The organism is Pandoraea sp. LA3 (assembly GCF_022696215.1).
GTDB classification, from domain to species: Bacteria; Pseudomonadota; Gammaproteobacteria; order Burkholderiales; family Burkholderiaceae; genus Pandoraea; species Pandoraea capi.
In genome coordinates this window covers 112,397-169,150 of sequence record NZ_PTPY01000020.1, presented here as the reverse complement: position 1 = coordinate 169,150, position 56,754 = coordinate 112,397, and the positions used below count along the sequence as shown (strand labels likewise).

The following is a 56,754-nucleotide window of genomic DNA, read 5'->3' as shown; positions in this document are numbered from 1 at the left end:
GGACGCCGGACCGCCCGGTACGACTTCGCTCGTGCAACGCGCGCGCATCGCCGTTGCCGACGAAAGCGCGACGATCATGGCGATCGCGACGCAGGAGCCGTGCCGATGAGTCGCGTCGCCCTCACCCTCTCCGACACCGCACTCGCCGATCTGCAAAAGGACTTCGACGCCTTCGTGCGCATCTCGTCCGCCGTCGATCGTCATTTCACGCCCCCGTCGTTCGACGACTTCCTGCGCGCCCGCCTGCTCGACAGCACCGTGCCGCTCACCGAAGCCGCCGTGGCGCAGTTGCTCGCCGGCGGTCACTACGCTTGGGCCAAGCGCACCTTCGACAAGCAGTTTCCGGATGTCGTCTCGATCATCCTGAATCAGGCGCGTCAGCACGGGTTCTACTTCGTATCGCGCCCGGAATGGTCGCGTGAAGACATGGCGCGTCAGGCCAGCCGCTGGGCCGAAGGGATCGTGCGTGAAGCGAAGGGGGAAGAACGTATCGTGGAGTCGCTCGCCGGGCAAATCGTGACCTCGGCGCAGGATCTGCGCACGCTGGAAGCGACCTTGCAGACGCCGGCATGGCGCACCGCTTCGGTGCTGCGCGAGCGCGTATTCGAAGCGAAGCGCAGCGTGGAAACCGCCCGCACATTGCTGGCCCGGGAAAAGCTCGGTGAATTGCGAGCGCTACTCGACCTCGCCGTCATCTACGGTTCGGTCGGCGCTCAGGAAGCCGACCAGATTCTTGAGTATCTGGGCGTGCTGCGTCCAGAACTTTTCAACGACGACCCGGGCATCTTCGAGCGCCTCGCCGCCTGGTTGCGACGCCTGCTCACGCCGAGCCTCCCGCGCGCCACGCCAGCCCCGGAAGTTCAGGTGCCCACGCTCGGCACCGAAGTCCCGCATCAGAACGCAGAGCCGCTGCAAACGCCCGTCGCTCGCTAATCGCCGGACGGCGGCAGACGTATCGCGCCCGCCCGATGTCGATGACGGGTGGGCGTCCCATCAAGGCACTACGCTGCGATGGCGCACATCGCAACGCCCGGCCAATCTCACCGATTGAAGATCAGCGCCACACCGGCGCTCGCGATCAGCGCGCCCCACCACGCCCCCGCCGCCGGACGCTGCCGGGTGCGAATCCACAACAGCGGCAGCACCATCACCGGCGTGGTGGCCGAGAGCGTTGCGATCACCCCCGTATTGCCGTGCCCCATGCCGTACAGCAGCAACGTCATGCCGACGGCCACGCCGACGAAGCCGGACGCCGCCGTGAGTGCCAGCGTCCCCGGCGTGAACGCAGAGAAGATCGCGCGACCGCGGCGCGCCGCGATGATCGTCAGCCCCAGCGCCGACACACCCACGCGCACCGCCGACGCCCCGACCGGATCCACCCCCGCCGCCATGACCGGCTTGGCGATCAATGTCCCGATGGAGTGACACAGCGCCGCCGTCAGGCCGATGGCGACACCCACGCGCACGTCACCTCGCACCGACTCCCAGTGATGGGCATCTTCGCGACGGCCACCGAACGCGATCGCCAGCGCCACGCCTGCCGTCACCAACGCCACACCGAGCACCGCCCGCCACCCGAGCGCCTCGCCCAGCCAGAAATAGCCGAGCACGGCCGTCATCGGGGCGTTGGTCGCGAAGACGATGGAGTTGCGTCGCGGCCCGAGCCGGCCGAGCGACGTGTAAAGAATCGTGTCCCCGACGAGAATGCCGATCAGCCCCGACGCCGTGAGTCGCAGCCATTGCTCCAGCGTGAGCGACGGCCAGCCGCGCAGCACCGCGAGCGCGAACAGCAGCATCGCGAACACCAGCAACATCCGGGCGTAATTGAAGGGGAACGAACCGGCCTGACGGACAGGCGTGATGGCGATCATGCCGCTGCAAGCCCAGCAGAGGGCGGCACCGAGCGCGGCGAGGTAGGCGAGTTGGGTTGTCATGGTCAGGGGGCGGACGGCGCAGAGCCGCAACCGCCCCCGCCGTTGGGACGCCATTATACGAGCCACATGCCCCATTCGGGGGCATGAATTGCGCGTGACGATTCGCTATCGCTCCCCGAGCCAGTCCGAGCTAACCCGCTGGCGTCACAGTGCCTCGTCGAGCCGATACAACGCGTCGAACATCACGCGGTAAGCCGCCGCGACCCCATAGGCCCCGCGCAGCATCCGCAAGCGCGATGGCACATCGGGCTCGCCTGCATCCTCGACCCACTGCGACAGCAGCGCCGTGCCGCCGCAAACGCTCGCGTCGTGCCGGGCATGCGAGCACACGGCGGCGAAACCGTCTGCCGCCGACGGATATCGCTGTGCGAGCGCGTCGAACTGCGCTTCGAGCTCGCTGGCCGCCCGTACGGTCGACGGCGCCTGACACAGCGCACAGCAACCGACATAGGCCGGCATGTCGCCCGCCGCACCGATGATGAAATCGATAAGCGCGTGCGTCGCGTCGAACGCGCCGCTGTCCAGAAAGGTCCGTGCCGCAGGACCGCATCGCAGTAACCCGGCCGCGAGCATCGTCGACTGCCCGCGCTGCTCGCGATACTGACGCAACAGCAGCGGCCGCAGTGCGGTGTCCGTGCAACGCTCCACGGCAATGCGGTTGTGGACGTCCGCCCCCGCCGCACGATGATAGAGCTGCGCGAGAAACGCCAGCACCTGAATGTCGCTCGACTCGCCGGCGAGAAAGCGCGCCCAGAACGGCGCCGCGAAGATGCCTCGCACCCAGTCGTCGCAAATCCGGCCGAACGCCGGCACGATGTCGCGACGCGTCGCGGGCAGGACATGCACGAGCGCTTCGTCGACGAGCGTCGCCAGCCACGTGCCCGGCATCGGCGCTTCGGCGAGCAGTACGCCGTGCTTCACGCGCTCCAGCCACAGGGCGGTATCGGCGGGGGCGTCGTGCAACGTGCACGACACTTCGTGAGACGAGACGGTCACGGCGTCCGGCGCACACGTCCATTGCGCATGCGGTGACGCGATCACCCAAACGGCAGTGCCGACCGACGCGCACGACGCCTCCGACACCGCCGACTTGCCCCCTGCCTCGGCGGCACCACACACGACGGATGCGACGCTCATCGGACGATGGCTCCCAGCACGGTCAGACATTCGGGCGAGACACTGCGCACCACTTCGATGCGCAACGCCTCGCGCGCGGCGGCATCCATCCCCGGCGGTTGCGCTGCCTGCGCCACACCGCCGCGCCGACTGTTGCGTGGTTTGCCACGTCCCGCACTGGCATGGCGTGACACGTCGGCGGCGTCCGGCGAGGACGGCGTCCCGCGGGCGGGCGCCGCCTTCGGTGCATCCAGAACGACGGGGAGAAACGGAAAGGGCATAGGCGATGGATTTGACGAATGGGACGACATGTCGACTCCTGTCGGCTGTTGAACGACTGCGCAATGGACTCGGGCAATGGCGCACCCGCAGAGGCAACCACCGGCTCGCAAAGCGGGATATCGACGACGCGACCGGCGGGGAGAGCGACTACCTTAGAAAATCCGGGCCGGGTGCGGAAGGAGCCCAAACTCTAGGACGATTCACATTAAGTGGATTGTGATCCGTCCGAAATTCCCGTCGAGCAGCCAACCGCCAGCCTTTCCGTGCCGTGGGATGTCACACGAAACGGACGATTTCCCAAGTGTCGATCGCGTCAATTTTGAGAAATATCCCAAGAACAAAAGGCGATCCCAAGAAGACACTTCGCTCGCCTGCAACGTCGAAGGCGTTCTCACCGTTGTCATATCGTGCAGACGAATCGCGTCCCGATGTCGCACCGGCACCTGCGCGACGCACGCCGGAGCGCGAGTACAATCGATCGCACGCCATACGTCGCCATTCAAGGAGTGACAGCCATGCATCTCTATCAGCGTCTGCCGATCTTTGTTTTCGAGATCGAAGCCTGCGAAAACCTGAAGTACATCACGATGGCGATTCGCTTCAATCTGGATCGCAACGGCCAGCATCTGTCGCTGGCGGACTGGCAGCGGCTGCCGCAGGAAGCGCGCGAGACGCTGGCCTCGTGCGTGCCGGGCGACGATGACTTTGCGGCGCGTCTGGACGAGATTGCCCGCCAGCATCTCGGGCAGGAAGTCGAGCGCAGTGTCGATCCCGCGCCGACGGCGTGGCAGGACATGAACGCCCTGCCGCCGGGGTTGCTGAAACAATGCGAAATGGCGGATCTATTGCCGCCGGACGTCGGCAACTGGGGCACGCTGACGCCTTTCCGACGCTATGTGCTCACGAAGCTTTCGCGCCGCGACACGCTCAATCACTGCTTCGTGCCGGCGATGCTCGAATTCGGGCTGGCGCAGACACTGGCCGAACTCTGAGCCCTTTTGAGCGACGCCGAGGTGTCCCCCCGGCGTCGCTTGCCCCGCGCTCAGGTCACCGGCGCCGGATTGAACAGCGTGAGCGCGTTGTGCAGGCCCCATCGCTCGGCCCACGTTTTCTCACCGCTGGCCACCGCGAGCATGAGGTGGAACAACTGCCAGCCGATGTCTTCGATCGTGGCCTCACCGGTTGCGATGCGTCCGGCATCCACATCCATCAGATCGTGCCACCGACGCGCCAGATCCGAGCGTGTCGCCACCTTGATGACGGGCACTTCGGCGAGTCCATACGGCGTGCCCCGCCCCGTCGTGAATACATGCAGGTTGATGCCTGCTGCAAGTTGCAGCGTGCCGCAAATGAAGTCGCTGGCCGGCGTGGCCGCGTAGATCAACCCGCGTTGATGCGCCCGGTCGAGCTTCGCGCCCGGCGACACCACCCCGTGAATCGGCCCGCTGCCTGACTTCACGATCGACCCCATCGCCTTCTCGACGATGTTCGACAGGCCGCCGCGCTTGTTGCCCGGGGTCGTGTTAGCGCTGCGGTCGACACGGCCACGCTCCAGATACGCGTCGTACCAGGCCATCTCGCGAATCATGGCTTCGGCCACCTCGGGCGTTGCCGCGCGCGACGTCAACTGATCGATGCCGTCGCGCACCTCGGTGACCTCCGAGAACATGACCGTCGCCCCCGCCCGCACTAGCAGGTCGGTGGCGAAGCCTACGGCCGGATTGGCCGTCACGCCGGAGAACGCGTCGCTGCCGCCGCACTGCACGCCGACCACCAGTTCGGACGCCGGCACGGTCTCGCGCCGACGCGCATCGAGCCGCGCCAGATGCGTGCGCGCCGTCGACAGAATCGAATCGATCATCGACAGGAAGCCGACATGGGCGTCGTCCTGCAAGCAGACCGTGTCGGGCTTGCCGTCGGCGCCTGCGCTGCCGATAGGAATGCTGCCCTCCGGTAGCAGACGCTCCGGCTGCAACTTCTCGCAGCCCAGACTCACCACCATCACTTCGCCGCCGAAGTTCGGGTTCGTGGCGATATTGCGCAGCGTGCGGATAGGGACGATGGCATCCGGCGCGTCGATGGCAACGCCGCACCCGTAGGTATGCTCCAGTGCGACAACGTCGTCGACGTTCGGATACTGCGGCAGCAACGTCTCCTTGATGCGCTTGACCGCGAACTCGACCACGCCCGCCACGCATTGCACCGTGGTCGTGATCGCCAGGATGTTGCGCGTGCCGACGGAACCGTCGGCATTGCGATAGCCCTGGAACGTAAAGCCTTCGAGCGGCGGCAACTCGGCCGGCACACGTGTGCCGATCGGCAGACGATCCAGCGACGGTGCCTCGGGCATCGTCAGGTTGCGCTCGTTGACCCAGCTTCCCGCAGGCAGCGCACGCGCGGCATAGCCGATCACCACGCCATAGCGGATCACCGCGGCCCCTTCGGCCAGATCGGTCAGCGCGACCTTGTGGCCTTGCGGTACGGCGTCGACCAGCGTGAGACCGTCCGCGAACCGGCTGCCAGCGGGCAGCCCACCGTCGTTCACCACAATGGCGACGTTGTCGTCCGCCTGCATCTGGATATAGCGCGGCACCGCCTGCCCCACACCGCCGCTGTCGTTCATCGATCCCTTCGACGTCATTTCGCTCCCTCCTCCCCCTGACTTTCCCGCACCGGCGTCATCGGTCTCAGGCCACGCTCGCACGTCTGAATGCATGCGATCCGTCGCGCCGTACCGACACAGGCACAAAAACCGGTGGCAGTCGTTGATGTTCGCTCAACCACCCGTCACTTATGCGTCATCATACATCTAGATACCCCGCTACGCGCGGACTTCCGGGGTTCTCGCAGAATCAGGAAAAACCCTTCCGGGGCCTTTTGCGGGTTTATCCCACTGCCATTCGACGGGTCAGCCTCTTGTCCGACCTCATCACATGTTATACGATGACATATAACTCAGCGCTGAGCGCTGGTTGAGCGCCATCTTTATTCATCGAATCCGGCCCTGTGGCCGACAGGAACTCTTGAAATGACCGCACCTCAAGAACTCAAGCAGATCGTCTCCGACGGCTTGTTGTCTTTCCCCGTGACCGACTTCGACGCTAACGGCGACTTCAACGCACGCGGCTACGCGGCGCGTCTGGAGTGGCTGGCGCCGTTCGGCGCGACGGCGCTCTTCGCCGCGGGCGGCACGGGCGAGTTCTTCTCGCTCACCCCGCAGGACTACAGCGCCGTCATCAAGACGGCGGTGGACACCTGCGCCGGCAAAGTGCCGATTCTCGCGGGTGCCGGCGGCCCGACGCGTCTGGCCATCGAATATGCGCAGGAAGCCGAGCGTCTGGGCGCGAAGGGCGTGCTGCTCATGCCGCATTACCTGACCGAAGCGAGCCTTGACGGCATCGCCGCGCACGTCGAACAGGTCTGCAAGGCCGTGAACATCGGCGTGATCGTCTACAACCGGGCGAACTCGAAGCTCGGCGCCGACCAGCTCGAACGCCTGGCCGAGACCTGCCCGAACCTGATCGGTTTCAAGGACGGCGTGGGTGACATCGAGCGCATGGTGCAGATCCGTCGCCGCATGGGCGATCGTTTCTCGTATCTGGGCGGTCTGCCCACGGCGGAAGTCTATGCCGCCGCTTACCGTGCGCTGGGCGTGCCGGTGTACTCGTCGGCCGTGTTCAACTTCATCCCGAAGACCGCGATGAAGTTCTATCACGCCGTGTGCAACAACGATCAGGAGACGATGGGCCATCTGCTCGACACGTTCTTCCTGCCGTATCTGGAGATTCGCAACCGTCGCGCGGGCTACGCCGTGAGCATCGTCAAGGCAGGCGCGAAGCTGGTCGGTCACGATGCCGGTCCGGTGCGCGCACCGCTGACCGATCTGCTGCCGAATGAGCTCGAAGCGCTCGACGCCCTCATCAAGCAAGTCGAAGGCTAAGGGGACCGCTCATGCAGATCACCGGTGAGATGTTGATCGGCCGCGCCGATGTGCGCGGCAGCGCCGGAACGCTCGAAGCGTTCGATCCGTCGCGTGGCGAGCGTCTGACGCCGACGTTCGGCGCAGGCACGGTGCAGGACGTCGAACGGGCGTGCGACCTCGCGCGCGCCGCGTTCGATCCGTTCCGTTCGCTGCCGCTGGCCAAACGCGCCGAGTTTCTGGAAGCCGTGGCGCAGGCGATTCTCGATCTGGGCGACGCGCTCATCGAGCGTGCGCACGCCGAGACCGGTCTGCCCGTGGCACGCCTGCAAGGCGAGCGCGGACGCACCGTCGGCCAGTTGCGGATGTTCGCCCGCGTGGTGCGCGACGGCCACTTCCTCGATGCCACCATCGACCCCGCACAACCGGCACGTGAACCGCTGCCGCGCAGCGACCTGCGTCTGGCGAAGATCGGCCTCGGCCCTGTGGCCGTGTTCGGCGCGAGCAATTTCCCGCTGGCGTTTTCGGTAGCAGGTGGCGACACGGCATCGGCGTTTGCCGCCGGTTGCCCGGTGATCGTCAAGGCGCACTCGGCGCATCTGGGCACCTCGGAACTCGTCGCACGCGCCGTGCGCGCCGCAGTGCAGAAACTGGGTTTGCCGGAAGGCGTGTTCTCGCTGCTCGTGGGTGAGCGTGCCGTTGGCGAAGCGCTGGTCGCACATCCGGCGATTGCCGCCGTGGGCTTTACCGGGTCGCGCAACGGCGGTCTCGCGCTGCAACGCATCGCACAGTCGCGCGCCGTGCCGATCCCCGTGTATGCCGAGATGAGCAGCATCAATCCGGTGTACCTGCTGCCCGAAGCATTGGCGGCCCGGGGCGAGGCGATCGCTCGGGGGTTCGTCGATTCGCTGACGATGGGCGTCGGCCAGTTCTGTACGAATCCGGGGCTGGTGCTGGGGATTACGGGCGACGCGCTCGAACGCTTCTGCCAGACGGCATCGGACGCACTCACGGCCAAGGCCGCCGGCACCATGCTCACGCCGGGCATCGCGCAAGCGTACGACAAGGGTGTGGGGCGTCTGGTCGACGAACCGAACGTGACGCTGGTCGCACGCGGTCAGTCGGGCGGCGCGTGTCAGGGTCAGGCTGCGCTGTTCCGCACGACGGCAGCTGAATTCCTCGCTACGCCAGCATTGCACGACGAGATGTTCGGTCCGGCGTCGGTCGTGATTGCCTGCGATACCGTCGACGAGATGATCGCGATCACCGAACGTCTGGAAGGGCAGTTGACGGCGACGTTGCAACTCGACACGGGTGACGCCGCGACGGCGCGTCGTCTGCTGCCGAGTCTGGAGCGTCGTGCCGGACGCATTCTCGCCAACGGTTTCCCGACCGGCGTCGAAGTGTGTCACGCGATGGTCCACGGCGGCCCGTTCCCCGCGACGTCGAATGCGATGTTCACGTCGGTCGGCGCGTCGGCCATCGATCGCTTCCTGCGTCCGGTGTGCTATCAGGACTTGCCGGATGCGCTCCTGCCGGAAGCCTTGCAGGAGGCCAATCCGCTGGGCCTGTGGCGACTGCGTGACGGCGCGCTTGCGCAGCAGTAAGCGAATAAGCGACACGCACGCTGCAATGACAAACGCCCTCGGTCCGAGGGCGTTTGTTTTGATACGGTGAAGACAGCGATGATTGCGACGACGTCAGGACGCCGCGCGATCCGGCCGCAGTTCGTGCAACATCAGCATGCCGTACAGCGGCGTGACGGGACCGTCCGCCAGCGCCTTGGCGACCGCCTTGAGGTCCGTCGATCCGGGCGCACCGATCAACGCATAGCCGATCTGGCCCTTGCGCCACGTCACCACGCCCATGCTGTCGACCTTCTGCTCCGCGACGCCCTGATCGGGACGCGTATCGCGCACCACACACAGCGCCACGGGATCGCCCTTCGCCGGGAGATACACCATCTGCACCAGCGCGCTGTCCTTCCAGCGCAGACGTTGCACGCGCTTGAACGTCAGCCCTTGCGAGCGCAGATCGGGCACGCTGATGTCGAGCTTGTCGTTCTGACGGATGTCGCTCACGGTACGCTCGGTGTCGCCGTCGTCCACATGGATGGAAGCGACGGTGTCACGCGCATACAACTGCTGATACTCGGCCGCCGCGCGCACCCACGTGCGGCCCTGTTCGGGCTTCGCCGGGACTGACGCGGTCATGAACCCGCCCGTGCCGCCCTGATTCAGCACGCCGGAGAGCAACGGCAACGTGACGGCGGTGGCAGCAACACCCGCCGCGAAAGCCGCGGCGAGCCACCACGGGCGCACGCGTCGCCCGGCCGGGGCATCGTTGGCGGCCGGCGCCTGATGCATAGCATCGACCTGAACCGGATGAACCGGTGCGACCGGATCGGCAGCCCTGAGCGTTGCGGGCACTTCCTGCATGTCCTGTGCCCCAGCCGCCTGACGTTGCGCGTGCGAGCGCAACAGCGCGTCGAGGCTGGCGGTAAGGCTTTCAGGGACGGGCGGGATCGCCTGCGCCGCGAACGTCTCGCGGTACGGCAGACGCGACGCGCGCAACGACTCGACCGCGTCGGCCAGTTCGGGCGACGCGGCGATGGCCGCTTCCACTTCCGCGCGCTCCGCTACGGGGAGTGCGCCGTCGACGTAAGCGAGCAGGCGGATATCGTCTTCGTTCATCACGCGTCCTCCTCACGTGCGCCGGCTGCGGGACCGGAGCGATGCTCGCGCTGTGCGCGATCCGCAAGGCGGGGTTGCCCCTCGGGGTTACGAAACTGATCGCCGATGGTTCGGCGGGCTCGCGACAAACGGCTCATGACGGTGCCGATAGGCACGTCGAGCACATCTGCCGCCTCCTGATAACTCATTCCCTCCACTGCCACGAGCAGCAGCACGAGGCGCTGCGCTTCGGGCAGACTGTCCACCGCGCCGAAGACCTGGCGATAGCTCGCGAGATCCTCGGGCGTGGACGCCTGAAGATCCGGAATCGCTTCGACGTCGGCCTCGTCCCACGCGAGACTGCCGCGCGAACGCACGCGACGCGCGCGGATCTCGTTGATCCACGTCGTGTGCACGATACTGAACATCCAGCTCAACGCCGAGGTGCCCGGCTGCCACTGGTGCACGCGCTCAAGCGCGTGCACGCAAGCGCGTTGCACGAGATCCTCGGCATCATGACGATCGCCCGTAATACGCAAGGCGAACGCCCAGAGGCGTGGCAGCAAGCCCGGAAGCAAGCTGGGTAAATCCTGACCGGTCATCGGCGAATTTCCTGGCGGAGGGTGCCTGGCGGCAAGCCAGTCCGAAGCATCGCCGGCGAATGCCGCCGGCGCTTGCTGCGAAATTATACTGAGCCGCCGCGATTTTGCGCGGTCCGACCCGGCAGGCCGATATGCCAACACCCTCTCGCTCCCCGTCAGGATTCCCTAAACGCCTGACTTGCGCCTCGTTGGCGGCCGCTCAGGGCTTGACAACGTGCCACACGTCCTTGACGCCGTCGCCCTTCTTGTCGCCGGCGGCAGCGTCCTTCACGAACAGATACAGCGGCTTGCCCTTGTAGGCCCACTGCTTCATGCCGTCATCGCGCGTCACGATGGAGTAGTTGCCTTCGGCTTTCGCCCCCGCGTCGGCCATGACCGGCGGCCAGGCGGTGGCGCATTGGCCGTTACAGACGCTCTTGCCGCTGCCTGCCACATCGTTGTCGAACGTATAGACGGTGCGGCTCTGGGCGTCGACGAGCACGCCATCGGCGGTCTTGAGCGGGACTTCCGCGTGGGCGGCGGCGGCAGCGAACAGACCGGCGGCAGCCACGAGGCTGGTGAGCACAGCGGACATCGATTGACGTTGGTTCATGACTTGGCTCCTGAGTGAAATGTCGTTGTCGACACTCTCTGAACGCTTGGCGCCGACGCTTTATTCCACACCCTTTTATCGATATTTTTTGCTGCGCCGCAGCACGTCGTGACGGCAATCCTCGCGCCGTCACCACGCCGTCATGCGCTCGCCCGACACTCGGTCGGCGCGGCACAACGCAAGCTCAAGCGCAAACTTTCAACGAACCGTTGATCTCTATCCGTGCTCGCCAGGCGGAATAATCGACGTCTTCACGGGGTTTGCCCTGTGGGCAATGCACGCGCCCGGCACACGTTCGCGAACCCTCCGGTGCGCGCATTGACGACCAATAAGAACGATCAGACCAGACACCGATATGAAAGCGCCCTCCCGCTCGTCACTCTCACCACACTCACCGCACTTGTCGCATCAGCCGCGCCTGAGCGTGGCCGCCCGTCTCGGGCTGAGCTTCACCGTGATCCTCGTCATGATGCTGGCCCTCGCCGCACTCGCCGTGCTGCGCGTGCATGGCATCGAGCGCACGCTCACGAACATCAGCGACAACAACAACGTCAAGCAGCAGTACGCCGTGAACTTTCGCGGCAGCGTGCACGACCGCGCCATCGCCGTACGCGACCTCACCCTGGCCGACGACAGCCACGTCGATGAAATCGTCTCGCTCATCGAACGCCTGAACGCCGACTACCAGCGCTCCGCCGGGCCGATGGACGCCCTCTTCACCCCGGCCAACGCCGGCAACGTCCGCCCCGAAGAGCGCGAAGACCTCGCCGCGATCAAGGCGATCGAGGCGCGCACGCAGCCGATCATCACGCAGGTGATCACGCTGCGCCGTGCGGGCGATCTCGACGGCGCACGACGCCTCGTGCTCGATCAGGCACGCCCGGCCTTCGTGGACTGGCTGGCCGCGATCAACCGCATGATCGATCTGGAAGACCGCACCAGTCATACGGAGTCGATGGAAGCGGTCGCGAGCGCACACGGGTTCCAGAACGTGATGCTCGCGCTGGTGATCGTGGCGCTGACGTGCGGAGCGGTCATGGCGTTTCTCATCACGCGCCAGTTGCGACGCGCGCTCGGCGCCGAACCGGATGACGTCAAGGCACTCGCGCTGGCTGTCGACCGTGGCGAGCTGTATCACGAGTTCGACCTGGGCCATGGCGCCTCCGCCAACGGCGCGAACCGTGAGCGCGACACGAGCATCATGGCGTCGCTCGCGGAGATGGCGACCAACCTGCGCCGCGCGGTGACGCAAGTGCGCCACGCCTCGCATGACGTCACCGAGATCAGCCATCGCATCGCGTCGGGCAACCGCGACCTCGCGGCGCGCACGGCCGAGCAGGCCAGTTCGCTGGAGCAGACGGCAGCGGCGATGGAAGAACTGACCTCGACCGTCAGTCAGAACGACGAGAACTCGCGCGGCGCCAACGACCTCGCGCACCGTGCGGCCGAAATGGCCGAGCAAGGCGGCGCGATGGTCGAACAGGTGGTCACGACGATGTCGTCCATCGATGCGTCTTCACGCAAGATCGTCGACATCATCGCGGTCATCGAAGGCATTGCGTTCCAGACGAACATCCTTGCGCTGAATGCTGCCGTGGAAGCCGCGCGTGCGGGCGAGCAAGGCAAGGGATTCGCCGTGGTGGCAGCGGAAGTGCGCAGCCTCGCAGGACGCAGCTCGGCCGCCGCCAAGGAAGTGAAGCAACTGATCGACGCCTCGGTCTCGCAAGTCGCCTCGGGCACCACACTCGTGCAGAACGCGGGCAACACGATGCGTGAGATCGTCGCGCGCGTGAAGCAGGTCAGCAACGCCATGGACGAGATCAGCGCCGCCAGCCACGAGCAAAAGCAGGGGATCGAGGAAGTGAACCGCGCGATTGCATTGATGGATCAGGTGACGTCGCACAATGCCGCGCTGGTGGAAGACGCCGGCGCCGCCGCACAGATGCTGCAACAGCAGGCGCAGGCGCTCACGCTGGCCGTCGGCCGCTTCCATCTGGAAGCCGACGATGCCGCTCTCGATGCCACACCCGCCGCCTTTGCAACGTCGGCACAGGCCTCGAACGACGCCGGGCACGACGCGGGCGCGGCCACTCGCCCGGTGAAGGTGCTGCGCGCAGGCTGACGCGCCTCTCTATCACCGCCCCCTTCACCCCTTCACGTCCGCGCGCAAGGGAAAGCTGAGGACCAGCGACGTGCCATTGCGCGCGTCGCTGCTCGCGGTGACTTCACCGCCGTGCAGTTCCACGATGGATTTGACGATCGCCAGACCGAGGCCGGTGCCGCCGGTTCTGGCATCTTCCTCGTTGTGCCGCGACGGATCGACACGGTAGAGCCGATCGAAGATACGCGGCAAGTGCTCCGGCGCGATCACGTCGCCCACGTTATGTACGCGAATCCTCGCGTGTCCGGGCGTCGTAGTGCAAGACACCAAGATCACGCTGCCCGCGCGCGAATGCCGGATGGCATTGACGAGCACGTTCGCCAGCGCACGCCGCACCAGCGCCCGGTCGATCTCTGCGGTAGCGTCGCCCTCGACCGTCAGTCCAAGCCCCGCCTCCTCCGCCATCGGTAAGAAGTCCTCGACCAGCGAGACCGCGATAGCCGCCAGCGAACTCGCCTCACGTCGGATTTCCGTATGCGCCGATTCGGCGCGCGCGAGAAACAGCATCGTCGAAATCATGTGCGACAGACGCTCGCACTCCTCGATCGCCGACACCAGTACCGCCCGATACTCCGCCGGTGGACGCTCACGCGAGAGCGCAACCTGCGCCTCTCCCATCATGTTCGATATCGGCGTGCGCAAGTCGTGCGCGAGGTCCGACGAGAACTGCGAAAGCCGCGTGAACGATTCGTTCAGCCGCGCGAGCATGCGGTTGAACGCATGGGTGAGGTCGCGAAGTTCCGCAGGGATGTCGTCTTCCGGCAGCGGCTCGCCCTCGTTGCCGAGCCGCTCGCTCGACACCTGTTCAGCGGCGCGGGTAAGCCGTTGCAGCGGACGCAGACCGAGCGTCACCAGCCAGAACGTCAACGCCCCGATCAGCACGGTGCCCGCGATTTGCACCGCCAGCGCGGTCAGCGCGAACTGCGTGAGAACGGCCAGCCGCTCCGTCGAATCCATCTGCACGACGAGGACGACGTGCGCCGCGTCAGCGCCACCGTCGCCGATCACGGCATCCGCCGCGACGTATTGCAACCGCTCGCCGGGCTTGCCTCTGCCGAGCCGGTGCACATCGTCGTCGCCCGGCGTCTTGCCGGAGCCGACACGCGTCAGCTCGCCCGTGGCAGACCGGTACCCCCGGCTCGCCACGAGCGTCTTGCCGTCGGTGTCGAGCACGGCGAAATCGAGATTCTGATGACCGTGCGTCGCGTCGTACCAGCGACGCGGATCCGCGCCGATCTCGGCCTTCGTCGAGATGCTGCCCAGTTCGTGGCGCAGCGCGGTGACGGTGCCCAGCAGATCCTGATGCGCGCGCACCCGCAATTGCTCGGAGAGCGCGAAGTACTGATAGAGCAGAATCAGCGCGAGCACCATGAACTCGCACGCGGCGATGATGAACGTGAGACGCGCGCGCAGCGAACGCGTGCGCCGCGCACGCAACGAGAAGTTCATGACACCGTGCCCTCGCGGCGTTCAAGCACGTAGCCCATGCCTCTGACGGTATGAATCAGCTTGGGCTCGAACGGATCGTCGATTTTCGCGCGCAAGCGCCGCATGGTCACGTCGACGATGTTGGTGTCGCTGTCGAAATTGACGTCCCACACCTGCGAGGCGATCAGACTGCGCGGCAGAATCTCGCCCTGACGTCGCATCAACAACGCGAGCAACAGGAACTCCTTGGCGGTGAGCACGATGCTCGTTCCCTGACGCACCGCTTTGTGACCCAGCAGATTCAGTTCGAGATCGCCGACGACGAGCACGTCCGACTCGCGCGTACGCCCCCGTCGCAGGATCGTGCGAATGCGGGCGACCAGCTCCGCGAAGGCGAACGGCTTGGTCATGTAGTCGTCCGCGCCCAGATCCAGCCCCTTGACCCGGTCACCGAGATCGTCGCGCGCCGTCAGGAACAGGACCGCCGTGTCCTGCTGCGCACGCAACTGGTCCAGCACCTGCCAGCCGCTCCTGCCCGGCAGCATCACGTCGAGAATCACGAGATCGTAGGCGCCGGTCACCGCCATGTGCAGGCCGTCGACGCCATCACCGGCGACATCGACCACGTAACCGGCCTCCGTCAATCCTTTCTTCAGGTACTGACTCGTCTTGAACTCGTCCTCGACGACAAGAATTCTCATACCTCCTCCTACCGCCTTCTCCAGTTAACTTCCCTTGCGACTGCGCTGCCCCACCATGCGGTAGAGCACCGGCAACACCAGCAGCGTCAGCACGGTCGACGACAGAATCCCCCCGATGACGACCGTCGCGAGCGGACGCTGGACCTCCGCCCCGGTGCCCGTGGCGATCGCCATCGGCACGAAGCCCAGCGACGCGACGAGCGCCGTCATCAGCACCGGCCGCAGGCGTGTGAGCGCACCTTCGCGCACCGCCTCCGCCAATGGACGTCCGTTCTCACGCAAATTGCGGATAAAGGATATCAAGACCAGCCCGTTGAGCACGGCAACGCCTGAAAGCGCGATGAACCCCACGGCTGCCGTGATCGACAACGGGATGCCGCGCAGCCACAGCGCGACGAGGCCACCACACAGGGCGAACGGAATGCCGGTGAAGACGATGAGACCGTCGCGCACGTTGTTGAACATCACGAAGAGCAGGCCGAACACCATCAGCAACGCCACCGGCACGACGATCTTCAGACGATCCGAGGCCGACTGAAGTTGCTCGAACTGACCGCCCCACGCGGTCCAGTAACCCGGTGGCACGGTCACCGTCTCGATCTGCCTGCGAGCGTCTTCGACGAACGAGCCCAGATCGCGCCCGCGCACGTTGGCGCTCACCACGACGCGCCGCTTGCCGTTTTCGCGGCTGATCTGGTTGGGGCCGGGCGAGAGATCGAGCGTCGCCACTTCGGACAGCGGGATGAACGCGACACGCGGGGCAGCGCCTGCGATGGTCGACGCGCCACCGCCCGCCCCTTCGGTTCGGGGCAGTGCGATGGGCAGACGACGGATGGCGTCCAGATCGCTGCGCAACGCGTCGGGCATGCGCACGACGATGCTGAACCGGCGATCGCCCTGAAACAGCGTGCCCGCGGTCTGGCCGCCGAGCGCCGCCGCTACGGTGTCCTGCACGTCGGCCACGTTCACGCCGTAGCGCGCGATCTTCTCGCGCTCGACGTTGATCGTGAGCATCGGCAGGCCCGACGTCTGCTCGACCTTGACTTCGGTCGCGCCGTCAATCGCTTGCAGACGTGCGCTGATGCGCCCCGCCACATCGTCGAGCACGGCCGTGTCGTCGCCGAACACCTTCACCGCCACGTCGCTGCGAACGCCCGAGATCAGTTCGTTGAAACGCAACTGGATCGGCTGCGAGAACTCGTAGTTGCTGCCCGGGATCGATTGGGCGATGCGCGTGACCTCGTCGATCAACTGCTCGCGCGACTTGCCCGGATCGGGCCACTCGGACTTCGGCTTGAGCATGATGTAGCCGTCCGAGATGTTCGGCGGCATGGGGTCGGACGCCACCTCGGCCGTCCCCGTGCGCGCAAACACACGCTCGATCTCCGGCAGCTTCGCCACGAGCGCCTTCTCCAGTTGCTGCTGCATCGCCACCGACTGCGTGAGGCTCGTGCCGGGAATGCGCAGCGCCTGAATCGACAGATCGCCCTCGTTGAGGCTCGGCATGAACTCGCTGCCCAGCCGCGTGGCGAGCGCGAACGTCAGCAGCACGGTGACGCAGGCACCGGCCACCACCGCACGGCTGTGCGCCAGTGCCCAATCCAGCGCCGGCTCGTACGCACGACGCGCCAGCGTCATCAACCGATTCTCTTTCTCGGACACCCGATGGCCGATGAACGCGGCAATCGCCGCAGGAATGAACGTGACCGACAGCACCATGGCAGCCGCCAGCGCCATGACGACCGTGATCGCCATCGGGTGGAACATCTTGCCTTCCACACCGGTGAGGGCAAAGATCGGCACATACACCACCATGATGATGGCCTGACCGAACAGCAACGGTCGACGGGCCTCGCGCGCCGCCGCAAACACTTCTTTCAGGCGCTCGCGCAGCAACAGGGGGCGTCCCGATGCCTGCTGCGCATGCGCCAGACGGCGCACACAGTTCTCGACGATCACGACGGCCCCGTCGACGATGATGCCGAAGTCGAGCGCGCCCAGACTCATCAGATTCGCGCTGACGCGACCGGCCGCCATGCCGGTGAAGGTCATGAGCATCGCCAGCGGAATCACCATGGCGGTGATGAGCGCGGCGCGCAGATTTCCCAGGAACAGGAAGAGCACGGCGATGACGAGTGCCGCGCCTTCGAGCAGGTTCTTCTTCACCGTCGCGATGGCCTTGTCCACCAGCACCGTGCGGTCGTACACGGGAATCGCGGAGACCCCCTCCGGCAGACGCTTGTTGATCTCGGCCAGCTTCTCCGAGACGGCGCGCGAGACGGTTCGGCTGTTTTCACCGATCAACATGAACACGGTGCCGAGCACGACCTCGCGGCCGTTCTCCGTCGCCGCGCCCGTGCGCAGTTCCTGTCCGATCGACACTTGCGCGACATCGCGCACGCGCACCGGCACGCCGCCCACGTTGTTGAGCACGACGTTGCCGATGTCGTCGGTGTTGCGCACCTGCGCCGGCACGCGAATGAGGTATTGCTCACCGCGTCGCTCGATGTAGCCCGCCCCGGCGTTGGCGTTGTTGCGCTCCAGCGCACGAACGACATCGGCAAACGTGAGGCCGTAGGAGATGAGGCGCGCAGGGTCCGGCGCCACCTGATACGCCTTCGCCTCACCGCCGATGGTGTTGATCTCCGTCACGCCCGGCACGTTGCGCAATTGCGGTTTGACGATCCAGTCCTGAATTTCGCGCAGATCCGTCGACGTGTAAGGCGTGTTGTCCGGCTTGCGGGCCTGCGGCGTCGCCTCGACTGTCCACAGGAAAATCTCCCCCAGCCCGGTCGAGATCGGCCCCATCTCGGGATTGATGCCGTCAGGCAGCTTCTCTTTCGCCTGCGCAATGCGCTCGTTCACGAGTTGCCGGGCGAAATAGATGTCCGTGCCGTCCTTGAAGATGACGGTGACCTGCGAGAGACCGTATCGCGAGATCGAACGGGTCTGCTCCAGCCCCGGCAATCCCGACATGGCCGTCTCGATGGGATACGTGACACGCTGCTCGGCTTCGAGCGGCGAGTACCCCGGCACGTTGGTGTTGATCTGCACCTGAACGTTGGTGATGTCGGGCACGGCGTCGATGGGCAGACGCTGATAGGCGAAGACACCGGCGACAGCCACCGCCAGCGTCATGACCAGCATCAGCCAGCGATGCCGGATGGAAAATTGAATGATGCGTTCGAACATGCTTGGCGTCCCCGTCTGTCAATGACCGTGCTCTGCGGTGCTCTTACCGAGCTCCGCCTTGAGCAGGAAGCTGTTCGATGCGACGTATTCGGTGCCAGCGGACAGTCCCTTGACGATCTCGACCGAGGCGCCGTCGCGGCGACCGGTTTGCACCGGCGTTGCCACGAAGCCCTTGGGCGACTTCACGAACACCATCGTGTCGTTGCCGATCGTCTGTACCGCGTCGAGCGACACGGCGACGGGCACCGCGACCTCGCTCGTGGTGAGCGCCACGTTGACGAACACACCGGGGCGCCACACGCCCTGCGGGTTGTCCAGCGTGACGCGTGCGACCGCCGTGCGTGTCTGCTCACCGAGCAGCGCGCCGACATAGGACACACGCCCCGTCGCCTTCGAGTCGAACGCCGTGGCACGCACCTCGACCGGCGTGCCGACGCGCACCGCGCCCAGCCACTGCGGCGGCACTGCGATTTCGGCCCAGACGGCATTCAGATCGGAGATCGTGAACAGATCCCCGGCTTCGGTCACCGCTTCGCCCATGGCGGCATGCTTCGCCACGACCGTACCGTCGAAAGGCGCTCTGAGCGTGAATCGGTTCAGGCCGCCGCCATCCGTGCCGCCTGCACCGATGTCAGCGCCTAACGCATTGAGTTTCTGACGCGCGTTGCGCAACGCAATGTCCGCCTCGCGCAGCGCCTGCTGTGCCTGAAGGAAATCCTGCTCGGCCGAAATCTTGTCTTCCCACAGCGACTTCTCGCGCTCGAACGTCTTGAACGCCATCGCGCGACGCTCCTGTGCCGTGAGCCATTCGGCCCGCTGCTCCGAGACCTGCGTGCTGGAGATGACGGCCAGCACGTCGCCGCGCCTGACCTGCTGACCGAGATTGACATTCACACGCTCGACCACGCCCGCCACACGCGCCACGACGTGCGCCGTTCTGTCCTCGTTGAAACGCACTTCGCCCGGCAACTGTGTCGATTCGACGATCTGTGCCGCGCCTGCCGCCCTGATCTCGATACCGGCGGCGGACTGCTGGTCCGCGCTGAGACTGACCAGCCCCTCGTCGTCGTGATCCTTCGCTTCGCCCGACGCGCGTGCGGTGTCGCCGTGCGCGCCTTTTTCGTCGTTCCCATGGCCGTCGTCTGCGCCGTCATGCGCGTGTGATGCCCCCGACGATGCCGACTGGCTGCCCGCGGGCGCCGAGACAGACGCCGAACCGGCGCTGGCAGACCGATCGAAGGCGAACAGGCCGATGGCCGCACCGGCGATCAGCACGACGAACGCGCCGGCGATTTGCAGTTTTCTGATTCGTTGCACAGCAGATCCTTACTTGGCAGACGTTGGCGGATTAGGGGACGTGGATAAGGCGGACGAGAGGTATTCGGGGGATAACAGCGCGACGCCGTCGACCGTGCCGCCCACGGCCAGACTGGCAGTGGCATACGCGGCATAGGTATTGGCGATGGACGTCATGTACTGCGAGCGCGCCTGCGATAGCGTTCGCTGCGCATCCAACACGTCGAGAAAGCCGAATTTGCCCAGCAGGAATCCCCGCCGGGTGGCGTCATACGCGCGCTCGGCCTGCGGCAGGATGTTGTCCCGCAGGCTCAGCGTGGCTTCGCGCACGGCCGAGAACTCTGCATAAGACGCCTGTAGCAGCGCCTGCTGTTGCTGACGCACACCGTCATAGACATCGCGTGCCATGTCGGCACGTTGCGCCGCTTCCATCGAAGCCCCCCGACGGGTGTCGAAGATCGGCAGCGGAATCGACAGCCCCACGACCGCCTGATTGTCGGTACGGCCACTGTCCGTCACACGCTTCAACCCGAGGCTCACGCTAACGTCGGGCACGCGCTGCGCGCGTTCGAGCCGGGCCATGGCGTCGCGCCGGTTGATCTCTTCGCTCGCCGAGCGCATTGCGGGTGTGGTCGGCAAGGCCGATACCAGCGACGACCAGACCGGCAATTGCGGCAAGGCGTCGAGATCGCCCGCGAGTTGCTGGGGCAGCGTCATGTCCGACACGCCGAGCGCCTGCGAGAGACGGCCGCGTGCGCGACTGAGCGACGCGCGCGCGGACGCCACGTCGATCTGCGCGTTGTTCAACGCGATCTGCGCGCGCCCCTCGTCGACCGGTGAAATCTTTCCGGCCTGCACGCGTCGCCGGGTGGCGGCGTAGGTGTCCTGCGCGATGTCCTGCGTCTCGGTGGCCAGCGCCACGAGCGCCGTCGCCGACAACGTTTCGAAATAGCGCGTAACGACTTCGCTGCGCACCGTCGTCTCGGCGGTCTGCGCATCCAGCGAGGCAACGCGTTGCGCCGCTTCTCCCGCCTCGACCCGGTAGTGACGCTTGCCCGCAAGCTCGATGGGCTGTGTCAGTTGGAAGGTCGTTGTACGCGAGGCACTGCGGAAGTCCTCCTGCAACACGGACAACTCGGGGTTCGGCCGTGCCCCGGCCTGCATGAGCGCGCCGGTTTGCGCGTCGATCTCGCGTCGCGCGATACGCAACGTGGGGTGGTTGTCCAACGCCAGTTGCATGGCCTGCGCGAGCGTGAGGCCTGTCGTCTGGCCGGATGCCGTGACGGTGGCGGAGGCGGGTTGCGATTGGGCATAGCCGTTGCCCATCACGGCTGCGCTCGTCGCGAGGCAGGTCGTGACGATCAGGTTCTTCATGGAAGCGACACCAGGAATCGCCCCTGAGCGTGCGCTGCTTCCGGCAACGTGCCCAACGGGGAGAAGATGCGAAAAAATGCGAAAAGCGGCTCGGACCAATGCGGGAGCCGCGTGAATCAGGTCAGTTGGCGGCCTGTCGCGACGGGAATGGCGAGACAGCGGGCGACACTGTGGGCGACACTGTGGGCGACACTGTGGGCGACATACGCGGATAGACCGAATCGGGTTGATTCATCAACCCCAGACGCTGGGCCTCGACCAGTTCGCGATACACCTCGTCGCGGGTCTTGCCTGACGCACCCTGCGTCGACTGAATGGCCTTGAGATTCGACGGCACCGGCACGCCTTGCGCGTGCGCCTGCTTCAGATCCGACTGAATCGTTTGCGGCGTAGCGCGATTGGCGTCACCGGCGGGAGGGAAGAAAGGCTTGGCGTCGTCGTAGACGTGATCGGCGCGGGCCGCGGTGGACATGAGGGCCATCAGGCCGACGGCGGCGTAGAGCGCTAGGCGTTTTTGCATGGTAGTACCCCTTTTGCTTGGCTAAGGAAGGCTGGACATCGAAGCCTGTTGGGTACCCATCGTATGAAGCGCGCGCCCACACCAACATGAAACGCAGATTACATTTTTGTCATGTAGAAAAGGCCCGCACTCATGACGAATGCGGGCCTTCGGTGGTCCTGCCGACGGTGGCGCCAAGGGGCGTCCCCCTCGGGTATGCGCCCGGTATGCGCCCCGGCGTCACTCTCCCTTCGGCGCTTCCTTCACACGGCTGACCAGCTGCGTCGGGCTCACGAATTGCAGCGCGATGAGCACCCACAGCAGCGTAATCGCCATGTAGATCATCGCCATCGCATCGATGGACTGCGGCGCACGCACGCCGGTGGAGAACACCGCGTAGTACAGCGCCACGACCAGCGTCTGCGTGTCGGGTCCTGCGGTGAAGAACGTCAGCTCGAACATGCCGATCGTGCGCACCAGCACGAGCAACCCCGCCGCGAGAATGCCCGGCACCAGCAGCGGCAGCAACACGTAGCGGAAGTACTTCAGCGTATTCGCCCCGAAGATGCGCGCGGCCGATTCCAGATTCGGATCGATCTGTTCGATGAAGGGCGTCATGACCAGAATCACGAACGGCAACGACGGTACGAGGTTCGCGAGAATCACCCCCGTGAGCGTGCCGCCCAGGCCGACCTTGTAGAGCACGGTCGCCATCGGAATGCCATACGTGACCGGCGGCACCATCAACGGCAACAGAAACACCAGCATCGCGAGCTTCTTGCCGGGAAACTGCGCGCGCGCCAGTGCATAGGCCGCCGGCACCCCCAGCGCGATCGACAACAGCACGACCGCGCCCACGACTTCGACTGTCACCCACAGCACGTCGGCCAGTTGGAAATCGCGCCACGCCTGCGCATACCAGTGCAGCGTGAAACCCTCGGGCAGCGGCGTGCCGAACCAGCGCGTGGCAAATGAGTTCATCGTGACGGTGGCAATCATCAACGCCACGTTCACGAGGAAGAAAATCATCGCGCCCCACACCAGCACGCGCCACAAGCGCGAACCGGGCCCCTCGCGGCGCAGCTTGCGCCGCGCTTCGGGTGCGACCGCCGTCTGGCTTGCGGACCCCTGCGTTGCCATGAACTCTCCGTTTTGCGCGGCCAGCGTGCCGGCCGGATGCTTGTCTGCGACGCTCATCCCTTGCCTCCCGTGGTCGGACCGCTATAGAACGCCCGGCGTGCGCCGAGCATGCCCGCCACGATCAGCAACTGAACGAAACCCATCACGATCGCCACGCACGAGGCAAGCGAATAGTCGTAACTCTCGAACGCCGCCTCATACGCCGCGATCGACACGACACGTGTCGCCCCCGCAGGTACACCGAGCAGCACCGCCGACGGAAACACCGAGAACGCCTGCACGAACGACAGACACGCCGCCATCGTCAGCCCGGGCACCAGCAGCGGCAGATAGATCAGACGGAACTGCTGCCACGGCCCGGCGCCCAGCGTGCCGGCGGCGCGCGCGAGCGTCGGGTCGATGCCGGTCACGTACGACAGGATCAGCAGGAACGCGAACGGAAAACCTGATATCACCAGCGAGATCAGCACGCCCCAGTAGTTATGCGTCAGACGGACTTCGTCGTGATACAGCCCGAGCGCATGCAACGCCTGCGGGAACCAGCCGTTCGGGCCGTAGTACGTCAGCATGCCGTCGGCGATCAGCACCGTGCCGAGCGTGACCGGCACGACAAGCAGCATCGTCACGAACTTCGATGCGCGCGTGCTTTTGCGCAGCGCGAACGCGGCCGGGATCGACGCGCCCACGTTGATGAGCGTCGCAGGCACCGCGAGCTTGAGCGTGATGAGCACCGTCGGCCACAACGTCGGTTCGGTGAAGAACTTCAGGTAGTTCGCAAGGACACCGCCCCCCTCCATCGGCTGAAACGACAGGAACAGGCCGTAGGCGAACGGATACACGAACATCGCGACCAGACACACGAGCGCCGGTGCGACGAGCCACCCGCGCCCGTCGAAACGTGCAGCCGGCGTCGTGTTGATCGCGGCGGAAGCTCCGGCACTCATGCGCGCTCTCCGGCGTAGACGAGCGTGCGCTCGGCGGGCACGCGCAGCGGCACGCGCTCACCGACGGCGTAATCGCCCGGCAGCCGCGCATACAGCGGCCCGAACGGCGACGCCATGCGCAACAGCGAATCGCGCCCGCCATATTCGACCGTCTCCACGACCGCCTCGAAGGCATTGTCATTGGCAGCGGGCGCGCGCTCGAAATCGTCGGGACGAATTGCCACACTCACCTTGCCCTCGACTTTTCCGCCGGCGGCGGGCGGCTCCATCAGCACGCCGTCGAACGACGCCCCGCCGCAAGACACGCGCGCACGCTCGCCCTGCGCCGAGGTGATCGAGACATCGAGCACGTTGCGATAGCCCATGAAGCGCGCCACGTGCAGATTGCGCGGACGTCCGTACACATCGCGCGGCGCACCGATCTGCTGCACGACGCCCTCTTTCATCACGACGATACGGTCGGCCATCGACAACGCTTCGTCCTGATCGTGCGTGACGTAGATGGTCGCGCGATCGAGCTTGCCGTGGATGCGACGGATTTCCGCACGCATTTCGATGCGCAGCTTCGCGTCGAGGTTCGACAGCGGTTCGTCCATGAGCACAACCGGCGGTTCGATCACGATGGCGCGAGCAATCGCCACGCGCTGTTGCTGACCACCCGACAACTGTCCCGGCAACTTGCGCTCGTGGCCCACGAGCTGCACGAGTTGCAACGCTTCGCGCGAGCGCTTCTCGATCTCGGCACGCGACACGCCGCGCATGCGCAGCCCGAACCCCACGTTGTCCAGCACGCTCATGTGTGGGAACAGCGCGTAGTTCTGGAAGACCATGCCGAAGCCGCGCTTCTCGCTCGGCAGCACGTCGATGCGCTCGTCGTCGAGCCAGATCGCGCCGCCCGTGAGCGGCGTGAGTCCGGCAATGCAATTGAGCGCCGTCGACTTGCCGCAGCCCGAGGGGCCGAGCAGCGCGATGAACTCCCCACGCTCGATGGTCAGATCGAGGCCGTTGAGCGCGGCCACCGACTGTCCTTCGGCGTTGGTAAAGCTGCGCGCTACGTGATCGAGCCGCAGTTGCTGGAAGTTGTGCTTCATGACGAGACCCTTATTTCGACTTCTGCGAACCGATCTCCGCATCCCACTTCTGGAACGCGGCGACCATCGCCGTCGCATCGAGCGGCACGGCGTGCGGGAAGTCGGCGATGAGCTTCGCGTATTCCGGACGGCCATACTTCGCGATCGTTTCCTGACTCTTCGCCGGGGCGGCGGACAGCGGCACGTCCTTCACCGCAGGCCCCGGATAGAAGTAGCCGTCGTCGTACGTGAGCGCCTGTTGCGCCGGTTCGAGCATGAAGTTGATCAGCTTGACGATCACGTCCATCTTCTCTTTCGGCACGCCCTTCGGCACGACCATGTAATGCGCGTCGTTCACCCACGTGAACTTGTCGAACGACTGCACCTTGAACGTTGCCGGCACGATACCGAGCGCACGCGGATTGATGTCCCAGCCGGTAACGGTGACGGTCATGTCGCGGCTGCCTTCCCCCAACTCCTTCATCACCGCCGACGTGCCGCCCGGGTAGTACGGAATGCACGTGTCGAGTTCTTTCAGGAACGCCCACGTCTTGTCCCAGCCCTTGATCGGATCGTGCGGATCCTTGTCGCCGAGCAGGTACGGCAGCCCCATCAGGAACGTGCGCCCCGGGCCCGAGTTGGCCGGACGCGCATAAATCAGCTTGCCCGGATTCGCCTTGCACCAGGCGAGCAGTTCGGCCGGCGTCTTCGGCGGGTTCGTCACCTTCGCCGGGTTGTATTCGACGAGCGGACCGGCAGGCATGAACGTCACGGCCAGCCCATATCCCTTCGAGAGTTCCTGCATCGCACGCACGTTCGGCGCGTACTTGTCGAGCACGCCGGGCAGCTTCGCGCTGTAGTCGGGCAGCAGGCGTTGCCAGAGGTTTTGCTGAATGCCTGCGGCCAGCGCGTCGGTCCCCGTCAGCACGATGTCGATGTCGGAGCGGCCGGCGGCCTGCATGGCCTTGATCTTGCCCGGCAACTGCGGCGCGGGAGCGTTCGTGAACGTGATCTTGGAGACGAGATCCGGGTACTTGTCGCGGAAGGCTTCAAAGCCCTTTTGCGTGAGCGCGAGATTGCCCGCCACGTCCACGACGTTCAGCGCGACAGGCGCTGCGCTTGCGGCACTTGCCATGCTCGCGAGTCCTGCGGCACATGCCACTGCGCCAAAAGTGCGTTGCCAGAATCCCCTGCGGCTGAAGGCCATGCTGTCTCCTTTTGGTTAAATTTCTCGTAAGTCATCATATGACTGAGATATGGGATTTGCAATTGGGAGACATGCCAAATCACCCCGGTGGTTTCCCTAAGTGATCCTGACACCCTTGTTTAATCGGGCTTTAAAGCCATATTTCATCAGGATTCCGACCATTTCCCTAGGGATTTCACCGATAGAGAGGGGGCCATGGCGTCACCTAAATTACGGCCAGTCATACGATGACGTAAAAGTGACATAAAGCACAACATGGGCCGCGATATGGACGTCGCAGATGGCATTGCCGCCGACGTCACGTCCCTGGTGGAGACCGAGGAAAAGTTGCCGTGAAAATCCAGCGCATCACGATCACCCCGATTGCTTTTCGCGACCCGCCGCTGCTCAACGCGGCGGGTATTCACGAGCCGTATGCCCTGCGCTCGATCATCGAAATCGAGACGGATAACGGGCATGTCGGCCTCGGAGAGACGTACGGCGATGCGCCGGTGCTCGCGCTGCTCGAAAACACCCAGCCGCATCTGATCGGCATGGACCCGTTCGATACCAACGGGCTGCGCGAGCGCGTGGCGGCGGTGGTGCGTCAGGGCGTGCGCGGCGAGCGCGTGGCGTACGAACTTGCTCCCGGCACCGACCCTCGCAAGGACGCCGAAAAAATCTACTCCGCGTTCGAAGTCCCGTTTCTCGATTTGCAGGCCAGACATCTGGGCATCCCGCTCGTCGAACTGCTGGGCGGTGCGGTGCGTCAGGAAGTGCAGTACAGCGCGTACCTGTTCTTCAAGTACGGCCAGCACATCGATTCGCCCTATGCACCGGACAGTTGGGGCGAAACACTGAATGCCGAGCAACTCGTGGCGCAGGCGCGCTTCATGATCGACACCTATGGCTTCGGCAGCATCAAGCTCAAGGCCGGGGTGCTCGAACCGACGGAAGAAGTGAAGTGCCTGGGGGCGCTCAAGCGCGCATTCCCCGACAAGCCGCTGCGCATCGATCCGAACGGCAACTGGTCGCTCGCCACCGCCATTGCGATGGGACGCGAACTCGCGGGCGATCTCGAATACTACGAAGACCCCACGCCCACGCTCGAAGGCATGGCCGAGCTGCATCGTGCGACGGGCATGCCGCTCGCCACGAACATGGTCGTCACCGACCTGCGGCAGTTTCGCGAGAACGTGCGCCTGAACGGCGCGCAGATCATCCTCTCCGATCACCACTACTGGGGCGGATTGCGCGACACGCAGTTGCTCGCGCGCATGTGCGAGACGTTCGATCTCGGCCTGTCGATGCACTCCAACTCACACCTCGGCATCAGCCTGATGGCCATGACGCATCTGGCCGCGAGCGTGCCGCGTCTCTCATACGCGTGCGACACGCACTACCCGTGGCAGGAGGCCGACGAAGAGGTCGTGCGCGGGGGCAAGATCGCGATTCGCAACGGCGCGGTCGCTGTGACGAAAGCGCCCGGCCTCGGGCTGGAAATCGACCCGGAACAGTTGGCGAAGCTGCACGAACAGTATCTGCGCTGCGGATTGCGCACGCGCAACGACGCCGTGCAGATGCGCAAATACCGCCCTGACTGGAGCGGCAAGGCACCGCGTTTTTGACCGTGATTGCGTAGCAGCAATACGTCAGGGCGTTGGCTCAACGGCGATTGCGCACGACCCCATGAGGACGATCACGTCATAGCCGCTCGCGCGCGGCGACAGAACACCACGGCAGCACCTTGAGCAGAGGCAACACGAGAACGAAGCAAAAAGAAGCGAAGCGAAGAGAAGGAAGCGAAGCAGCGCAAGCCTCAGACGCACACCCCAGTGTGCGATCCGCCCAATAAGCGAAGTCCAGGAAAATACATCACAAGAGGAGAAGTCGTGAGACATTCGAAACTGTTTGCCGGGCTGGTACTGGCCGGTCTCGCCGCCGGCGCCGTGCCGGCGTTTGCCCAGTCGAACGTGACGCTGTACGGGATCGTCGACGATGCACTGACATACAGCAGCAACCAGAACGGTAAATCGAACACTTACCTGCGCAACGGCAACCTCGCGGGCAGCCGCTGGGGCCTGCGCGGCACGGAAGATCTCGGTGGGGGCACCAAGGCACTCTTCCAGTTGGAGAACGGCTTCGACGTGAACAACGGCGCGTTGAGCTCGTCGGGGGTGATGTTCAACCGTCAGGCCTTCGTCGGCCTGAAGAACGACCAGGCCGGCACGGTCACCATCGGTCGTCAGTATTCGCCGTACTACCTGCTCGTGGGCACGATCGGTCCGGTCGCCTACGTGACGGGCGCGACCGGCGCTCACCCGGGCGATATCGACGGTCTCGACACGACCATCCGCATCAACAACTCCGTGACGTACACCTCGCCCGTTTTGTGGGGCGTGACGGCCAGCGTGCAATACGGTTTCGGCGGTCAGCCCGGCGACATGGGCAAGGGCAACACGTTTTCCGGTGCGCTGCGTTACGACGGCGGTCCGCTGTCGCTGGCCGCCGGTTACCTTCGCATGAACAACGTGGGCGGCGGCACGACGTGGAACGGCGCATCGACGGGCACGCCGGGCACGTCCGCCGTCAATCAGGGCTATGTCACCGCCGACTCGCTGCAACACATCGCCGTGGCCGGTATCTACACGATCGGCAGTGTGACGCTGGGCGCGAGCTACAGCAACGTGCAATACAAGCCGGGCGCCGCGTCGTTGTTCCGCGACTCCGCGATCTTCAATACGGCCGGCGTGCATGCGTCGTGGATCGTGGCGCCGCAGTGGCGTCTGGCCGCTGCGTACAGCTACACCGCCGCCTCGAAGGCCAATGGCATCACCGACGCCGCCACGTACCATCAGGTGTCGCTCGCGCAGGTGTATTCGCTCTCGAAGCGCACGTCGCTCTATGCGCTCGAAGCGTGGCAGCACGCCAACGGCAAGTCGCTCTCGGCCAACGGCGTGAGCATCATCAATGCGGGTCCGGTGGTCGGCGATTCGCAGAACAGCACGCCGTCGGCAACGAGTTCGCAGTTCGTCGGCATGCTGGGGATTCGCGTCGATTTCTGACGCGCGTCCGTCTGAAGTCAGGCTGTCCGGAGCGGCGCCGTGCGCGTGCCGGTCCGGACAGTTCCGAGTGGTCGCGAGAAGTCGCACAATGCAGTGCTCTCGGCCGCCAGCGCCCGATATCGTCTGGGTTGTGGCGCTGGCGGTCGATTCTTATCGGTTGTCGTATGTATGCGACGGTCGATAAGGTAAACTGGGGGTGCTTTTCGCCATTTATCGTCACCCACAATGCCAACCGACGCCATGTCCATGACCAGCCCGTTGCCCGCACGTCCTCGCCGCAAGTCTCGCAGCCTCACGGAGGAGGTGGTGAGCGCCTTGTCCGAGCAGATTCGCGCCGGCACGTTCCGCCCGGGCGACAAGCTGCCGACCGAGTCGGCCATCATGGAAAGCCTCGGCGTGAGCCGTACGGTGGTTCGCGAGGCGATCTCGCGGTTGCAGGCGGCGCAACTGGTGGAGACGCGTCACGGCATCGGCACCTTCGTGCTCGAAGCGCCGCGCGAGAATGCGCTGCAAGTCGACACCAACAGCATTCTCACGATGCTCGACGTGATGGCGATTCTGGAGTTGCGTATCTCGCTGGAAACGGAAGCTGCCGGTCTTGCCGCGAACCGTCGCACCGACACGCAGCTCAAGGCGATGCGTCAGGCGCTCGACGACTTCGAAATGCACGTGCGTCAGCGCACCGGCAATGCCGTGACCGCCGACGTCGCCTTTCACCTGCAAGTGGCGAGCGCGACCGGCAACCGCTACTTCCACGACATCCTCGAACAGCTCGGCAACACGATCATCCCGCGCACGCGCGTGAACTCGGCCGCACTGGCCGACGACGATCAGGTGTCGTATCTGAACCGCGTGAATCGCGAACACGAAGACATTTACAACGCGATCGCCCGACGCGATCCGGAAGCCGCACGTGCCGCCATGCGCACGCACCTGACGAACAGTCGCGAACGTCTGCGCCGTGCGCAGGAATCGGCTGGCACGCAGAACTGACAAGATGAGCGAGGGCTGACCTCAATAAAGATCGCCGCGCACCGCACGGTAGTAGCCGGCATCGATCTCGCTTGCGCGGGCCTTGTCCATTCCGGTGAGCGCGGTCTTCATGTCCCCCATCGACGGCACCGCCTTGCGGTCGACGTGCGATTCGGTGCGCCAGAGCTTCGCGCGATTGATCGCCTTGCCGCAGTGAAACAACACTTCGTCGATTTGCACGACGATGGCCGTCTTCGGTGTGCGCTCGCCCTCCTTGAGCGTCGCCAGCAACGCCGGATCGGTGGCAATCCGTGCATGGCCGTTGATCCGCATGAAGACTTCCAGCCCCGGGAACAGAAACAGCATGCCGATGCGATCGTCTTCACACAGGTTGCGCAGCGAGGCGATACGGTTGTTGCCCGGCCAGTCCGCGAACATCACGGTCTTCTCGTCGAGCACCTTGACGAAGCCCGGCTCGCCGCCACGCGGCGAGGCATCGAGTCCCTGTGCGCTGCCGGTCGCCACGCAGAAGAACGTGGCGACGTTGAGATATGCCACGTGAAACGAGAGCAGGTGCGGTAACACGCCCTTCGTGATCATCTCCGATGGCGGGTCGTAGAGTTGGTCGAGATCGACCTGAGATGAAACGGTCCGCGTCGGCGGCTCGCAAGCGCGGTCATCGGCGGCGAGGCTGTCGTTGGCATCAGAGGTATCGGAGATATCGGCGGTATCGGGGAGATCGCCGGACCCGGCGGGAGGGATGGGCTGCGACATGGCACGCTCCTTCAAGAACACGCGCCGAGCATATCCCGGCATTGAATGGCGCTGATAGACTATCGACGCCATTCAATAGCGAAATGACGCCATGAATTTACCGGAACACCTCAAAGCCAAGATGGCGCGCGTTCAGCACATGGACGCGAGCGATCCGCCGCTGATCGCGCTCGTCGGTCGCGAGAGCACGCCGCGCGTGTCGCAGACACATCATCACGCGTCCGGTCAGTTGCTTGGGTTGTTCAACGGTCTGATCTCCGTGCGCACGAGTCTCGGGGCGTGGGTCGTGCCGACGACGCGCGCCGTGTGGGTGCCGCCGCATTGTCCTCACGCCGCGTTCTCTCACGGGCCGTTCAACGGCTGGGCGGTGTACGTCCGCCCGGACCGATGCGCGGGACTGCCCGAGCAGCCGCGTGCGATCGAGGTCTCCGGATTGCTGCGCGAAGCGGTGCTCAGGGCCGCGCAATGGGACATGGGTCCCCCGGATCGAGCGCAAACGCACGTGATGCAAGTGATTCTGGACGAGATCGCGCTAAGTCCCGCCGACGCCTTCCGTCTGCCGATGCCCCGCGATGCCCGCCTGAAACGCATCGCCACCGCGCTCGTCGACAACCCCGCCGATGCGCGCACCCTCGACGCATGGGCCGCCTGGGCGAACACCGCGCCGCGCACCGTGAGCCGTCGTTTCGTCGAAGAGACCGGGCTGACGTTCACGGCGTGGCGTCAGCGGGCGCGTCTGTTGCGCGGGCTGGAACTGCTCGCCGCCGGACAACCGGTGGGCGCCGTCGCGCTCGATCTCGGCTACGACAACGCCAGCGTGTTCATCGCGGTATTCAAGCGCACGTTCAACACCACGCCCGGCCGTTACTTCGCCATGGCATCGCCCGACATCGCGGATGCGCGCGCCGCCGAAACGTTGGTGGCCGATGACGACGCGGCAGGCTGACGTCGTTTGTGCGGGGATCTCACGGCCATGGGTACACGACTTCATCGTGACTTCATGCCCCCGCAACATTCATGATTCGGACGATTGCTCAAACGTCAGCGCGCGAAGTAGCATGAGCGTCGATTTGTGAGTGAGACCCCGAACCTCGGATCGCCACCGGAACGCCATCCCTCCCATGAAACCCCTCGTCGCACGTTCTGCTTTGCACGCCCGATGCCTCTGCGTCGCCGCGCTTGCCGCCTCGCTCATTGCCACGGTCTTCGCCTTGCTCTTCGCCATGCCTGCGGCATATGCGGCGACGGACGAATCCGCGTCGCCCGCGAGCGCCGCCCATGCGCCGGTCAAGCCCGAGATCGTCTCCATCAAGCTTCCCGGCGCGGGCACGTTCGGGGGCGACGTCGACATGCACACGGAGGTCTACAAACCTGCCGGCGACGGCCCCTTCCCCGTGCTGATCTTCGAGCACGGGCGAGCCGGCGATCCGCAGACGCGCGCGAAGCTCACCGCGCCGATTTTGCCGGGCCACGTGCGCTTCTGGCTCGCGAAGGGATTCGCGATCGTCGCGCCGATTCGCGTCGGGTATGGCTTGACGGGCGGACCGGATCGGGAGAACTCGGGGGCGTCGTTCAATCAGTCGGGACAATGCACGCGTCGCCCGGACTTCGAGACGTTGGCCAAGGTGACGGCGGAGGCGAACCTCGCCGTGCTGAAGTGGGCGCAGGCGCAGCCCTGGGTGGACAAGAACCGCGTGGTGCTGGAGGGACGCTCGGTCGGCGGCTTCACCACGGTCTCCACTGCGGCGACCAACCCGCCGGGCGTCGTCGGGTACATCAACTTCTCGGGCGGCGCAGGCGGCTCGCCCGAGCGCGCGCCGCAGCACAGTTGCGACCCCGAGCAGATGAAAGCGGTGTACGGCGAATTCGGCAAGCGCACCAGGATTCCGGGCTTGTGGCTGTACGCGCACAACGACCAGTACTGGGGCCCGGACGCGCCCAGACAATGGTTCGACGCGTTCGCGGCGTCAGGCAGCCCGGCGCAGTTCGTTCACACGGAAGACATCCCGGGCCACGACGGTCACATGCTGCTCACCTACGGCGGCAAGATGTGGTCGGCGCCCGTGAACGCGTTCCTCAAACAGATCGGCTTCTGAGGTGTCGTCGGCCGACGTCCCGCATCATTTCACGATGTGCGGGACGAGCACGTGAGGCAGTTTGCCGTCGCCATAGCTGCGCAGTACTTGCGAGATGACGACCTGATAGCCATCGAGCCATTTCGACTGCGCGGCCTTCGCTTCGATATGCGTCGGATGCCGAATCAATTGCTCGAGAGATTCAAGCGACGCCCAGTAATACACATTCGAGACCTGCCCCGTCGCAGCGTTCTCCCACGCCTCCTCGCCGAGATACCCGGGAATGCTGCGCGCCGCCCGCGCGATCGCCTGATCGAGCCGATGGAACTCGTCGTCGAACGGCTTTGCCGCGAAGATGAACGTGGAGGAATACGTCATGAAAGGAAGGCTGTGAGCAGAGAGAGGCCCGGCAGACGGGGTGAGGTTTGCGCCGCGATTCTCGGGTATTTCCTCCGCGATGTCCATGGTCGGCCGAGGGCGTTGCACGTATCGCACGTCTCGCCTGCGTGACACGTGCAGCGCGCACAGACGGCAAGTTACTGAGGCACCGAGTCTGCGAGCAGCGTCAGACGTCTGCGTTCAATCCTTGCGTAGTTCCTTGACCGTGCGTCCGAGTTTTCGGCGCAGCAAACTTCGCAACGTCGACGCATCGGCATACCCGACTTGCGCCGCGACGGTCTCGAGATCGCAACCGTTCGACACGAGTTGTCGCGCACGCTGAATGCGCAGGTCCTGGAAGAACGCCAGTGGCGATTTGCCGAGCACTTGCTCTGTGCGACGTTGCAACGTGCGCACGTGAACATGCAGTGCGCTCGCCGCGCTCTCCAGCGAAAACCCTTGTGACATGTGCTCGCGCGACCATCGCTCGAAACGCTCGACGAGCGGATCGGCGTGCGCCAGATAGTCGGGAATCACGTACTGCGCCTGCGACGCGCGATTGTCGATCAGCAGAAACCGGGCGACGTTCGACGCCAGTTCCGGACTGACCTGTCGCACGAACCACAAGGCAAGGTCGAGATGCCCCATCGCGGCGCCTGCCGTCACGAGGCCATTGGACGTCACGATCATGCGCGAGTCGTCGAGCCGCACCGTGGGGTAGCGCTCGCGAAACAACGGCGAGAGCGACCATGTGGTGGTGGCCTCCTCGCCGTCGAGCAGGCCGCTATCGGCCAGCACGAACGTGCCGATACACGCCGCCGCAATTCCGATGCCCTGCGCACGCCACTCGCGCAGATGCGACTTGGCGGCCTCGACGTCGCGTCGCGCCAGCGCGGGCACGAGGACATCCGCCATCTTGGCGTTCAACGCGGGCACGACGACCCAGTCGGGACGGTCGACTTCGCGCGCCGGCTCGACCGCCATCGTCAGGCCGAGCGCAGTTTTCACTCTCGGCTTCACGCCGATGACCGTGACCTGAAACGGTTCGGTGTCGGCGCCGCCTAACTTCGCGATCTCGTTGGCCGTGCACAGGGTATCGAGGATCGCCGTGATGCCTGTGTCGAACATGCCGTCGAGTGCAAAGACGCAAACCTTCATGTCGTAAATCACCTGAAAATTGTCATTTGCGACTATATCTCCGTCGGCTGCGCCTGTCTAGAATCGCCGCATATTCAACGACTTCCCGAGGCCGGACAAGATGAATCTCACGCCCGAACTGTATTACCTGACCTGCGTGACGGCGATGACTGCCGCGATGTGGATCCCTTACATCGTGGGCGGCATCGTGCTGCGCGGACCGATGCGCGCGATGGCGAATCCGGCACTGGAAGGGACAGCGCCCGCGGGAGGAGCGGCCGCACCTGCATGGATGCAACGAGCGAAGCGCGCCCACGCGAATGCCGTGGAGAACCTCGCAGTATTTGCACCGCTGGTATTGATCGCCGCGTTGTCGGGCATCTCTACGCCGTCGACGGTCTTCGCGGCGAAGCTTTATCTGACGGCGCGCGTCGTCCATTACGCCGTCTATGTCGCGGGCATTCCCGTCGTCAGAACGCTGGCGTTTCTGGTCGGCTTCGGAGCAACGGTGTCGTTCGCCACAGCGATACTCGCCCACGCAGTTTGAGCCGGGATCTCGGCAGCACATCTTTCAGGAAACCGATCATGGAAAAGCAGAATTCCGGTCATCTCGACAGCCCCGTGTGGCATGCGCTTTCGACAACGCAATCGGCGCTCGGCGAGGGGACACCTCTGGCGCGTCGCTATCACCCGGATGTCGCGCCGTTCGCCGGCATCGAGAACACGACATTGGAAGCGTTTCAGGCACTCATGACCCTGATCCCGCAAGGCGGCTTCGCGTTCGTGCCGACATTGGCGGCGTTGCCGCCGATGGAGGGCATCCATCACGAGCACGTGTTTTCGGTGATTCAAATGGTGGATTGCGCAGACGCCCTCGGCACTGACGAGGACGACGCAACCATCGTGCAACTCGGCACGACGGACGTGCCCGACATGATGGCGTTAGCCGGACGCACGCGCCCCGGTCCCTTCGGCAAACGTACGATCGAGATGGGGGATTACGTTGGCATTCGCGTCGACGGCGAACTGATCGCGATGGCCGGAGAGCGCATGCGTTTCGACGGTTACGTGGAAATCAGCGCGGTGTGCGTGGACGAACGTCATCGTGGCAAATCGATCGCCCGACGGCTGATGAACCGGCTCCGCCGGGAGATCCGCGCACGAGGCGACATCCCGTTTCTTCACGTGAAGGACGACAACGACACCGCCATCGCGCTCTACGAACGGATGGGGTTCGTGCGGAGGCAAACGCTGGTCATGCATCGCATGGCGCATGCGGCAAGCGTATCGCTATGACGTCTTTCGCAGCAAGCGGTCCTGCGTCGCGTCGTCGATCCGCTGGCGAACGTCGCGAAGCGACGGCACCGCATCGGTGGCCTTTCGTCCGTACTCGAGATTAAAGGCGTAATCGAAGTCAGGCGGGTTATCGCCCTGCGTGTGTTGCAGCATCGTTTCGAGTTTATCCAGCGCCTTGACGGCACGCGCTTCGGGCGTTGCCGCTTGCGAGTATTCGTCCCAGAGTGCGACGATCCTGTCACGCAGCGGGGCGTCAAGCGATGCGCAGATGGTCTGTAGATCGCGACGCTCGACGGCATCCTTATCGACATCGCCGCGTTGCGCCGGTGCGGGTACGTCACCGTGAAGCGCTTCGCCCAGGTCGTGCACCAGACATAGCGCCATGACCCGCAACGGGTCGACGTCACCGAGCCGATCCATGAAGACCATCGCCATGAGGCCAAGCCGCCAACTGTGTTCGGCGGTGCTCTCGCGACGTCCGGTCGAGGTGTATGCGCTTCGCAGCACGTCTTTCAGCCGTTCGCACGCGCGCAGGAAATCCAGTCGCCCGTCGATTGTCGGTATGTCTGTCGTTGTGCATGCTGCGGCACCGGTCGTCGCTTTCATGGCCCCCTCCTGCCTCGCGCTCATCCCATTCAACGCATCAGTCTATGCGTCGATATGGCGGCCATCTACGCATAAATTATGCGTAGTCGACTCGCACACGTTGCGCACGGCGAGGTTGCTACAAGGCGGTTGGGAGGCCACCGGCTCAAAGCGTTTCGACGAGTCGCGCCACGGTGCCGTCGGACAGCGTGAAGCGGGTCCATCGGCATCGACTGTCCCGAATCGGAACGAGTGCCGAAGCATTGCTGCCGGTGTCGAACTCGACGGACTGCGTTTGATGCTCGCCCCATCCCTCAGCTCTGAGCGAGTGTTCGCGTGCCCGAATCGCATCCGTCGCGAACGGCCACAAGGACTTGCCCATCAGCGTGGCAACAGGCGCAGAGAACTCCATCGCCCGCGACGGCGAACAGGCGAGCAACCGGTGTGTGAGGTCGCAGACAAGATGCACGGGCAAGGCATTGAAGTTCACGAGTCGCGCCAGCGCTCTGTCCGCAGTCGAGTCGAGACTTGCGGCCAGCAGCGGTTCGATCCGCGCCAGTTCATCGGCGCCGATGGCGAGCGTTCCGGCCTCCCAACGCGACACGGTCGATTGGGATACGCCGAACAATGCCGCCGCGTGCGTTTGCTTGATTCGCCGCAAGGTGCGCCAGCGCCGCAGTGTAGCCGCAGGCGCGTACGGAAGTTTCGGCGCCGTCATGTCGGGTGCCGATGCAAAAGGCCTAATAGGTGTACTCACAACCCTCTCTCCGATTCCGTTTTGTCGCCAGTTATCAACTCGCATACCCGGCAAATCTTACTGAATTCCGGGTGGCAAATCGCCCTTTCCCGGGGGGATGAGACGGGTTTTGACCACTTGTAGCGGGCTTTGGTGAAAATGAAACGGGAAGCGGAAAAAGAAAAAGCCCTGACAAGTCAGGGCTTTTGAATTTGGAGGCGGGAGTCGGAATCGAACCGGCGTACACGGCTTTGCAGGCCGCTGCATGACCACTCTGCCATCCCGCCATCGGGATATGCTGCCGCATTGTAACCGCTCGCTGTTGCCATCGAGGGCGCCCTTCGGATCGATCGCCGTGGGCTTTTCGGCAAATAAAAAGGGAAGCCAGGCTTCCCTCTGGATTTGGAGCGGGAAACGAGACGTTTACTAGAGCAGTAAGTCGTTGTTTCCCAAACACTTTCTTCGCTTAGGTGGTCAGCGAAGACCTCAATTGTAGCCTTATTTTTCGTCCTCGGCAACAAGGATCATCCAAAGAGCACCACTAGCGGCCAAGGACACGTACCCAGCACATCAGACGCGCCCTCAGTCCGCGACGGACCAAGGTTCGCTGGCTGACCCTCTTCTCCCGCTTCAAGACCACGACGCAGGCCAGCCAGATGCCTCCGATGTCGGCGCAGTTCGCATGTCGCCTTGAAGCGGCAACCGCGAAGCGTCGAGCGCACGTCCGCCATGTGGTCAGTTCACCATGAAAGAGCGCGCACCCTAGCCATCGGGCCTACGCGCGCGATTCTTTATCGGTATATCAGGATGCCTGGGTGGGTATGACAGGGGTGGTTTCGCTGCGTTTAACGGGACGGTAGACGACAACAGCCATGCCACTGCGCCTTGTGACACCGCTGGCATATAAGGCCATACCGAGACAGTTTTGCAGAAGCCGCAACTTATTACGACGCTGATAGCGTGAGCGTCACTGTCGAGCCTCTATCCCGATGCTCGACCTTCTAGCGGTCGATGAATTTTTACACATTGGGCACATGACGGCTACCAGTAGAACGAACTGGTGAGAGGTGCTCAAGCCTCATGACGAACCGGGCCTCGGGGTTCGCTTCCTGCACAGACAACTGCCCGACCACGGGGTCGGCGATAAAGGAGTCGGCCATGTAGTTCTTCTCCTGGAAGGAGACGGAGCATGCACGAGAACAAGAATGATGCACCAACATCAAAGGTGTTCTATCGCCCGATTGAAGCGTCCATCCGTTGGGCTGGGCTGCTGCGGTACGAGCCCGTGATCCTGGCCTCGATTTCATCTCCCAGGAATCTGCCAGAGTCGTTGGACTGCCCACGCTGGGGCGAACTGCGGCTGTACACCGAACGCATCTACGACGGCATCCTCAATGGTGAGCTGCCCTTCGGGGAGAACGGCATCACGACACGCGATATCGCATTGATCGAGTCCCCTGATCTGACGGTTCGCCATGTCGATCTGAAGCGCTGGATGCGCCAGCACTACCCCGAGCAACGTCCTGGCTTCCTGTTCTCGCGCAGCGAGCGCATCGCCCATCCTGTCATCTCGCTAGAAACGGGGCAAGCCATGCTGGTCGAACGACTCGCCCTTAAATCTGCCTTGGGTCTGTACAAGCGTCAACTGCAAGAATTGCAGGAGAAGCACGATGCTCTTCTCAAGCAGTCCACGGCGATCCCCGCGTGCGCTCAATGCCCCATCAGCGACCGGGCGGAAGCTACCTATCTGAACATCATCGGAGGGATGCTGGACCTGATGCTCGGCCAATCTCCATCTGGCACGCCGTACTCCAGCTTCAAGACCCAGGAAGCCGTTGTCAGCGCACTAGTTGCTCATCACGGCGGCGCCATGGGTATCGCGGAGCGGACGTTGAACGGCAAGTTCGCCACTGCAAGGCGCCGGCTGCGTAGCGCATCCCTCTGAAGTTTTTCCAGCTTGTATGTGCAGTCGCGGAGATTGCATTTGCAATGTCTTTCCGCAGCCATGTCTATTGAATGGAGGTCACGCCAACAAACGCCACTGAGCGTTCAGGAGTGACCGCCATGTCGCAAACACCTGTACTGCCACCGAACGAGCGCCGCATCCTGCGCCTGGAAGAAGTCGAAGCGAAATCCGGCTTCAAACGCGCTCACATCTACAACCTGATGAAGAAACGCCAGTTCCCCCAGGCGCTGCGTCTGGGGGTGCGCGCAGTGGGTTGGGACTCCATCGAGATCGATCAGTGGATCGCCGAGCGCGTCAACAACCGGGCCTGACCCGTTCTCCCGCGGACTTCCCATCCTCACACGGAGAACGCCATGCAGGTCGTATCCATCATTTCAACCAAAGGTGGCGTCGGCAAAACCACCACGGCCGCGAACCTCGGCGGGCTTGCCGCGGACGCGGGGCTGCGTGTGCTGCTACTCGACCTCGACGTGCAGCCCACCTTGTCCTCGTACTACGAGCTAGGCCACCGCGCACCTGGTGGCATCTACGAGTTGCTGGCCTTCAACGAGCGCGACCTCGGGCTGCTTATTTCCCGCACGATCATCGCTGGCCTGGACTTGGTGCTCTCCAACGACCACCGAGGCGAGCTGAACACCTTGCTGCTGCACGCGCCAGATGGGCGCCTGCGGTTGCGCCATCTCTTGCCGGTCTTGGCACCTCTCTATGACCTGGTGCTGATCGACACCCAAGGCGCGCGCTCGGTGTTGCTGGAGATGGCGGTGCTCGCTTCCGACCTCGCGCTATCGCCCGTGACCCCGGAAATCCTCGCGGCGCGCGAGCTGCGGCGCGGCACCATGCAGTTGCTCGAAGACATTGCGCCGTACCGGCACCTGGGCATCGAGCCTCCACCTCTGCATCTGCTCATCAATCGCGTCCATCCTGTGTCCGCCAATGCACGGCTGATCCAGCAGGCCCTGCGCGATCTTTTCCAGGACCACGCCGGCATCCGCGTGCTGTCCACCGACGTGCCGGCCATCGAGGCGTATCCGCGTGCAGCTACGCGCGGACTGCCGGTGCATCGGGTCGAATACCGCCAGCCGCCGGGCAGAGTCGCCCCCGCCGCGCTCGACACCATGCGCGGCCTCGCAGACGAACTGTTCCCGCAATGGCAGCACCGATTTGCCATGGTGTCCGGCCGTCCGCCACACCCTCTTGATACCGGGAGGCCTCATGGCGAACGCACATGAGCTTGCCCGAGGCCATAAGCGGCTTCGCGCCCTGATCGAGTTCGCGGTTAGCGAAGGGTGGCACGTCAAACGCACGCCGGGCGGCCACCTCAAATTCACCAAGGCTGGCTGCGCCGCGATCTACACCAGCTCGACCGCCAGCGACCACCGGGCGACCCTCAACGCCCGTGCGCAAATCCGCCGCGCCGAGCGCGAGGCCCGATCCCAAGCACAGGGAGGCGGCCATGGCTGAGATCACCTCCCAGCAGATGGCCGGCAAGCTGCTCGCGGCCGGATTCGAGCGCAACGGCCCGTCAGCCTCGGCCTTGAGCGACCCGATCGCCGACACCCCCATGGTCGTGACCCTGGATCAGTTGCGTCCCTACGACCACGATCCCAGGAAAAAACGCAACCCGGCCTACGAGGAAATCAAGGCGTCCATCCGTGAGCGCGGCCTGGACGCGGCGCCGGCCATCACTCGCCGACCAGGTGACGATCACTACATCATCCGCAACGGCGGAAATACGCGGCTGGCGATCCTGCGCGAACTATGGTCGGAGACCAAGGACGAGCGATTCTTCCGTATATCGTGCCTGTTCCGGCCTTGGCCCAGCCGCGGCGAAGTCGTCATGTTGACCGGCCACCTGGCCGAGAACGAATTGCGCGGGGGCCTCACGTTCATCGAGCGCGCCCTCGGCGTCGAGAAGGCGCGCGAGTTCTACGAGCAAGAAAGCGGCGCCACCTTGAGCCAGTCCGAGCTGGCCCGCCGCCTCGCTGCCGATGGCTTCCCGGTCCAACAGTCGCACATCAGCCGCATGAACGACGCGGTGCGCTACCTCCTGCCCGCGATCCCCACCGTGCTCTATGGCGGCCTCGGTCGCCATCAGGTCGAACGCCTGTCGGTCATGCGCAAAGCCTGCATGCTCGCGTGGGAGCGCTACGCCAAGGGCCGCTCACTGGTTCAGGACTTCGACGAGTTTTTCCAGGACGTGCTGTCGCAATTCGACGTCCAGGCCGACGAGTTCTCCGCGCAGCGCGTACAGGACGAGCTGATCGGCCAGATGGCCGAGTTGCTGGGTGTCGATTACGACGTGCTCGCCCTGGACATGACCGAATCCGAGAGCCGGCAGCGCGCCTTGGTCAGCGACCCAACACCGCCCTCGACGCCGCCTGCATTGCCGGAGCCGGGAACCATCGCGCGCCCACCTGCCAACACCGCGCCACCCACCGCAGGGGCTGCATCGGCAGCGCCGCCTGCGGGCCGACCTGCGGCAACGCCCGCGACGCACGAGAGCGACGCGGATGCCAGCCAGGCGGGTGCGGCCAGCCCTGCGGCGGGGAGCGATCTGCTTCGGGAGCACATCGTCTCGCCGGCACCGACGACCGAACGGCTCCAGTCCATCCAGCGCATGGTCGCCGACCAGTTGGGTGATGCGCTGCCGCCCGACTTCTCGGCGAGCGTCTTGCAGTCCATCCCCGTGCAGGCCGGCGGGCTCTATCCGATATCCGATGTCTGGTACATCGATCCCGGCCTGGATACACCCGAGCGCTTGCGCATCCACATCGCACAGTTCGCCCGCGAAATCGCGGGCGAGGCAGACCTGGAAGAGTTCATTGATGACCGTGCAGACGGTATCGGTTTCGCCTGCCGGGCCCGCAGCCAAAGCCCGGAGCCGCTGGGCCGTGCCGTCCTCGCGCTGTTGGCGTGCCTGGCCGGTCAGCGGCTCGCCGACGTCGGCCTGCATGACGGGCAAGTCGTCATCGACCTGCCGACGCTGCTGCACGGCCAGGGTGATGCGGCCCAGCGATTGAGCGACACCGCGCTGGTCAAGCTGTTCCGGCTGCTGCGGCTGGCCCGGCGCCTGCTCGACCTGGAAGCCGGCGCTGCGGACCTTGGAACGTGAGCGAGGAAGGCCAACATGTCCGCACCACACCCACTCAACCAGGCCGTGATCGCCCAAGCCCTTTATGACCTGCGCAATGGGCAACTGCGTCGTTGCAAACTGATGGGGTTTGGCGAGGAAGAACTGGACGCCCTCAAGCATCCCGCGCTGATTAGTGTGCTGGCCAACGCCAACGTCTCCTGGTGCTCGGTGACGGTCAACCGCGAAGTGCTCCGGCGGCTGCTCAAGCAGGCGCAGGACGTGGAGAAGGAAATCGCCACGGTCGATCGCATGCTCAGGCTGGGCGCGAGCACCGAGATGGTCAGTCGATTCTATGGCTTGACCCACCAGGAGGTGGCGCTTCGCCGCGAAATCCTCGGCCTGCCGAAGCGGAAGGGCCGCCACCCCGTGCTGGACGAGAAACAGGACACGGAGCTGTGGCGGCAATGGAAGGCCGTGACCGGCAGTAGGAATGTCGATCTCGAAGACGAAACCTCCATCCTCGACGCCTCCATGGACTTGGCCGAAGGCATGTCGCTGCCTCTGTCGGTGGTCTGGGCCTCGATCAAGAGCTGGGTCGATCAGGGACTGGGTTGAGCCATGGCCGTGGACGACACCGCACCACGCCGTGGCCCCGTCGCACTCGCGGATCTGTTCGATGCTGCCCTGAAAGACCTCGCGCCCAAGCCCAGCCCCAGTGCGCCAGCACCCATGCCTACGCCGACGCCTGCCACGTCAGGCGATGCCTTCCTCTTCAGCGGCAACCGGCACGAGACCGTGCCGCGGCGGCTGTTCCTCGACCGTCGCCTGACGCCGCTGGAGCGCAACGCCTGGCAGGTGTTCCGGCTGATGCTCAACGACGATGGCGTGACAGCCTTCCCGACGTATGAGCAGCTTCGACCCTGGCTGGCGTCGATGCCCTGCGCCGGGCAGGCCTCGCATGAAACCGTGGCCCGAGCGTTGACGCTGTTGCGCCTCACCCGATGGTTGAGCCTGGTACGGCGACGGCGTGACCCCAAGACCGGCCGCATCCTCGGCAACCTCTACGTTCTGCACGATGAACCACTGACGCCCTTCGAGGCCATGCAGCTCGACGCCGACTACCTGGCACTGGTCAGCCAGTCCCTCGGCCATTCGGCCAAGGCTGTCCAGATGGTCGGCCTGAACACCCTCAAGGAGATCGCGGAAGATCCGATGCTCTCCGGACGCACACTGCCGTCTCGGCTACAGGTCCTGGCCGAACGCCTCGCCAGCCAAGGCATCACGGCCGCCGAAAGTTATCCACAGGAGGATGCCGCCCACGATTCCGAAGAAGGAGCATCGAGCCTTCTTCGGAATGCGGACGACCCGTCTTCGGAATCCGAAGCAGGGGCGAAACCCGCGCCAGACGCCTCTCTTCGGAATCCGAAGCAGGCCCGTACAGTACGTAGTAGTCGTATTAATGAAGTACGTACTACCGCGCAGGCGCGCGCGCTGGGCGATCTGCAATGGCCCAAGCGCTTCACGGAACTGAAGGCAGAGCAGCAGACAGGTGCCAGGGTGGCATTGCAGCAGGTCGATGCCGCGCTGAGACAGGCCGTGCTGGACGACTGGGCCACACGATGCAGCAGTCATGGCATCCGCAATCCTGCGGGGTATCTGTTCGGCATCATCCAGCGCGCCATCCATGGCGAGTTCAATGCCTGGGCCAAGAAAGACGCGCCATCGGCATCCGTCCCGCCAAACGAGCGGCCACCACCAGCACCGCCACCTCAGCCGCAGGGTAAGCCAGTGCCGCCGGAAGTCGCCAAGCAGCACATCGAGCGGCTACGCAATCTGCTCGCCAGCAAGTGAGCCGGCATGCAAGGCGGTGAAGTAGATGCCCATGGCCACCAATAGAGCTATCCCCTGGGGATAGTTCCGCCGCTGGGCACAACGCCAAGCTGTCGCAGGCCTGGGATCGACCGTCTGCCGCAGCATCGGTGTTGTCCCCCCTGATCCCGGCGTGCAGCGTTCGTTGGCGCTCCATGGAGCTATCCCCTGGGGATAGCTCGCGCCGCATGCAACCGCCGCGCCCTAAACCGGGGCCCGCCGGGATTCGGATTCTTGACTGACTGCCTTCCGCTTCCTGCCGAAGCTGGCCGCTCCTTTTCCAACAACGAGCGGACACCATGGCAACCAATGAACCTCTGCAACTGAATCTCGGCTCCCTGCGCAGCGCGATGTCGCTGACCCTGCACACCCATCACGCTTCCCGCATCTGGCACGGCCGCGCCGCCGCCGAGGGGCGACCGGGCATCGTCGGCCTGAACGGCTACATCGCCCAGATGAACAAGATGCGGCGGGGCTCGGAGCAGGACGACCCGTACTCGGACTGGTGGATGCTGCGCATCGAGGACAAGCTCGACCAGACCAAGGTCACGCTGCAATCGCTGCGCGAGCAGGTGGACCAGGCGCTGGCGAGCGTGCCACCGGCGCTCAGCCTGGGCGAAAACCTCAACGTGCAGCCGGTCAAGCTCCCGCTCTTCGTCAACGCGCAGCTCGGCTTTGCCGCGGTCTATCTCCTGGCCGACTACGACGACATCGCCCGCAAGCTGATCCTCGCCCACCACACCGCGCTCATCGACCGTAGCACCTTGGAACGCTGGCTCAACGAGGGCGCGCACGCGCTGCGCAGCCTGTTCTCGCTGGCCCAGCAGTATCGCTACTCGGGCTGCACCCGCGACGATTTCGCGGCGAAGAACGCCGCTGCGCGAGTCGCGCTGGAGAAATACGGCGAACTGCCGCAGGAGGTGCTGGAGGGGACACGCCGCTCGAAGTTTGCGCCACCCGTCGTGCGCCGTGGCCTGCAACAGCGCGGCGACGGTCCTGCCACAGCGCCTCCGCCCAGCGACGAAGCCGCCACCGCAGAGCCGCCCGAAGCGTCAGCCGGCGAGGACGAGCCCGCATGAACGATCTGAACCAACCGACCCGCTACTTCCGGGGCCTGCAACAGGGTGCCTTCATGAGGCTGGAACACGCGGCCTCTCTAAAAGGCCTTTTAAAGCCTTTTAAGGGTAAAGGGGACTTCGAGGCCTGGGCCAGCCAGTGCTTCGCCATGCGCGACGAACTGATCGGTTTGGCGCAGCGACAGGTGCTGGAGCAGGCATGCGGGCACCCCTTCCACCTGCTGCCCATCGAACTGGCCCAACAGACCACTGGCGCAGGAACCGTCTTCTTGCGCTGGCGCAGACACGACAGGTCGGCCATGGGCGTGGCGCTGTGGCGGGAGCTGATCGCCAGCAGCAGCACGCCCGTCAACCTGCTGGCCGACCTGCACGCGATCGAACTGCAGCGCATCACGTTGAACATGCAGATCAGCCTGCTGCACACCCTGGGCAGGCAGGCGCAGGAATGCGCCAGCAAGGCCGCCGAGGCGGACGACGCCTACCTGCGCCGGCTCACGTCCGTTCCTGCCGCAATGCGCGATCGGTGATTGCGCCGGGCATCCCAGCACGCGCCCGGCGCCGACGAGGCACGGGTATTTCAACCACCACGGAGATCACACCATGAGCACGCATTTTTCTGGCGAAGGCAACATCGGCTCGCCACCGGAGTACCGCGAATTCCCCAACGGCAATGACGAACCCAGCCGCTTGCTGCGCCTGAACGTCTATTTCGACAACCCCGTGCCCAAGAAGGATGGCACCTTCGAGGACCGCGGCGGCTTCTGGGCGCCGGTGGAAATCTGGCACCGCGACGCCGAGCACTGGAAGGACCTGTACCAGAAAGGCATGCGCGTGCTGGTCACCGGCCGCATGGAGCGCGAGCCTTGGACGGACAACGAGGATCAGCCGCGCGAAACCTGGCAAATCAATGCGCGCAGCGTCGGCATCCTGCCGTACCGCATCGAGTCCGTGGCCCTCAGTCCGAAGCCGCAGGAGGCAGAACCGAAGCCCCAGGCCGCTCAAGAATCGACCGCGCCGAAGGAGGCGAAGCGCAGGAAGTGAACCGGCATGGAGGGCGGCGGCCGCAATGCTTCGCCGCCCTCCATGCATCCGAAAAAGCTATCCCCAGGGGATAGCTCCATCAACGTCCATCGACTTCCACGCGCTCCCGCAAATCGCGGCTCCTGGTCCGCACACCTGCGGCCACGCGCCATCCCCGCCCAAGCCATTCCATCCCGTGAAAGCGGTCGCCGCCGCATGCGGCTTGTTTGCTGCTGCCCCAGGTGGCGCTCGGCATCCTCGATTCCAGCAACTCCATGAACAACGGGAATCGGATGGACGGACATGCGGCTGTTCTTGTGCGAGAAGCCCTCCCAGGGCAAAGACATTGGCCGGATTCTCGGTGCCACGCGGCGCGGTGAAGGCTGCCTCAATGGTTCCGGCGTCACCGTCACCTGGTGCATCGGCCATCTCGTGGAAGCCGCAGCGCCCGAAGCCTACGACGAGCAGTTGAAGCGCTGGTCCATCGAGCAGTTGCCCATCATTCCCCAGCATTGGCGGGTCAAGGTCAAACCGAAAACCGCCACGCAGTTCAAGGTCGTCAAGGCGCTTCTGGCTAAGGCGACCCAGCTTGTCATCGCTACCGATGCCGACCGCGAGGGCGAGTTGATCGCTCGCGAAATCATCGACCTGTGCGGCTACCGCGGTCCCATCGAGCGGCTGTGGCTGTCGGCGCTCAACGACGCATCCATTCGCGCCGCGCTCGGCAAGCTCCGGCCATCGGCCGAGACATTGCCGATGTACTACTCGGCGCTGGCGCGTTCTCGGGCGGACTGGCTCGTCGGCATGAACCTAAGCCGGTTGTTCACGGTGCTGGGGCGGCAGGCCGGCTACGACGGCGTGCTATCGGTCGGCCGCGTCCAGACCCCGACGCTCAAACTGGTCGTGGACCGGGATCGCGAGATCGCAGCCTTCGTGTCCGTGCCGTACTGGGCCATCGACGTGTCCCTGTCCGCTGGCAGCCAGGCTTTCACCGCGCAGTGGGTTCCACCCGAGGGCTGCACCGACGACGCGAGCCGGTGCCTGCAGCAGCCGGTGGCACAGCAGGCGGCGCAGCAGATGCGCGCGGCCGGCAGCGCCCAGGTCGTCTCGGTCGAAACCGAGCGTGTGCGGGAAGGCCCGCCGCTGCCGTTCGACCTGGGGACCTTGCAGGAGGTGTGTTCCAGGCAGCTTGGGCTGGACGTGCAGGAGACACTGGAGATCGCCCAGGTCCTCTACGAGACGCACAAGGCCACGACGTACCCGCGTTCGGATTCCGGCTACCTCCCCGAAAGCATGTTCGCCGAGGTGCCCACGGTCCTGGACAGCCTGCTCAAGACCGATCCCACGCTGCGCCCGATCATGGCCCAGCTCGACCGCTCCGTGCGCTCACGCGTCTGGAACGATGCGAAGGTGTCCGCGCACCACGGCATCATCCCGACGCTCGAACCGGCGAACCTCTCGGCCATGAGCGAGAAGGAGTCGGCGGTGTACAGGCTCATCCGGGCGCACTATCTGGCGCAGTTCCTTCCTCACCACGAGTTCGATCGCACCGTGGCGAACCTCTCCTGTGGCCAGCAAACGCTGGCGGCCACCGGCAAGCAGGTCGTCGTCAAAGGCTGGCGCCTGGTGCTGGCGGAACCTCAACCCGAGGAGGATGGCGACGGCGCAACCCGCAGCCAGGTGCTGCCCGCGCTACGCGAGGGTCTGGCATGCCAGGTGGCCGGTGTCGATCTGAAGGCGCTCAAGACGTTGCCGCCTCGACCCTACACGCAGGGCGAGTTGGTCAAGTCCATGAAGGGCGTCGCCAAGCTGGTCTCGGACCCGCGCTTGAAACAGAAGCTCAAGGATACGGTCGGCATCGGCACCGAAGCGACGCGCGCCAACATCATCAGCGGCCTGATCGTCCGCGGCTACATCGTGAAGAAGGGGCGCGCGATCCGCGCCTCGGATGCGGCTTTCACCCTGATCGACGCCGTACCCGCGGCGATTGCCGATCCAGGCACCACCGCCGTCTGGGAACAGGCACTCGACATGATCGAAACCGGCCAGCTCACACTGGACCTGTTCATCAACAAGCAGGCCGCATGGATCTCACAGTTGATCGCGCAGTATGGCAGCACGTCGCTGTCCATCAAGGTTCCCCAAGGGCCGGCTTGCCCACAATGCGGCGCGCCCACGCGCCAGCGCAGTGGCAAGAGCGGCCCGTTTTGGTCGTGCAGTCGCTATCCAGACTGCAAAGGCACGCTGCCGGTTGAATCCGGCGCGTCCAAGCGCGGTGCCTCGCGCCCGCGCCGCAGCGGCCGTAAAGGCTCCTGACCGACCCCGTTCCCCGTGAGCCGTGCCCGCCATCGGCGGCGTGGCCCGTGTCCCGCACGCCCTGCGGGACGCCCAGCGCGCAACGCCTTCTTGATCCGTGTGCGCGTCCCGCCCGGCCGTCCCCGGCCACGGGACCTGAAGGTAGCTTCTCTGCGAGCCGCGCCAAGCGCGTTCTGCTGATCTGCATTTCTTTCGCCCACTGCGAAGGGTCTCCCGATGGCTTGCCTAGCTGCGCGAGCCACCCGGAGACCCTTCGTGGTCAGCGGTATTCGGTGCCGGTGCCCGCCGGCGCAAAAACGGGCTCCTTTTGTGCGCGGATGTGCGCCAGACGATGCCGGCCCCAGCCACGACATGGGCCGGGTGTGATTGCTGACAGCAGACGGTTCTAGCGACGACCGGGCCTGCCAATCAGCCCACGGGTGGTTCCTCTTTCCTCCCGAGCCGAAGGCCGCTGCGCCTTCGGCGCCTTTCTCCTGCCCATCAACGTCCCGGCCCGGCCAACGACACCGGGCCACACGAACAGGAGACCCGCCATGAACCCCAAACCTTGCCATGCGCCGCGCAACGCGCCGCTGCTCTACGGCAGCGTGTGCAGCGGCATCGAGGCCGCGAGCCTCGCCTGGCAACCGCTCGGCCTCGAAGCCGCGTGGTTCGCCGAGATCGAACCGTTCCCGAGCGCCGTGCTCGCCCACCGCTACCCGCACGTGCCCAACCTGGGCGACATGACCGCGATCGCCCGCCAGGTGCGCGCCGGCACGGTGCCGGCGCCCGACATCCTGGTCGGCGGTACGCCGTGCCAGTCGTTCAGCGTTGCCGGCGCGCGCCAGGGACTGAATGACCCGCGCGGTGCCTTGACCCTTGCCTATGTGGAGCTTGCAAATGCCATCGACCAAACCCGCCACCAAGACCGCCGCACGCCGGCAACGCTCGTCTGGGAAAACGTCCCCGGCGTCCTCAACGACCGCAGCAACGCCTTCGGGCATTTCCTGGGCGCACTGGCCGGAGAAAGCCGTGCGCTCCAACCGCCAGGGCAAAAATGGGCGCACGCAGGTTGTGTGTCTGGACCCCGGCGCCGCATCGCGTGGCGCGTGCTCGACGCCCAATATTTCGGCGTCGCCCAGCGTCGCCGTCGCGTGTTTCTTGTGGCAAGTGGTGGAGGTGGCCTCGATCCCGCAGAAGTACTTTTTGAGCGCGAAGGCCTGCTCGGGGATTCTTCGCCGGGCTTCGCGCCGTGGCAAGACGCTTCCCCCGCTGCTGGACATGGCATTGCAGCGGCAGGCTATGCCGGACTGAAGCAGCCCTATGGCAAGGTCACCATGACGTTCGGGTTCGGTGGCGGCAATACGGCGGGCCCCATCGACGTGGCCGCCTGCCTGACCGCCGCGCCCGGCCCGAAGAATGACTTCGAGGTCGAAACCTTCCTCGCGCAGTCCATCGCGGGCAACATCACCCACACGCTCAGCACCGCCAATGGCGGCAAGGGCAGCAGCGAGGACGGCACCGGCAAAGGCGTTCCGATCATCGCTTTCACCGCCCAGGGCTACGGCGCGGATGCGGTAATGAACCGGGCACCGACGCTGCGCGCAGGCGGGCATCGCAGCAGCCATGCGAACGCAGGCGTGGTGCCTGCCATTGCCTTCGCACAGAACAACCGCGGCGAAGTGCGCTTCGAGTCCGGCCATGGGCAGGTGGCTTGCACCGTCCTGTCCAACGGCAAGCCCGGCTACGGTGTGCCGATGGTGGCATGCGTTGCCCTGCGGGGCCGGCAGCATGGTCTTGCCGCCGAGTTGGGCGACGGCGTATCGACCGCACTGCGCACCAGCGGCGGCGGCGCGGACAAGCCCCATGTGTTGATCCCTGACTTCGAGGCGCATTTCCAATACGACTGGAATGAACCCAGTGCGGCGGACTGGTCGCAGTGGCGCGTGCGGCGGCTGATGCCCACGGAGTGCGAGCGGCTGCAGGGCATGCCCGACGACTACACGCTGATCCCGTACCGCGGCAAGCCTGCCGCAGATGCTCCGCGCTACAAGGCGATTGGCAACTCCATGGCCGTCCCATGCATGGCTTGGCTGGGCAACCGGCTGGTGCAGTGCCTGCACAAGACGGACTCGACCGCTTCGGATTGATCGACGACGCAGCCTGCGGGCCGCGCCATTCTCCCTCCTGCATTGCCGACGTGTCGGCAGCAGCCCGCAGCCAGGGTGTCAAGGCTGCCGTGGGTTCCACCCACGCCACCCGCCAGTTCGCCTCGGCATCTCACCGGCGAACGCTGCCCACCGGGGTATCGATGCCTCCTTTCTCCAACCCACGGGATGGTCGCCACGTCCCGTCAGGGGCGTGTCGCCACCCGGTCGATTTCAGGATTTCCCATGGACACCATCACCAAGCAAGACCGCATCATGCTGAAGAACCTCAAGGTCGCCGACTTCGCCAGCGAGGAAACGCTGTGCTTCACCGCGACCGTCGTGTTCGACGGCACTCCCATCGCCGAGGCCCGCAACGACGGGCATGGCGGCTCGACGTTCCTCCGCGCGCTCAATGGCAAGACGACGCTGCTGGCTCAGGCCGAAGCCTTCGCCAAAGGCCTGCCGCCTGCGCCGCTCGATCTCGGCCAAGAGGGTGAAGACCCTCATTACATCGACATGACCCTCGACTTCCTGGTCGATGAGCTGGCCGATGCCATGCACGCGGAGCGCAAGGTGCGAGCGGCGTTCAACCGCGACATCGGCAACAAGGTGCTGTTCATCAAGGACGGCAAACTGCTGTTCATCAAGGGCATCAAACTCAAGGCCATCGCCGACCGCAAGGCGTACTTCGCTTCGCTGCGCGCCCGGCAGGCCCAGCCCATCGTCATCCTCGCCGAGCTTCCACCCGAGCAGGCATTCGACCTGTGGAAGCAGCATGTCCTGGGCGACAAGCCCGACTGACCCAGCGCCACCGCACCCTCCTGACAGCCCCGCACTCGATGCGGGGCTTTCTTTTCCGGTGCCCATCAATCGGGGCTGGGCCGAATGCCGTTTTCCAACTGACGCAGCACGGCCCTCGCACGAAGCTGCCCGCATGTTCGCTGATTCGTCAGCACATGCCAGCAGCCAGGGTTCCAGGCTGCCGCGGGTTCTTCCCGTGCAACCCACCAGTCCGCATCGCATCAAGTCTGCGGATGAGCGTCCCCGTGACGCCGATGCACTTTCTTCAACCGCGTGCGGGAGCTGCCATCCCGTGAGGGACAAGGCCCCGCTTTTCCAAGGAGCCCGTCCATGTCCCAGCAAGCCTCTTTCGGCCAGTTGGCCCTGACCTACTGCGGCAAGTTCCTGCCGCTCGAAGTCCTGCAAAGCGCCGCCGGCCACTACATCGGCACGCGCGATACCGAAGGTCCCGTTTCGCGGGAATCCCGCGAGTACTTCCGCAGCTATGCCACGGCTCAACGCGCCCTCGAAAGAGGCGGCTGGTCCCAGCTCGCCATTCCCTGATCCAACTGGAGAAATCACGTCATGAACCAGCTACTGCCGCGGGAAGTCGTCGATCAGATCATGCGGGAAGAGCAGCATTTCGCTGCCGCGCCCCAAGCCTTCTTCGAGGCCTGGAAGCGCGGTGTCGAGATTGCTGGTCCCGAGTGGTTCGGCGACGGCACCCGTGAAGGCCTGAACCAGGCCAGCACCAAGTGGGATTTGCGTCCCGACATGCTGCGGCTCAACGATGCCCTCGGCGTCCTGAGCAGCGGGGAACGCATGTTCCTGTCTGCCATGGTCAGCTTCTACAACGCGCGCGAGGGCGGTGCCATGCTCAAGCGCTGCCACTTCCACGGGCTGTCGGACTTCGATGGTCTCGATCTGGAACGCCGCAAGGTCATCGCCGACCTGCTGGTGAACTACAACGGCTGGTGAGCCGGTCTCCGGCACGCCACCGTCCTCTCGATCCCCCGTGAGGGACATGCGCCCACAAGGCCATGTCCCTCAATTTTTCTTCCCCATCGCCCGGCGCCAACGGCCTTGGGTTATTCCCTGCGGATGCCATCGTCCGCATGGGCTGGCTCCGCTCACTTCCCCGAAAGGAGCCAGCATGGCAAACAACTACTACGAAGGCACGGGCGTTCTCGTGCTCGACCACGTTACTCCCGTCATCAAAGCACTGTTCGGTGCTTTCAGGCTGGACGAACACCATCCCGGCAATGGGCAGGCCTACATCGCCCAGATCGCCGAGACCAATGATCCACGCTGGACAGATGTGCTGGACGGTCTGGAAAACCTGGCCACACAACTCGGCATCCCCATGCCCGACGACGAAGAGTTGTCGATTCCGCCTCTGCTTGAACGGCTGGCCGCGCACTTCGGTGCTGACCAGGACGGGGAGCTGGAGAACCTGATCGAGCACCACCAATTCGAGGACGGCGCCGACCTGGAAGCCTTGCTTCTGATCGCCTCCCGCTTCGATGACGGCCATCACCTGACCGCCATCCAGTTCGAGGGCTGCTGGTATTGCAGCAAGCCAAGGCTGTTCGAGTTCGGCGGCAACGGCTGCTACCTGAGCCGCGAGGTCCAGGTCTTCAGAACGTCCTCGCAGGCGCTCCAACTCGGCGACCAACTGCGCAAGGCCATCGTGGCCACCGACATCGAAGAGGCCTCGGCGTTGATCGCGTTGGAGGCCGCCAACCTGCTCGCCGGCATCAACGACGAGCATTTCCGCCTGAGTGTGCGCCATCGCGTCGCCGAACGACTGGCCCAGACGCCGACGATCAGCGCCGCCTGACGCATTTTCCACTTTCAACCCACCGGGTCCAATTCCCGGTGGTGGGGATTGGCTCCATTATTCAATCTGGAGAGTTCCCATGTCCCAGAAACCCAATCCCTTTCTCCGCGGCTACTGGCATCTGAAAATCGTCCGCACACTGTGCATCAGCTACGAGGACGGAAGCCCGCATGTCTGGCGAAACATTCACGCGAGCCAAGAACACCTCTCCGACGAGGAGCTGGTTTCATCGTCCTGCATCGTCACCAGCGATTTCGCCGTGGTCAGCAATGGTCCTGACCCCGTGAGTGCCGAGGTGATGGCCGAATGCGATGCCGGTGAAGGCGTCAGCGGCCAAGGCGTGATCGGCGCCGTGGTCTATGCCATCCATGGCGACGACTTCGACGGCCGTCCGGTCCACGTCGGTGACACCTATTCGGCCGAGGCCGCGCGAGAAGTCGTGCAGCGCCTGAGTTTCGAGACCGGGTATTTCAGCCGGGCCTGGGAAATCAGTCGTGAGCACATCACCGTCGATACCTGGCACTACCTCGCCAACTTGGCAGACCTCGCCACGCCGGAGGCTTTCCTGTTCATCGCGTTCCGGGTTCCGTACAGCCCGGCGATCGGCATCAAGCTGATCTCCACGCCCTGGACGGACCAGAACCTGGAGCACGCCGAGGGCATCACCGCCGATCAGCTTCGGCAGGATCACCGGAACAAGGGCATGCCGGACGATCTGGCGAACATCCTTGAACTGGCTGGCCGGGCCGACGTGCGCATCCTGATCCTCGACGCCGACGCGCCTGCGCTACCGGGCCTGCCGCTGGCCGAGTCCTAGCAGCCGCGCGACGCGCCATCCTTCCTCGTTGTTTTCCCCCATACCAGCCCGTCTCCTGCCCGGAGCCGGGCTGGTTCATTTTCACAGGAGCACCCTCATGTTCCCCGACCTCATCCCGCCCGCACTCGACTTCGAGCACCAGCTTGGAGCCTGCGTCAACGCCATGAGCCAGGACGACGCCATCGGCCAGATCCTGGTATTCGAGCGCATGCGTGGCACGCTGCACATGCGCCATATCGCCAGCGCCGACCTGTTGGACACCGACGTGGACGACTACGAAATGGTCGTGTTCGACGGTGGCAACACCAGCGGCGATACATGGAAGCATGTCTTCTTCCCGCGTCAGCGCGAGCACTACTTCGTTTACGAAGCCTGACGCCCCCCAAGCCCCTTCCGAGGGGCTTTCTCTTGTACGCAGCGAAGGAAAGCGGATGCGGCGCGGTGCGGTTTCCTGCGGGCGGGCCGCTCACTCCAGAGCCATCCTTGCCCCATGTTCGTCGGCGCTGCCGACACATGCCCAGGCAGCCAAGACCTTCGAGGCTGCAAGCGCGGGAAACCGTGCTGGTCGTTTCTTCCAACGGACGTACCGCGTCCATCCACCCACAAGGGACCTCTCCCTTGTGGGCAGGGAATCCCTTGTTCTTCCTCAAGGAGATTCCCATGGATCGCTCTCTCATCAAGACCCTGATGCCTTCGCTTGTCGCAGGCCATGTGCCCCGCAATGTGCGGTCGTTCAAGTACCGCGTGTTCGATGATCAGCCGCAGTCCTCTGCGCTGGGCTTCGCCATTGATCCCCAGCCCTTCGACGGCAAGGTGGTCGCGGCCAATGACGATGCCATCGTCGTCAAGCTCAAGCCCAGCGAGTTCGCGGTGCTCGACCCCAAGCTGGTGACCACCGTCCCGAGCGAAGGTGCCAAGGTGCATGTCCAACCGTATGCCCGCCGCCGCTTCGACGGCCTGCGCGCGGACACCCCGGAAGTCATCACCGAGAAAACCTCGGACGGTACGCCTTACACCATCACGAGGCACATCCTCGGTTCCGCACCGGCCAAGCTACCCATCCCCCAGCCGCAGTGCATGGAACTGGGCCAACTCATCGAGCAGATGGAGGAAATGCCGGCGCCTGACGGGTTCCGGCGGATCACCCACATGCTGGTCGATGCGGGCGCCCGGGACTTCACCTGGGTCGATCCCAAGCCGTCCAAGATCATCGAAACGCCTCCGGCGATCAGCTTCACGGTCTCGACCGCGAAGTTCGAGGGCCAGGTGACGATCCTCTACGACCGCGGCGGGGACACCTACGTGGTGGAACTGCACCGCAACGGCGAACTGGTCGATCGGCACGACGAGGTGTATTTCGACATGCTCGGCGAAGTGCTGGAACGGCTCATCGACGACGGGCGCTGGCGCCTGATCGACGTGAGCGTGATCGACGCGAAGGCGGCCCGCCGCCGGGCAGTGCCGGCATGACGTCCAAGGCCGGCGACTGCTGGGTGGTGTGCTCGCCCAACGAGTCGGCCCTCGGTGACAGCGCCGGTTTCTGGTCCAACGAGTTCGGCTGGGTCCCGTTCGACCAGGCGACGTGCTTCTCGGCGGAAGAGACCGAGAGCTTGCAGCTTCCGATCTCAACTGGCGGTGATGCGCGCTTCGTTCCATGGCAGGAGGCCCGACGGCACCACGGCTGAAGCCGAAGCCTGCCGGCCACAAGCCCCATGGGCCTTCCATCCATCCGGGTGGAGGGCCTTTTCTTTTCCATTCCACACAGGAGATTTCAATCATGTCCCTGCGATTCAAAAGCTCCGACCTGCGCCCCGTGCTGGCCGAGGCGATCGCCACCCAGGGCCGCGTGATCCTCGCCAAGGATCAGGGCGTGTACTTCCTCGCCGAGCGCGGGGAACGCCGCCCGGATGGTCGGGTGAAGCTGTTGGCCTATGCCGTCGGCTGCAACCCGGATACCGATCCGTTCGATGACTGGTGGGAACTGGCACGCGCCGAACTGGGCGGCGACGACTTCGGCGAGTTCTTCGATCCGAAGGAAGGCGTCTTCGCACGCATCCTGCACGGCACGGACGACCTAATGCTGTCTGCCACCGCCACGCATCTGTCGCTGGAGGTGGTCCCCCCGGCATAGCGCAACAACCACCGCGCGGCCCTCGCAGCCCCCATCCGGGGGCTTTCTTTTCTTCGTACCGCGGCCACCGCCGCGCGTGCGCGTTCGTCTCCGGCCGCCATGGCCTGCCTCGTCGGCCTGCCGCCGACATGCCCACGGAGACGACCGCATGCACGACCCGTTCAAGATCACCCAACCCACCTGCATCAGCTTCTCCGGGGGACGCACCAGCGCGTACATGCTCTGGCGTGTGTTGCAGGCCAATGGCGGCCTGCCTGCTGACACCGTGGTCTGCTTCGCCAACACCGGCAAGGAAGTGGAAGCGACCTTGCGCTTCGTGCGCGACTGCGCCGAACGCTGGCAGATCCCGATTCACTGGCTGGAATACATGCCCATGGAGCCGGGCTTCATGCTGGTCGATTTCGAGCGAGCCAGCCGTCAGGGCGAACCGTTCGAGGCGCTGATACGCAAGCGCCAGTACCTGCCCAATCCCGTTGCGCGCGGCTGCACGACCAGCCTGAAGATCCGCCCGATGCACCGCCACCTGCGGCATCTGGGCTGGACGGACTGGGACCAGATGATCGGCATCAGGGCCGACGAGCAACGGCGCGTCGCCAAGATTCGCGCACGCG

Annotated in this window: 56 protein-coding genes and 1 tRNA gene (1 of these 57 running past the window's edge); 34 read left to right on the top strand and 23 right to left on the bottom strand. The window is 64.8% G+C overall.

Translation table 11 applies throughout. From position 1 onward, the window contains the following. Positions 1–105: 105 nt before the first annotated feature. On the top strand, positions 106–933 hold the full coding sequence (locus tag C5N93_RS04235; protein ID WP_242558389.1) for a DUF4088 family protein: 828 nt from the start codon (positions 106–108) through the stop codon (positions 931–933). A gap of 107 nt (positions 934–1,040) precedes the next feature. On the opposite strand, the gene C5N93_RS04230 is transcribed toward C5N93_RS04235, so the two are convergent. The 3 genes from C5N93_RS04230 to C5N93_RS04220 form a co-directional block, all read right to left on the bottom strand. After that, on the bottom strand, positions 1,041–1,934 hold the full coding sequence (locus C5N93_RS04230) for a DMT family transporter (protein ID WP_242558388.1): 894 nt from the start codon (positions 1,932–1,934) through the stop codon (positions 1,041–1,043). A 144-nt stretch (positions 1,935–2,078) separates the two neighbouring features. Next, positions 2,079–3,071, bottom strand: a complete 993-nt coding sequence (locus C5N93_RS04225; RefSeq protein ID WP_242558387.1) for a hypothetical protein — start codon at positions 3,069–3,071, stop codon at positions 2,079–2,081. Continuing rightward, a complete protein-coding gene (locus tag C5N93_RS04220; protein ID WP_174980705.1) occupies positions 3,068–3,244 on the bottom strand; it encodes a hypothetical protein in 177 nt (58 codons plus the stop codon). The genes C5N93_RS04225 and C5N93_RS04220 overlap by 4 nt, the downstream gene beginning before the upstream one ends. A gap of 603 nt (positions 3,245–3,847) precedes the next feature. Between C5N93_RS04220 and C5N93_RS04215 the strand changes: the two genes are divergently transcribed. Continuing rightward, complete coding sequence (locus C5N93_RS04215; RefSeq protein WP_242558386.1) at positions 3,848–4,324, top strand: nitrate reductase associated protein; 477 nt, start codon at positions 3,848–3,850, stop codon at positions 4,322–4,324. A gap of 50 nt (positions 4,325–4,374) precedes the next feature. On the opposite strand, the gene garD is transcribed toward C5N93_RS04215, so the two are convergent. Beyond that, positions 4,375–5,973 carry a galactarate dehydratase gene (garD, locus tag C5N93_RS04210; RefSeq protein ID WP_242558385.1) on the bottom strand — a complete coding sequence of 533 codons (1,599 nt, stop codon included), beginning with the start codon at positions 5,971–5,973 and terminating at the stop codon, positions 4,375–4,377. 387 nt (positions 5,974–6,360) lie between these two features. Between garD and kdgD the strand changes: the two genes are divergently transcribed. Together kdgD and C5N93_RS04200 are read left to right on the top strand one after the other, a co-directional pair. Further along, complete coding sequence (gene kdgD / locus C5N93_RS04205; RefSeq protein WP_069342776.1) at positions 6,361–7,272, top strand: 5-dehydro-4-deoxyglucarate dehydratase; 912 nt, start codon at positions 6,361–6,363, stop codon at positions 7,270–7,272. 11 nt (positions 7,273–7,283) lie between these two features. After that, the gene (locus tag C5N93_RS04200; protein ID WP_242558384.1) at positions 7,284–8,858 is read left to right on the top strand and encodes an aldehyde dehydrogenase (NADP(+)); all 1,575 of its coding nucleotides are present in this window, start codon (positions 7,284–7,286) and stop codon (positions 8,856–8,858) included. A 93-nt stretch (positions 8,859–8,951) separates the two neighbouring features. Here the strand turns inward: C5N93_RS04200 and C5N93_RS04195 are convergent, their stop codons facing one another. The 3 genes from C5N93_RS04195 to C5N93_RS04185 form a co-directional block, all read right to left on the bottom strand. Then, positions 8,952–9,944 carry an anti-sigma factor gene (locus C5N93_RS04195; RefSeq protein ID WP_242558383.1) on the bottom strand — a complete coding sequence of 331 codons (993 nt, stop codon included), beginning with the start codon at positions 9,942–9,944 and terminating at the stop codon, positions 8,952–8,954. Continuing rightward, positions 9,944–10,525, bottom strand: coding sequence for an RNA polymerase sigma factor (locus C5N93_RS04190; protein WP_069342779.1), 582 nt, complete (start codon positions 10,523–10,525; stop codon positions 9,944–9,946). Before C5N93_RS04190 ends, C5N93_RS04195 begins: the two co-directional genes overlap by 1 nt. 199 nt (positions 10,526–10,724) lie before the next feature. Beyond that, positions 10,725–11,117, bottom strand: a complete 393-nt coding sequence (locus C5N93_RS04185; protein WP_083253935.1) for a hypothetical protein — start codon at positions 11,115–11,117, stop codon at positions 10,725–10,727. Positions 11,118–11,472: 355 nt separating this feature from the next. Between C5N93_RS04185 and C5N93_RS04180 the strand changes: the two genes are divergently transcribed. Continuing rightward, positions 11,473–13,239 carry a methyl-accepting chemotaxis protein gene (locus C5N93_RS04180; protein WP_242558382.1) on the top strand — a complete coding sequence of 589 codons (1,767 nt, stop codon included), beginning with the start codon at positions 11,473–11,475 and terminating at the stop codon, positions 13,237–13,239. Positions 13,240–13,263: 24 nt separating this feature from the next. Here C5N93_RS04180 and C5N93_RS04175 read toward each other — a convergent pair whose 3' ends face one another. The 10 genes from C5N93_RS04175 to C5N93_RS04130 all read right to left on the bottom strand — a co-directional run bounded on the left by C5N93_RS04175 (position 13,264) and on the right by C5N93_RS04130 (position 26,057). After that, complete coding sequence (locus C5N93_RS04175; protein WP_242558381.1) at positions 13,264–14,727, bottom strand: heavy metal sensor histidine kinase; 1,464 nt, start codon at positions 14,725–14,727, stop codon at positions 13,264–13,266. Next, positions 14,724–15,407 (bottom strand): heavy metal response regulator transcription factor, encoded by a 684-nt coding sequence (locus tag C5N93_RS04170; RefSeq protein ID WP_242558380.1) that lies wholly within the window; start codon positions 15,405–15,407, stop codon positions 14,724–14,726. Before C5N93_RS04170 ends, C5N93_RS04175 begins: the two co-directional genes overlap by 4 nt. Positions 15,408–15,431: 24 nt before the next feature. Continuing rightward, positions 15,432–18,599 carry a CusA/CzcA family heavy metal efflux RND transporter gene (locus C5N93_RS04165; protein ID WP_242558379.1) on the bottom strand — a complete coding sequence of 1,056 codons (3,168 nt, stop codon included), beginning with the start codon at positions 18,597–18,599 and terminating at the stop codon, positions 15,432–15,434. An 18-nt stretch (positions 18,600–18,617) separates the two neighbouring features. Then, complete coding sequence (locus tag C5N93_RS04160; RefSeq protein WP_242558378.1) at positions 18,618–19,916, bottom strand: efflux RND transporter periplasmic adaptor subunit; 1,299 nt, start codon at positions 19,914–19,916, stop codon at positions 18,618–18,620. 9 nt (positions 19,917–19,925) lie between these two features. Beyond that, the gene (locus C5N93_RS04155; RefSeq protein ID WP_242558377.1) at positions 19,926–21,269 is read right to left on the bottom strand and encodes a TolC family protein; all 1,344 of its coding nucleotides are present in this window, start codon (positions 21,267–21,269) and stop codon (positions 19,926–19,928) included. Between the two features lie 121 nt (positions 21,270–21,390). Beyond that, on the bottom strand, positions 21,391–21,789 hold the full coding sequence (locus C5N93_RS04150) for a DUF4148 domain-containing protein (protein ID WP_242558376.1): 399 nt from the start codon (positions 21,787–21,789) through the stop codon (positions 21,391–21,393). A 219-nt stretch (positions 21,790–22,008) separates the two neighbouring features. Beyond that, positions 22,009–22,965 carry an ABC transporter permease gene (locus tag C5N93_RS04145; RefSeq protein ID WP_242558375.1) on the bottom strand — a complete coding sequence of 319 codons (957 nt, stop codon included), beginning with the start codon at positions 22,963–22,965 and terminating at the stop codon, positions 22,009–22,011. Further along, positions 22,962–23,852, bottom strand: coding sequence for a sugar ABC transporter permease (locus tag C5N93_RS04140; protein ID WP_242558374.1), 891 nt, complete (start codon positions 23,850–23,852; stop codon positions 22,962–22,964). Before C5N93_RS04140 ends, C5N93_RS04145 begins: the two co-directional genes overlap by 4 nt. After that, entirely contained in the window at positions 23,849–24,943 is a 1,095-nt protein-coding gene (locus tag C5N93_RS04135) for an ABC transporter ATP-binding protein (protein ID WP_242558373.1), read from the bottom strand. The genes C5N93_RS04140 and C5N93_RS04135 overlap by 4 nt, the downstream gene beginning before the upstream one ends. Before the next feature lie 10 nt (positions 24,944–24,953). After that, a complete protein-coding gene (locus C5N93_RS04130; protein ID WP_139133369.1) occupies positions 24,954–26,057 on the bottom strand; it encodes an extracellular solute-binding protein in 1,104 nt (367 codons plus the stop codon). A gap of 404 nt (positions 26,058–26,461) precedes the next feature. On the opposite strand from C5N93_RS04130, the gene C5N93_RS04125 reads away from it, so the two are divergent. The 3 genes from C5N93_RS04125 (at position 26,462) to C5N93_RS04115 (ending at position 30,166) form a co-directional block, all read left to right on the top strand. After that, a complete protein-coding gene (locus tag C5N93_RS04125; protein WP_242558372.1) occupies positions 26,462–27,736 on the top strand; it encodes a glucarate dehydratase family protein in 1,275 nt (424 codons plus the stop codon). A gap of 264 nt (positions 27,737–28,000) precedes the next feature. Then, positions 28,001–29,173: a porin gene (locus C5N93_RS04120; protein ID WP_242558371.1), complete on the top strand. Its 1,173-nt coding sequence runs from the start codon at positions 28,001–28,003 to the stop codon at positions 29,171–29,173. A 246-nt stretch (positions 29,174–29,419) separates the two neighbouring features. Then, positions 29,420–30,166 (top strand): FadR/GntR family transcriptional regulator, encoded by a 747-nt coding sequence (locus tag C5N93_RS04115; protein ID WP_242558370.1) that lies wholly within the window; start codon positions 29,420–29,422, stop codon positions 30,164–30,166. A gap of 21 nt (positions 30,167–30,187) precedes the next feature. Here the strand turns inward: C5N93_RS04115 and C5N93_RS04110 are convergent, their stop codons facing one another. Continuing rightward, a complete protein-coding gene (locus C5N93_RS04110; RefSeq protein WP_242558369.1) occupies positions 30,188–30,919 on the bottom strand; it encodes an MSMEG_1061 family FMN-dependent PPOX-type flavoprotein in 732 nt (243 codons plus the stop codon). 91 nt (positions 30,920–31,010) lie between these two features. Between C5N93_RS04110 and C5N93_RS04105 the strand changes: the two genes are divergently transcribed. Continuing rightward, positions 31,011–31,865, top strand: a complete 855-nt coding sequence (locus C5N93_RS04105; RefSeq protein ID WP_242558368.1) for a helix-turn-helix transcriptional regulator — start codon at positions 31,011–31,013, stop codon at positions 31,863–31,865. Between the two features lie 175 nt (positions 31,866–32,040). Continuing rightward, positions 32,041–33,015, top strand: coding sequence for a CocE/NonD family hydrolase (locus tag C5N93_RS04100; RefSeq protein WP_242558367.1), 975 nt, complete (start codon positions 32,041–32,043; stop codon positions 33,013–33,015). Between the two features lie 24 nt (positions 33,016–33,039). Here C5N93_RS04100 and C5N93_RS04095 read toward each other — a convergent pair whose 3' ends face one another. Next, positions 33,040–33,372 carry an antibiotic biosynthesis monooxygenase gene (locus C5N93_RS04095; protein ID WP_242558366.1) on the bottom strand — a complete coding sequence of 111 codons (333 nt, stop codon included), beginning with the start codon at positions 33,370–33,372 and terminating at the stop codon, positions 33,040–33,042. 201 nt (positions 33,373–33,573) lie between these two features. After that, positions 33,574–34,530 carry a helix-turn-helix domain-containing protein gene (locus C5N93_RS04090; protein WP_242558365.1) on the bottom strand — a complete coding sequence of 319 codons (957 nt, stop codon included), beginning with the start codon at positions 34,528–34,530 and terminating at the stop codon, positions 33,574–33,576. A 100-nt stretch (positions 34,531–34,630) separates the two neighbouring features. On the opposite strand from C5N93_RS04090, the gene C5N93_RS04085 reads away from it, so the two are divergent. Then, the gene (locus C5N93_RS04085) at positions 34,631–35,056 is read left to right on the top strand and encodes an MAPEG family protein (protein ID WP_242558364.1); all 426 of its coding nucleotides are present in this window, start codon (positions 34,631–34,633) and stop codon (positions 35,054–35,056) included. Between the two features lie 38 nt (positions 35,057–35,094). Further along, positions 35,095–35,805, top strand: coding sequence for a GNAT family N-acetyltransferase (locus C5N93_RS04080; protein ID WP_242558363.1), 711 nt, complete (start codon positions 35,095–35,097; stop codon positions 35,803–35,805). Here C5N93_RS04080 and C5N93_RS04075 read toward each other — a convergent pair. The 3 genes from C5N93_RS04075 to C5N93_RS04065 form a co-directional block, all read right to left on the bottom strand. Beyond that, on the bottom strand, positions 35,800–36,411 hold the full coding sequence (locus tag C5N93_RS04075; protein WP_242558362.1) for an HD domain-containing protein: 612 nt from the start codon (positions 36,409–36,411) through the stop codon (positions 35,800–35,802). The genes C5N93_RS04080 and C5N93_RS04075 overlap by 6 nt on opposite strands. Positions 36,412–36,556: 145 nt before the next feature. Next, positions 36,557–37,108, bottom strand: coding sequence for a helix-turn-helix transcriptional regulator (locus C5N93_RS04070; RefSeq protein ID WP_242558361.1), 552 nt, complete (start codon positions 37,106–37,108; stop codon positions 36,557–36,559). A 231-nt stretch (positions 37,109–37,339) separates the two neighbouring features. Further along, positions 37,340–37,413, bottom strand: a tRNA-Cys gene (locus C5N93_RS04065). Positions 37,414–38,315: 902 nt separating this feature from the next. Between C5N93_RS04065 and C5N93_RS04060 the strand changes: the two genes are divergently transcribed. The 22 genes from C5N93_RS04060 to C5N93_RS03955 form a co-directional block, all read left to right on the top strand. Continuing rightward, positions 38,316–39,071, top strand: coding sequence for a hypothetical protein (locus C5N93_RS04060; protein ID WP_020205335.1), 756 nt, complete (start codon positions 38,316–38,318; stop codon positions 39,069–39,071). 119 nt (positions 39,072–39,190) lie between these two features. Next, positions 39,191–39,403 carry an AlpA family transcriptional regulator gene (locus C5N93_RS04055; protein WP_011347600.1) on the top strand — a complete coding sequence of 71 codons (213 nt, stop codon included), beginning with the start codon at positions 39,191–39,193 and terminating at the stop codon, positions 39,401–39,403. A 42-nt stretch (positions 39,404–39,445) separates the two neighbouring features. Continuing rightward, positions 39,446–40,321, top strand: coding sequence for a ParA family protein (locus C5N93_RS04050; protein WP_020205336.1), 876 nt, complete (start codon positions 39,446–39,448; stop codon positions 40,319–40,321). Beyond that, the gene (locus C5N93_RS04045) at positions 40,305–40,553 is read left to right on the top strand and encodes a type II toxin-antitoxin system HicA family toxin (RefSeq protein WP_242558360.1); all 249 of its coding nucleotides are present in this window, start codon (positions 40,305–40,307) and stop codon (positions 40,551–40,553) included. The genes C5N93_RS04050 and C5N93_RS04045 overlap by 17 nt, the downstream gene beginning before the upstream one ends. Further along, positions 40,546–42,204: a ParB family protein gene (locus tag C5N93_RS04040; RefSeq protein ID WP_020205338.1), complete on the top strand. Its 1,659-nt coding sequence runs from the start codon at positions 40,546–40,548 to the stop codon at positions 42,202–42,204. Before C5N93_RS04045 ends, C5N93_RS04040 begins: the two co-directional genes overlap by 8 nt. Before the next feature lie 15 nt (positions 42,205–42,219). Further along, complete coding sequence (locus C5N93_RS04035; RefSeq protein ID WP_029044111.1) at positions 42,220–42,780, top strand: DUF2857 domain-containing protein; 561 nt, start codon at positions 42,220–42,222, stop codon at positions 42,778–42,780. Positions 42,781–42,783: 3 nt separating this feature from the next. Continuing rightward, on the top strand, positions 42,784–44,016 hold the full coding sequence (locus tag C5N93_RS04030; RefSeq protein WP_020205340.1) for an STY4528 family pathogenicity island replication protein: 1,233 nt from the start codon (positions 42,784–42,786) through the stop codon (positions 44,014–44,016). A 317-nt stretch (positions 44,017–44,333) separates the two neighbouring features. Then, positions 44,334–45,113 carry a PFL_4669 family integrating conjugative element protein gene (locus C5N93_RS04025; protein ID WP_028690963.1) on the top strand — a complete coding sequence of 260 codons (780 nt, stop codon included), beginning with the start codon at positions 44,334–44,336 and terminating at the stop codon, positions 45,111–45,113. Next, positions 45,110–45,637: a DUF3158 family protein gene (locus tag C5N93_RS04020; protein ID WP_242558359.1), complete on the top strand. Its 528-nt coding sequence runs from the start codon at positions 45,110–45,112 to the stop codon at positions 45,635–45,637. Before C5N93_RS04025 ends, C5N93_RS04020 begins: the two co-directional genes overlap by 4 nt. 73 nt (positions 45,638–45,710) lie before the next feature. Then, positions 45,711–46,151 (top strand): single-stranded DNA-binding protein, encoded by a 441-nt coding sequence (locus C5N93_RS04015; RefSeq protein WP_242558358.1) that lies wholly within the window; start codon positions 45,711–45,713, stop codon positions 46,149–46,151. Between the two features lie 282 nt (positions 46,152–46,433). Continuing rightward, positions 46,434–48,446 carry a DNA topoisomerase III gene (locus tag C5N93_RS04010; RefSeq protein WP_242558357.1) on the top strand — a complete coding sequence of 671 codons (2,013 nt, stop codon included), beginning with the start codon at positions 46,434–46,436 and terminating at the stop codon, positions 48,444–48,446. 533 nt (positions 48,447–48,979) lie between these two features. Next, the gene (locus C5N93_RS04005) at positions 48,980–50,575 is read left to right on the top strand and encodes a DNA cytosine methyltransferase (protein WP_242558356.1); all 1,596 of its coding nucleotides are present in this window, start codon (positions 48,980–48,982) and stop codon (positions 50,573–50,575) included. A gap of 243 nt (positions 50,576–50,818) precedes the next feature. Beyond that, positions 50,819–51,376, top strand: coding sequence for a hypothetical protein (locus tag C5N93_RS04000; protein WP_242558355.1), 558 nt, complete (start codon positions 50,819–50,821; stop codon positions 51,374–51,376). Positions 51,377–51,706: 330 nt separating this feature from the next. Further along, positions 51,707–51,919 (top strand): hypothetical protein, encoded by a 213-nt coding sequence (locus tag C5N93_RS03995; RefSeq protein WP_096219441.1) that lies wholly within the window; start codon positions 51,707–51,709, stop codon positions 51,917–51,919. 21 nt (positions 51,920–51,940) lie between these two features. Next, entirely contained in the window at positions 51,941–52,333 is a 393-nt protein-coding gene (locus C5N93_RS03990; RefSeq protein ID WP_242558354.1) for a hypothetical protein, read from the top strand. A gap of 175 nt (positions 52,334–52,508) precedes the next feature. Next, on the top strand, positions 52,509–53,195 hold the full coding sequence (locus tag C5N93_RS03985) for a hypothetical protein (RefSeq protein WP_242558353.1): 687 nt from the start codon (positions 52,509–52,511) through the stop codon (positions 53,193–53,195). 79 nt (positions 53,196–53,274) lie between these two features. After that, positions 53,275–54,012, top strand: coding sequence for an ABC transporter substrate-binding protein (locus C5N93_RS03980; protein ID WP_242558352.1), 738 nt, complete (start codon positions 53,275–53,277; stop codon positions 54,010–54,012). A gap of 97 nt (positions 54,013–54,109) precedes the next feature. Further along, positions 54,110–54,388 carry a uridylate kinase gene (locus tag C5N93_RS03975; RefSeq protein WP_242558351.1) on the top strand — a complete coding sequence of 93 codons (279 nt, stop codon included), beginning with the start codon at positions 54,110–54,112 and terminating at the stop codon, positions 54,386–54,388. A 284-nt stretch (positions 54,389–54,672) separates the two neighbouring features. Further along, positions 54,673–55,482, top strand: coding sequence for a GTPase (locus C5N93_RS03970; protein WP_242558350.1), 810 nt, complete (start codon positions 54,673–54,675; stop codon positions 55,480–55,482). Beyond that, the gene (locus C5N93_RS03965; protein ID WP_242558349.1) at positions 55,479–55,697 is read left to right on the top strand and encodes a hypothetical protein; all 219 of its coding nucleotides are present in this window, start codon (positions 55,479–55,481) and stop codon (positions 55,695–55,697) included. The genes C5N93_RS03970 and C5N93_RS03965 overlap by 4 nt, the downstream gene beginning before the upstream one ends. A 92-nt stretch (positions 55,698–55,789) precedes the next feature. Then, positions 55,790–56,143, top strand: a complete 354-nt coding sequence (locus tag C5N93_RS03960; RefSeq protein ID WP_242558348.1) for a DUF3085 domain-containing protein — start codon at positions 55,790–55,792, stop codon at positions 56,141–56,143. A gap of 148 nt (positions 56,144–56,291) precedes the next feature. Further along, positions 56,292–56,754, top strand: the 5' portion of a protein-coding gene (locus C5N93_RS03955) for a phosphoadenosine phosphosulfate reductase family protein (protein ID WP_242558347.1). The gene runs 380 nt beyond the window's last position; the window shows 463 of its 843 coding nt (coding positions 1–463); it begins with the start codon at positions 56,292–56,294; its stop codon lies off the right edge, out of view.

Coding starts and splice junctions, on each gene's coding strand:
- C5N93_RS04040 (WP_020205338.1), top strand. CDS start 40,546: ATGGCTGAGATCACCTCCCAGCAGATGGCCGGCAAGCTGCTCGCGGCC.
- C5N93_RS04180 (WP_242558382.1), top strand. CDS start 11,473: ATGAAAGCGCCCTCCCGCTCGTCACTCTCACCACACTCACCGCACTTG.
- C5N93_RS04175 (WP_242558381.1), bottom strand. CDS start 14,727: ATGAACTTCTCGTTGCGTGCGCGGCGCACGCGTTCGCTGCGCGCGCGT.
- C5N93_RS04090 (WP_242558365.1), bottom strand. CDS start 34,530: ATGAAGGTTTGCGTCTTTGCACTCGACGGCATGTTCGACACAGGCATC.
- C5N93_RS04135 (WP_242558373.1), bottom strand. CDS start 24,943: ATGAAGCACAACTTCCAGCAACTGCGGCTCGATCACGTAGCGCGCAGC.
- C5N93_RS04115 (WP_242558370.1), top strand. CDS start 29,420: ATGACCAGCCCGTTGCCCGCACGTCCTCGCCGCAAGTCTCGCAGCCTC.
- C5N93_RS03975 (WP_242558351.1), top strand. CDS start 54,110: ATGTTCCCCGACCTCATCCCGCCCGCACTCGACTTCGAGCACCAGCTT.
- C5N93_RS03990 (WP_242558354.1), top strand. CDS start 51,941: ATGAACCAGCTACTGCCGCGGGAAGTCGTCGATCAGATCATGCGGGAA.
- C5N93_RS03980 (WP_242558352.1), top strand. CDS start 53,275: ATGTCCCAGAAACCCAATCCCTTTCTCCGCGGCTACTGGCATCTGAAA.
- kdgD (WP_069342776.1), top strand. CDS start 6,361: ATGACCGCACCTCAAGAACTCAAGCAGATCGTCTCCGACGGCTTGTTG.
- C5N93_RS04185 (WP_083253935.1), bottom strand. CDS start 11,117: ATGAACCAACGTCAATCGATGTCCGCTGTGCTCACCAGCCTCGTGGCT.
- C5N93_RS04060 (WP_020205335.1), top strand. CDS start 38,316: ATGCACGAGAACAAGAATGATGCACCAACATCAAAGGTGTTCTATCGC.
- C5N93_RS04105 (WP_242558368.1), top strand. CDS start 31,011: ATGAATTTACCGGAACACCTCAAAGCCAAGATGGCGCGCGTTCAGCAC.
- C5N93_RS04050 (WP_020205336.1), top strand. CDS start 39,446: ATGCAGGTCGTATCCATCATTTCAACCAAAGGTGGCGTCGGCAAAACC.
- C5N93_RS04010 (WP_242558357.1), top strand. CDS start 46,434: ATGCGGCTGTTCTTGTGCGAGAAGCCCTCCCAGGGCAAAGACATTGGC.
- C5N93_RS04100 (WP_242558367.1), top strand. CDS start 32,041: ATGAAACCCCTCGTCGCACGTTCTGCTTTGCACGCCCGATGCCTCTGC.
- C5N93_RS04030 (WP_020205340.1), top strand. CDS start 42,784: ATGGCCGTGGACGACACCGCACCACGCCGTGGCCCCGTCGCACTCGCG.
- C5N93_RS04170 (WP_242558380.1), bottom strand. CDS start 15,407: ATGAGAATTCTTGTCGTCGAGGACGAGTTCAAGACGAGTCAGTACCTG.
- C5N93_RS04140 (WP_242558374.1), bottom strand. CDS start 23,852: ATGAGTGCCGGAGCTTCCGCCGCGATCAACACGACGCCGGCTGCACGT.
- C5N93_RS03965 (WP_242558349.1), top strand. CDS start 55,479: ATGACGTCCAAGGCCGGCGACTGCTGGGTGGTGTGCTCGCCCAACGAG.
- C5N93_RS04200 (WP_242558384.1), top strand. CDS start 7,284: ATGCAGATCACCGGTGAGATGTTGATCGGCCGCGCCGATGTGCGCGGC.
- C5N93_RS04085 (WP_242558364.1), top strand. CDS start 34,631: ATGAATCTCACGCCCGAACTGTATTACCTGACCTGCGTGACGGCGATG.
- C5N93_RS04035 (WP_029044111.1), top strand. CDS start 42,220: ATGTCCGCACCACACCCACTCAACCAGGCCGTGATCGCCCAAGCCCTT.
- C5N93_RS03995 (WP_096219441.1), top strand. CDS start 51,707: ATGTCCCAGCAAGCCTCTTTCGGCCAGTTGGCCCTGACCTACTGCGGC.
- C5N93_RS04080 (WP_242558363.1), top strand. CDS start 35,095: ATGGAAAAGCAGAATTCCGGTCATCTCGACAGCCCCGTGTGGCATGCG.
- C5N93_RS04055 (WP_011347600.1), top strand. CDS start 39,191: ATGTCGCAAACACCTGTACTGCCACCGAACGAGCGCCGCATCCTGCGC.
- C5N93_RS04045 (WP_242558360.1), top strand. CDS start 40,305: ATGGCGAACGCACATGAGCTTGCCCGAGGCCATAAGCGGCTTCGCGCC.
- C5N93_RS04235 (WP_242558389.1), top strand. CDS start 106: ATGAGTCGCGTCGCCCTCACCCTCTCCGACACCGCACTCGCCGATCTG.
- C5N93_RS04165 (WP_242558379.1), bottom strand. CDS start 18,599: ATGTTCGAACGCATCATTCAATTTTCCATCCGGCATCGCTGGCTGATG.
- C5N93_RS04095 (WP_242558366.1), bottom strand. CDS start 33,372: ATGACGTATTCCTCCACGTTCATCTTCGCGGCAAAGCCGTTCGACGAC.
- C5N93_RS04020 (WP_242558359.1), top strand. CDS start 45,110: ATGAACGATCTGAACCAACCGACCCGCTACTTCCGGGGCCTGCAACAG.
- garD (WP_242558385.1), bottom strand. CDS start 5,973: ATGACGTCGAAGGGATCGATGAACGACAGCGGCGGTGTGGGGCAGGCG.
- C5N93_RS04155 (WP_242558377.1), bottom strand. CDS start 21,269: ATGAAGAACCTGATCGTCACGACCTGCCTCGCGACGAGCGCAGCCGTG.
- C5N93_RS04025 (WP_028690963.1), top strand. CDS start 44,334: ATGGCAACCAATGAACCTCTGCAACTGAATCTCGGCTCCCTGCGCAGC.
- C5N93_RS04150 (WP_242558376.1), bottom strand. CDS start 21,789: ATGCAAAAACGCCTAGCGCTCTACGCCGCCGTCGGCCTGATGGCCCTC.
- C5N93_RS04145 (WP_242558375.1), bottom strand. CDS start 22,965: ATGAGCGTCGCAGACAAGCATCCGGCCGGCACGCTGGCCGCGCAAAAC.
- C5N93_RS03970 (WP_242558350.1), top strand. CDS start 54,673: ATGGATCGCTCTCTCATCAAGACCCTGATGCCTTCGCTTGTCGCAGGC.
- C5N93_RS04075 (WP_242558362.1), bottom strand. CDS start 36,411: ATGAAAGCGACGACCGGTGCCGCAGCATGCACAACGACAGACATACCG.
- C5N93_RS04110 (WP_242558369.1), bottom strand. CDS start 30,919: ATGTCGCAGCCCATCCCTCCCGCCGGGTCCGGCGATCTCCCCGATACC.
- C5N93_RS04070 (WP_242558361.1), bottom strand. CDS start 37,108: ATGACGGCGCCGAAACTTCCGTACGCGCCTGCGGCTACACTGCGGCGC.
- C5N93_RS03960 (WP_242558348.1), top strand. CDS start 55,790: ATGTCCCTGCGATTCAAAAGCTCCGACCTGCGCCCCGTGCTGGCCGAG.
- C5N93_RS04195 (WP_242558383.1), bottom strand. CDS start 9,944: ATGAACGAAGACGATATCCGCCTGCTCGCTTACGTCGACGGCGCACTC.
- C5N93_RS04015 (WP_242558358.1), top strand. CDS start 45,711: ATGAGCACGCATTTTTCTGGCGAAGGCAACATCGGCTCGCCACCGGAG.
- C5N93_RS04130 (WP_139133369.1), bottom strand. CDS start 26,057: ATGGCAAGTGCCGCAAGCGCAGCGCCTGTCGCGCTGAACGTCGTGGAC.
- C5N93_RS04215 (WP_242558386.1), top strand. CDS start 3,848: ATGCATCTCTATCAGCGTCTGCCGATCTTTGTTTTCGAGATCGAAGCC.
- C5N93_RS03985 (WP_242558353.1), top strand. CDS start 52,509: ATGGCAAACAACTACTACGAAGGCACGGGCGTTCTCGTGCTCGACCAC.
- C5N93_RS04005 (WP_242558356.1), top strand. CDS start 48,980: ATGAACCCCAAACCTTGCCATGCGCCGCGCAACGCGCCGCTGCTCTAC.
- C5N93_RS04000 (WP_242558355.1), top strand. CDS start 50,819: ATGGACACCATCACCAAGCAAGACCGCATCATGCTGAAGAACCTCAAG.
- C5N93_RS04190 (WP_069342779.1), bottom strand. CDS start 10,525: ATGACCGGTCAGGATTTACCCAGCTTGCTTCCGGGCTTGCTGCCACGC.
- C5N93_RS04225 (WP_242558387.1), bottom strand. CDS start 3,071: ATGAGCGTCGCATCCGTCGTGTGTGGTGCCGCCGAGGCAGGGGGCAAG.
- C5N93_RS04230 (WP_242558388.1), bottom strand. CDS start 1,934: ATGACAACCCAACTCGCCTACCTCGCCGCGCTCGGTGCCGCCCTCTGC.